The sequence below is a fragment of the Mesorhizobium sp. P2_F8 genome (assembly GCF_056403655.1).
In genome coordinates this window covers 112,599-168,347 of record NZ_JBFUFB010000012.1, presented here as the reverse complement: position 1 = coordinate 168,347, position 55,749 = coordinate 112,599, and the positions used below count along the sequence as shown (strand labels likewise).

General features: G+C 63.7%; 56 protein-coding genes (2 of these 56 running past the window's edge). 38 read left to right on the top strand and 18 right to left on the bottom strand.

Annotated features, from left to right (window positions below):
- The 8 genes from AC1DZP_RS27110 to AC1DZP_RS27075 all read left to right on the top strand — a co-directional run.
- A protein-coding gene (locus AC1DZP_RS27110) for a flagellar hook protein FlgE (RefSeq protein WP_477306635.1) crosses the window boundary here: on the top strand, positions 1-1,128 show its 3' portion. Its footprint begins 129 nt before the window's first position; the window shows 1,128 of its 1,257 coding nt (coding positions 130-1,257); its start codon lies off the left edge, out of view; its stop codon occupies positions 1,126-1,128.
- Positions 1,129-1,155: 27 nt separating this feature from the next.
- The gene (flgK, locus tag AC1DZP_RS27105) at positions 1,156-2,610 is read left to right on the top strand and encodes a flagellar hook-associated protein FlgK (RefSeq protein ID WP_457150813.1); all 1,455 of its coding nucleotides are present in this window, start codon (positions 1,156-1,158) and stop codon (positions 2,608-2,610) included.
- A 3-nt stretch (positions 2,611-2,613) separates the two neighbouring features.
- Complete coding sequence (locus tag AC1DZP_RS27100) at positions 2,614-3,657, top strand: flagellar hook-associated family protein (protein WP_477306633.1); 1,044 nt, start codon at positions 2,614-2,616, stop codon at positions 3,655-3,657.
- Positions 3,658-3,688: 31 nt separating this feature from the next.
- A complete protein-coding gene (gene flaF / locus AC1DZP_RS27095; protein WP_477228045.1) occupies positions 3,689-4,036 on the top strand; it encodes a flagellar biosynthesis regulator FlaF in 348 nt (115 codons plus the stop codon).
- Positions 4,033-4,476 (top strand): flagellar biosynthesis repressor FlbT, encoded by a 444-nt coding sequence (gene flbT, locus AC1DZP_RS27090; RefSeq protein ID WP_457150816.1) that lies wholly within the window; start codon positions 4,033-4,035, stop codon positions 4,474-4,476. Before flaF ends, flbT begins: the two co-directional genes overlap by 4 nt.
- On the top strand, positions 4,476-4,883 hold the full coding sequence (gene flgD / locus AC1DZP_RS27085) for a flagellar hook assembly protein FlgD (RefSeq protein ID WP_095084528.1): 408 nt from the start codon (positions 4,476-4,478) through the stop codon (positions 4,881-4,883). Before flbT ends, flgD begins: the two co-directional genes overlap by 1 nt.
- A 22-nt stretch (positions 4,884-4,905) precedes the next feature.
- Complete coding sequence (fliQ, locus tag AC1DZP_RS27080; protein WP_095084529.1) at positions 4,906-5,172, top strand: flagellar biosynthesis protein FliQ; 267 nt, start codon at positions 4,906-4,908, stop codon at positions 5,170-5,172.
- Between the two features lie 310 nt (positions 5,173-5,482).
- The gene (locus AC1DZP_RS27075; protein ID WP_477306631.1) at positions 5,483-7,126 is read left to right on the top strand and encodes an MFS transporter; all 1,644 of its coding nucleotides are present in this window, start codon (positions 5,483-5,485) and stop codon (positions 7,124-7,126) included.
- A 26-nt stretch (positions 7,127-7,152) separates the two neighbouring features.
- On the opposite strand, the gene AC1DZP_RS27070 is transcribed toward AC1DZP_RS27075, so the two are convergent.
- Together AC1DZP_RS27070 and AC1DZP_RS27065 are read right to left on the bottom strand one after the other, a co-directional pair.
- Entirely contained in the window at positions 7,153-8,934 is a 1,782-nt protein-coding gene (locus tag AC1DZP_RS27070; protein WP_477306629.1) for a chloride channel protein, read from the bottom strand.
- 176 nt (positions 8,935-9,110) lie between these two features.
- A complete protein-coding gene (locus AC1DZP_RS27065; RefSeq protein WP_477306746.1) occupies positions 9,111-9,401 on the bottom strand; it encodes a putative quinol monooxygenase in 291 nt (96 codons plus the stop codon).
- Between the two features lie 117 nt (positions 9,402-9,518).
- On the opposite strand from AC1DZP_RS27065, the gene flhA reads away from it, so the two are divergent.
- From flhA to AC1DZP_RS27050, 3 genes are read left to right on the top strand one after another with little or no spacing between them, the layout of a single operon-like run.
- Positions 9,519-11,606 carry a flagellar biosynthesis protein FlhA gene (flhA, locus tag AC1DZP_RS27060; protein WP_184876557.1) on the top strand — a complete coding sequence of 696 codons (2,088 nt, stop codon included), beginning with the start codon at positions 9,519-9,521 and terminating at the stop codon, positions 11,604-11,606.
- On the top strand, positions 11,603-12,355 hold the full coding sequence (gene fliR, locus AC1DZP_RS27055; RefSeq protein ID WP_477228041.1) for a flagellar biosynthetic protein FliR: 753 nt from the start codon (positions 11,603-11,605) through the stop codon (positions 12,353-12,355). Before flhA ends, fliR begins: the two co-directional genes overlap by 4 nt.
- A gap of 2 nt (positions 12,356-12,357) precedes the next feature.
- Positions 12,358-12,741: a hypothetical protein gene (locus AC1DZP_RS27050; protein ID WP_477306627.1), complete on the top strand. Its 384-nt coding sequence runs from the start codon at positions 12,358-12,360 to the stop codon at positions 12,739-12,741.
- 58 nt (positions 12,742-12,799) lie between these two features.
- Here AC1DZP_RS27050 and AC1DZP_RS27045 read toward each other — a convergent pair whose 3' ends face one another.
- The gene (locus tag AC1DZP_RS27045; protein WP_477306744.1) at positions 12,800-13,579 is read right to left on the bottom strand and encodes a DUF1194 domain-containing protein; all 780 of its coding nucleotides are present in this window, start codon (positions 13,577-13,579) and stop codon (positions 12,800-12,802) included.
- Between the two features lie 136 nt (positions 13,580-13,715).
- Positions 13,716-14,714 carry a DMT family transporter gene (locus tag AC1DZP_RS27040; RefSeq protein ID WP_477306625.1) on the bottom strand — a complete coding sequence of 333 codons (999 nt, stop codon included), beginning with the start codon at positions 14,712-14,714 and terminating at the stop codon, positions 13,716-13,718.
- Between the two features lie 225 nt (positions 14,715-14,939).
- Between AC1DZP_RS27040 and AC1DZP_RS27035 the strand changes: the two genes are divergently transcribed.
- The 6 genes from AC1DZP_RS27035 (at position 14,940) to AC1DZP_RS27010 (ending at position 19,914) form a co-directional block, all read left to right on the top strand.
- Positions 14,940-16,919 (top strand): BTAD domain-containing putative transcriptional regulator, encoded by a 1,980-nt coding sequence (locus tag AC1DZP_RS27035; protein ID WP_477306623.1) that lies wholly within the window; start codon positions 14,940-14,942, stop codon positions 16,917-16,919.
- Between the two features lie 151 nt (positions 16,920-17,070).
- Positions 17,071-17,511 carry a hypothetical protein gene (locus AC1DZP_RS27030; protein WP_477306621.1) on the top strand — a complete coding sequence of 147 codons (441 nt, stop codon included), beginning with the start codon at positions 17,071-17,073 and terminating at the stop codon, positions 17,509-17,511.
- Between the two features lie 218 nt (positions 17,512-17,729).
- Positions 17,730-18,338: a rod-binding protein gene (locus tag AC1DZP_RS27025; RefSeq protein WP_477306619.1), complete on the top strand. Its 609-nt coding sequence runs from the start codon at positions 17,730-17,732 to the stop codon at positions 18,336-18,338.
- Between the two features lie 97 nt (positions 18,339-18,435).
- A complete protein-coding gene (locus AC1DZP_RS27020; RefSeq protein ID WP_095084539.1) occupies positions 18,436-18,861 on the top strand; it encodes a hypothetical protein in 426 nt (141 codons plus the stop codon).
- 67 nt (positions 18,862-18,928) lie between these two features.
- Entirely contained in the window at positions 18,929-19,444 is a 516-nt protein-coding gene (locus tag AC1DZP_RS27015; RefSeq protein WP_477285952.1) for a hypothetical protein, read from the top strand.
- Positions 19,445-19,629: 185 nt separating this feature from the next.
- The gene (locus AC1DZP_RS27010) at positions 19,630-19,914 is read left to right on the top strand and encodes an SCP2 sterol-binding domain-containing protein (RefSeq protein WP_095084978.1); all 285 of its coding nucleotides are present in this window, start codon (positions 19,630-19,632) and stop codon (positions 19,912-19,914) included.
- Between the two features lie 90 nt (positions 19,915-20,004).
- Here AC1DZP_RS27010 and AC1DZP_RS27005 read toward each other — a convergent pair whose 3' ends face one another.
- Together AC1DZP_RS27005 and odc2 are read right to left on the bottom strand one after the other, a co-directional pair.
- Positions 20,005-20,607, bottom strand: coding sequence for a GNAT family N-acetyltransferase (locus tag AC1DZP_RS27005; protein WP_477306616.1), 603 nt, complete (start codon positions 20,605-20,607; stop codon positions 20,005-20,007).
- Positions 20,608-20,704: 97 nt separating this feature from the next.
- Complete coding sequence (gene odc2 / locus AC1DZP_RS27000; protein WP_477306614.1) at positions 20,705-21,838, bottom strand: ornithine/lysine decarboxylase; 1,134 nt, start codon at positions 21,836-21,838, stop codon at positions 20,705-20,707.
- 540 nt (positions 21,839-22,378) lie between these two features.
- On the opposite strand from odc2, the gene AC1DZP_RS26995 reads away from it, so the two are divergent.
- From AC1DZP_RS26995 to AC1DZP_RS26980, 4 genes are all read left to right on the top strand, one after another.
- On the top strand, positions 22,379-23,575 hold the full coding sequence (locus tag AC1DZP_RS26995; RefSeq protein ID WP_477306612.1) for an amidase: 1,197 nt from the start codon (positions 22,379-22,381) through the stop codon (positions 23,573-23,575).
- Positions 23,576-23,577: 2 nt separating this feature from the next.
- On the top strand, positions 23,578-24,477 hold the full coding sequence (locus AC1DZP_RS26990; RefSeq protein ID WP_477306610.1) for a LysR family transcriptional regulator: 900 nt from the start codon (positions 23,578-23,580) through the stop codon (positions 24,475-24,477).
- 112 nt (positions 24,478-24,589) lie between these two features.
- The gene (locus tag AC1DZP_RS26985) at positions 24,590-25,258 is read left to right on the top strand and encodes a DUF1007 family protein (protein WP_477228031.1); all 669 of its coding nucleotides are present in this window, start codon (positions 24,590-24,592) and stop codon (positions 25,256-25,258) included.
- On the top strand, positions 25,255-26,481 hold the full coding sequence (locus AC1DZP_RS26980; RefSeq protein WP_477306608.1) for a nickel/cobalt transporter: 1,227 nt from the start codon (positions 25,255-25,257) through the stop codon (positions 26,479-26,481). Before AC1DZP_RS26985 ends, AC1DZP_RS26980 begins: the two co-directional genes overlap by 4 nt.
- Before the next feature lie 24 nt (positions 26,482-26,505).
- Here the strand turns inward: AC1DZP_RS26980 and denD are convergent, their stop codons facing one another.
- The 4 genes from denD to AC1DZP_RS26960 all read right to left on the bottom strand — a co-directional run bounded on the left by denD (position 26,506) and on the right by AC1DZP_RS26960 (position 29,485).
- Positions 26,506-27,483, bottom strand: a complete 978-nt coding sequence (gene denD / locus AC1DZP_RS26975; protein WP_477306607.1) for a D-erythronate dehydrogenase — start codon at positions 27,481-27,483, stop codon at positions 26,506-26,508.
- An 11-nt stretch (positions 27,484-27,494) separates the two neighbouring features.
- Complete coding sequence (locus AC1DZP_RS26970) at positions 27,495-27,707, bottom strand: hypothetical protein (protein ID WP_457151440.1); 213 nt, start codon at positions 27,705-27,707, stop codon at positions 27,495-27,497.
- 83 nt (positions 27,708-27,790) lie between these two features.
- The gene (locus tag AC1DZP_RS26965) at positions 27,791-28,768 is read right to left on the bottom strand and encodes a cation diffusion facilitator family transporter (protein WP_477306605.1); all 978 of its coding nucleotides are present in this window, start codon (positions 28,766-28,768) and stop codon (positions 27,791-27,793) included.
- A 30-nt stretch (positions 28,769-28,798) separates the two neighbouring features.
- Positions 28,799-29,485: a GNAT family N-acetyltransferase gene (locus tag AC1DZP_RS26960; RefSeq protein WP_095084980.1), complete on the bottom strand. Its 687-nt coding sequence runs from the start codon at positions 29,483-29,485 to the stop codon at positions 28,799-28,801.
- Positions 29,486-29,568: 83 nt separating this feature from the next.
- On the opposite strand from AC1DZP_RS26960, the gene AC1DZP_RS26955 reads away from it, so the two are divergent.
- A complete protein-coding gene (locus tag AC1DZP_RS26955) occupies positions 29,569-30,753 on the top strand; it encodes a pyridoxal phosphate-dependent aminotransferase (protein ID WP_477306602.1) in 1,185 nt (394 codons plus the stop codon).
- A 52-nt stretch (positions 30,754-30,805) separates the two neighbouring features.
- Entirely contained in the window at positions 30,806-31,180 is a 375-nt protein-coding gene (locus tag AC1DZP_RS26950; protein WP_457151430.1) for a YciI family protein, read from the top strand.
- Between the two features lie 33 nt (positions 31,181-31,213).
- Here the strand turns inward: AC1DZP_RS26950 and AC1DZP_RS26945 are convergent, their stop codons facing one another.
- The 3 genes from AC1DZP_RS26945 to trhO all read right to left on the bottom strand — a co-directional run bounded on the left by AC1DZP_RS26945 (position 31,214) and on the right by trhO (position 34,082).
- A complete protein-coding gene (locus AC1DZP_RS26945; protein WP_095084551.1) occupies positions 31,214-31,969 on the bottom strand; it encodes an SDR family oxidoreductase in 756 nt (251 codons plus the stop codon).
- Between the two features lie 315 nt (positions 31,970-32,284).
- Entirely contained in the window at positions 32,285-33,022 is a 738-nt protein-coding gene (locus tag AC1DZP_RS26940) for a tellurite resistance TerB family protein (protein WP_477306600.1), read from the bottom strand.
- Between the two features lie 130 nt (positions 33,023-33,152).
- The gene (trhO, locus tag AC1DZP_RS26935; RefSeq protein WP_477306599.1) at positions 33,153-34,082 is read right to left on the bottom strand and encodes an oxygen-dependent tRNA uridine(34) hydroxylase TrhO; all 930 of its coding nucleotides are present in this window, start codon (positions 34,080-34,082) and stop codon (positions 33,153-33,155) included.
- Between the two features lie 189 nt (positions 34,083-34,271).
- Between trhO and AC1DZP_RS26930 the strand changes: the two genes are divergently transcribed.
- Positions 34,272-34,910, top strand: a complete 639-nt coding sequence (locus AC1DZP_RS26930) for a 2-dehydro-3-deoxy-phosphogluconate aldolase (RefSeq protein ID WP_095084554.1) — start codon at positions 34,272-34,274, stop codon at positions 34,908-34,910.
- A 73-nt stretch (positions 34,911-34,983) separates the two neighbouring features.
- Here the strand turns inward: AC1DZP_RS26930 and AC1DZP_RS26925 are convergent, their stop codons facing one another.
- The 3 genes from AC1DZP_RS26925 to AC1DZP_RS26915 form a co-directional block, all read right to left on the bottom strand.
- Positions 34,984-35,178 carry a hypothetical protein gene (locus AC1DZP_RS26925; protein ID WP_477228022.1) on the bottom strand — a complete coding sequence of 65 codons (195 nt, stop codon included), beginning with the start codon at positions 35,176-35,178 and terminating at the stop codon, positions 34,984-34,986.
- Positions 35,179-35,358: 180 nt separating this feature from the next.
- Entirely contained in the window at positions 35,359-37,218 is a 1,860-nt protein-coding gene (locus AC1DZP_RS26920; protein ID WP_477306596.1) for a peptidoglycan L,D-endopeptidase MepK, read from the bottom strand.
- Positions 37,219-37,711: 493 nt separating this feature from the next.
- The gene (locus AC1DZP_RS26915; protein ID WP_477306595.1) at positions 37,712-39,253 is read right to left on the bottom strand and encodes a sigma-54-dependent transcriptional regulator; all 1,542 of its coding nucleotides are present in this window, start codon (positions 39,251-39,253) and stop codon (positions 37,712-37,714) included.
- A gap of 178 nt (positions 39,254-39,431) precedes the next feature.
- On the opposite strand from AC1DZP_RS26915, the gene AC1DZP_RS26910 reads away from it, so the two are divergent.
- From AC1DZP_RS26910 to AC1DZP_RS26885, 6 genes are all read left to right on the top strand, one after another.
- The gene (locus AC1DZP_RS26910; protein WP_477306593.1) at positions 39,432-41,264 is read left to right on the top strand and encodes a M3 family oligoendopeptidase; all 1,833 of its coding nucleotides are present in this window, start codon (positions 39,432-39,434) and stop codon (positions 41,262-41,264) included.
- A gap of 374 nt (positions 41,265-41,638) precedes the next feature.
- The gene (locus AC1DZP_RS26905) at positions 41,639-42,394 is read left to right on the top strand and encodes a proton-conducting membrane transporter (RefSeq protein WP_457151437.1); all 756 of its coding nucleotides are present in this window, start codon (positions 41,639-41,641) and stop codon (positions 42,392-42,394) included.
- A gap of 203 nt (positions 42,395-42,597) precedes the next feature.
- Positions 42,598-43,743 (top strand): aminodeoxychorismate synthase component I, encoded by a 1,146-nt coding sequence (locus tag AC1DZP_RS26900; protein ID WP_457151438.1) that lies wholly within the window; start codon positions 42,598-42,600, stop codon positions 43,741-43,743.
- Positions 43,692-44,354, top strand: a complete 663-nt coding sequence (locus tag AC1DZP_RS26895; RefSeq protein WP_477306591.1) for an aminotransferase class IV family protein — start codon at positions 43,692-43,694, stop codon at positions 44,352-44,354. The genes AC1DZP_RS26900 and AC1DZP_RS26895 overlap by 52 nt, the downstream gene beginning before the upstream one ends.
- Positions 44,355-44,367: 13 nt before the next feature.
- Positions 44,368-44,655 (top strand): YciI family protein, encoded by a 288-nt coding sequence (locus AC1DZP_RS26890; protein WP_477306589.1) that lies wholly within the window; start codon positions 44,368-44,370, stop codon positions 44,653-44,655.
- Positions 44,652-45,584 carry a heme-dependent oxidative N-demethylase family protein gene (locus tag AC1DZP_RS26885; protein ID WP_477306588.1) on the top strand — a complete coding sequence of 311 codons (933 nt, stop codon included), beginning with the start codon at positions 44,652-44,654 and terminating at the stop codon, positions 45,582-45,584. The genes AC1DZP_RS26890 and AC1DZP_RS26885 overlap by 4 nt, the downstream gene beginning before the upstream one ends.
- A 6-nt stretch (positions 45,585-45,590) precedes the next feature.
- On the opposite strand, the gene AC1DZP_RS26880 is transcribed toward AC1DZP_RS26885, so the two are convergent.
- Positions 45,591-46,469, bottom strand: a complete 879-nt coding sequence (locus AC1DZP_RS26880; RefSeq protein WP_477306586.1) for a LysR family transcriptional regulator — start codon at positions 46,467-46,469, stop codon at positions 45,591-45,593.
- A gap of 108 nt (positions 46,470-46,577) precedes the next feature.
- On the opposite strand from AC1DZP_RS26880, the gene AC1DZP_RS26875 reads away from it, so the two are divergent.
- The 8 genes from AC1DZP_RS26875 (at position 46,578) to AC1DZP_RS26840 (ending at position 55,554) form a co-directional block, all read left to right on the top strand.
- On the top strand, positions 46,578-47,324 hold the full coding sequence (locus AC1DZP_RS26875; protein WP_095084564.1) for an SDR family NAD(P)-dependent oxidoreductase: 747 nt from the start codon (positions 46,578-46,580) through the stop codon (positions 47,322-47,324).
- Between the two features lie 184 nt (positions 47,325-47,508).
- A complete protein-coding gene (locus AC1DZP_RS26870; RefSeq protein ID WP_095084565.1) occupies positions 47,509-48,954 on the top strand; it encodes a homospermidine synthase in 1,446 nt (481 codons plus the stop codon).
- Positions 48,955-49,041: 87 nt separating this feature from the next.
- Positions 49,042-49,419: an outer membrane lipoprotein Omp10 gene (gene omp10 / locus AC1DZP_RS26865; protein WP_095084566.1), complete on the top strand. Its 378-nt coding sequence runs from the start codon at positions 49,042-49,044 to the stop codon at positions 49,417-49,419.
- Positions 49,420-49,611: 192 nt separating this feature from the next.
- Entirely contained in the window at positions 49,612-51,537 is a 1,926-nt protein-coding gene (locus AC1DZP_RS26860) for a 5'-nucleotidase C-terminal domain-containing protein (RefSeq protein WP_477306583.1), read from the top strand.
- 138 nt (positions 51,538-51,675) lie between these two features.
- Positions 51,676-52,740: a ferrochelatase gene (gene hemH, locus AC1DZP_RS26855; protein ID WP_477306582.1), complete on the top strand. Its 1,065-nt coding sequence runs from the start codon at positions 51,676-51,678 to the stop codon at positions 52,738-52,740.
- Between the two features lie 52 nt (positions 52,741-52,792).
- On the top strand, positions 52,793-54,007 hold the full coding sequence (locus AC1DZP_RS26850; protein WP_477306581.1) for an NAD(P)/FAD-dependent oxidoreductase: 1,215 nt from the start codon (positions 52,793-52,795) through the stop codon (positions 54,005-54,007).
- A gap of 118 nt (positions 54,008-54,125) precedes the next feature.
- A complete protein-coding gene (locus AC1DZP_RS26845; protein ID WP_477306579.1) occupies positions 54,126-55,076 on the top strand; it encodes an SPFH domain-containing protein in 951 nt (316 codons plus the stop codon).
- A 13-nt stretch (positions 55,077-55,089) separates the two neighbouring features.
- Positions 55,090-55,554, top strand: coding sequence for an NfeD family protein (locus AC1DZP_RS26840; protein WP_457150797.1), 465 nt, complete (start codon positions 55,090-55,092; stop codon positions 55,552-55,554).
- A 4-nt stretch (positions 55,555-55,558) separates the two neighbouring features.
- On the opposite strand, the gene AC1DZP_RS26835 is transcribed toward AC1DZP_RS26840, so the two are convergent.
- Positions 55,559-55,749, bottom strand: the 3' portion of a protein-coding gene (locus tag AC1DZP_RS26835; RefSeq protein WP_477306577.1) for a KpsF/GutQ family sugar-phosphate isomerase. Its footprint extends 811 nt past the window's final position; 191 of the gene's 1,002 nt are visible here — the last part of the coding sequence; the start codon falls outside the window, past its right edge — the gene reads right to left on this strand; its stop codon occupies positions 55,559-55,561.

Below are 55,749 nucleotides of genomic sequence, written 5' to 3'. Positions count from 1 at the left end.
TCGTCGCTGGTCATGCCGAGCACGGGCGGCGCCTACAATTCCGGCGGCGTCACCACGACGATCCGGCAGGCGGTCAGCGATCCAGGCGTGCTTCAATACACGACCTCGGTCTCCGACCTTGCCGTCAACGGCGACGGTTTCTTCGTCGTTCAAGATCCAAGCGGAACGCCCTTCCTGACCCGAGCCGGCGCCTTCGTTCCTGATGCCGAGGGCAGGCTGGTCAACGCGGCCGGCTTCCAGCTGATGGCCTACAGCTACGCCAACGGCGTGCCGGCGGCGACGGTGAACGGCTTCGAGGGCCTGACCCCGGTGCTCATCTCCGACCAGGGGATGACGGCAACGCCGAGCACCCAGGGTACCTACAGCGGCAACCTGCCGGCAGGCGCGACGCCGGTCGCCGCCGGCAATCTGCCCACCACCAACGCCGCGGGTGCTCAGTACACGTCGAAATCCTCGATGGTCGCCTACGACAATCTCGGCAACAAGAAGCTGCTTGACGTCTATTTCACCAACACTGGCGCCGGCACCTGGCAGGTGGCGGTCTTCGATCAGTCGAAGGCCACCGCCGGAACGTCGTTCCCTTACACCGGCGGCGCATTGGGCTCGGCCAACCTGACCTTCGACACCACCACCGGCAAGCTCACCGGCGCCGTCAACAGCGTCGGCCTGACGGTGCCCGGTGGCTCCGCCTTTTCGCTGGACCTGTCGGCATTGACCCAGCTCGGCGCCGGATTCACCGTTTCCGATGCCCAGGTCAACGGCAACGCACCGAGCACCATCGACAAGATCCAGATCAGCAAGGACGGCACCATCTCGGCGCAGTACAAGGACGGCTCCACCAAGGCGCTCTACAAGATTCCGCTGGCCGACGTGCAGAGCCCGGACCAGCTCAACGCGCTGCCCGGCAACGTCTACGCACAGGGCACCGAATCCGGCGCGGTCCGTATCGGCTTTGCCAATGAGGGCAAGGCCGGCTCCATCATCTCCGGCGCACTCGAGAATTCCAACGTCGATATCGCCGAAGAACTGACCAACATGATCGCGGCACAGCGCAGCTACACCGCCAATTCGAAAGTCTTCCAGACCGGTTCCGATCTGATGGACGTCCTTGTCAACCTGAAGAGATAAAACGGGCACCGCCCGTGAAAGACCCGCATGTCGTTGTCCACAGCACTGAGCATCGCCCAATCGGCGCTTATGAACACCGCGCGGCAGACCAGCGTCGTCTCGCGCAATGTCGCCGACGCCGACAATCCGGACTATTCGCGCCGCCAGGCCGTCGTCACCAGCACGGCGCCGGGCGCGCGTTCGGTTGATATCCGGCGCGCCGCCAACGACCTGCTGTTCCGCCAGAACCTCAGCGCGCTGTCGGCCTGGAGCGGCCAGAACGCGCTCTACAGCGGCATGGATCAGCTGGGCGTATCGGTCAATGGCGTCGACAATGCGTCCTCGCCCTCGACCGCGATCGGCAATCTGCAGCAAGCGCTGCAGCTCTATGCCACCTCGCCGTCCAACCAGAACCTCGGCGCCAGCGTCGTCGACGCAGCCAGGCAGGTCGTGCGATCCCTGAACGAGGGCTCCACGGCGATCCAGGATTTCCGCACCCAGACCGACGGGCAGATCGCCACGGCGGTCGACGACCTCAACTCGCTGCTCAGCCAGTTCCAGGATGCCAACACCGCGGTCATTTCCGGAACCCGTTCCGGCACCGATGTCTCCGACGCGCTCGACCAGCGCGACGCGCTTTTGAAGAAGATCTCGGACTATATCCCGGTCTCGACCTTCACGCGCGGCGACAATGACATGGTCGTCACCACCGGCGACGGCACGACGCTGTTCGAAACCATTCCGCGCACGGTCAGCTTCGCGCCGTCGGCCGGCTACACCGCCGGTGCCGCAGGCAACGCGGTCTATATCGACAATGTGCCGATCTCGGCGGGAGCCGGCGGCAACACCAGCGCCAGCGGCAAGCTCGCCGGCCTGCTGCAATTGCGCGACAGTGTCGCCTCGACCATGCAGAGCCAGCTCGACGAAACCGCGCGCGGCCTGATCACGGCTTTTGCCGAAACCGCGCCTGCGCTGCCCAATGCAGCCGGCCTGTTCACCTGGTCCGGTGCGCCGGCGGTGCCGGCAGCCGGCACGCTGGTCAACGGCCTTGCCGGATCGATCAGCGTCAATGCGGCGATGGACCCAAGCGCCGGCGGCAATCCGACGCTGCTGCGCGATGGCGGTGCCAATGGTGCCGCCTATGTCGCCAACACCGGCGGTGGCGCCTCCTATTCCGACCTTCTGGTCGCCTATGGCGACCGGCTCGACAAGCCGATGGCCTTCGACCCGGCCGCCGGGGTTTCGGCAACGTCGAGCGTTTCCGACTACGCGGCCAACTCGATCGGCTGGTTCGAGGGCGTGCGCCAGCAGGCATCGACCGCCTCCGACGCCAAGGAAGCGCTGGCATCGCGCAGCGCCGAGGCGCTGTCCAACGCGACCGGCGTCAATGTCGACCAGGAAATGTCGCTGCTGCTCGACCTCGAACACACCTATCAGGCATCGGCCCGGATGATGAAAACCGTCGACGACATGATGACGGCCTTGCTCAACGCGGTGGGATAATCCATGACTTCAGTCTCGTCAGCGGCCATATCGAACGCCATGCGCTCCCAGCAGATGCGCATGCAGGCGGAGCTTGTCAAAGCCACCAAAGAGTCCTCGACCGGCAGGGTCGCCGATGTCGGCCTGGCTCTCGGAGCGCGCACCGCGCAGTCCGTCACCTTCTCGCGCGATCTCGACCGCCTCAACGTCATCATCGACTCCAACGGCCTGGTCGGCTCCCGCTTGTCTTCGACGCAGACCTCGCTTAGCCAGCTCTCGACCGCGGCGCAGTCCTTTCTGTCCGCCCTGACCACCGCGTCATCGAGCGATTCTTCCAACAGTCTCACCCAAGCCTCGGGCAAGGCGACCATCCAGCAGTTGACCTCGATCCTCAACACCAGCGTCAACGGCGAGTACCTGTTTGCCGGCACCAACACCGACGTCAAGCCGATCAACGACTTCACCGCCGCCGGCTCGCCAGCCAAGGCGGCCTTCGATGCGGCCTTCGTCGCCAATTTCGGCTTCACCCAGGATGACCCGGCGGCGGCCAACATCACTGCCACCCAGATGGACGACTTCATCACCAACGACGTCGTGCCGCAGTTCATAGGCGCGGGCTGGCAAGGCAACTGGTCGAACGCCACCGACCAGCAGATCGTCAGCCGCATCGCCCTGAACGAAACCACCCCGACTTCGACCAGCGCCAACAGCGACGGCATCCAGAAGCTCGCCATGGCGGCGGCCATGGTCTCCAGCCTGATGTCCAGCAACATCAGCCAGGCCGCGAAGAACAAGGTCGTCAGCCGCTCCACCGCACTGGTCGGCGAAGCGCTGAGCGGTATTGGCCAGATTCAGTCCGAGACCGGCATCGTCCAGAAGCGGGTTTCCGATGCGAACGACCGCATGAAAACGCAGGTCGACCTTTTCGAACGGCACATTCTCGATCTGGAAGGCGTCGATCCGGCCGAGGCCGCGACCCGGGTTGCAGACCTGACACAGCACATCGAAACGTCCTTCGCACTGACCGCGCGCTTGCAGCAGCTCAGCCTGTTGAATTACCTGACCTGACAACGCTTAACGGAACGGTAGAGCCCCACCGATGTACCAATTCTCCTACGCCGATATCCAGAGCACCTCCGTCGCCGACGCCAAGGACCGCGAGCGGGAGCTCCTGACCCGTTCGATCGACATGCTGTCGGCGGCGGCCGCCGCCGGCCTCGGCTCGATGGAAGCGGTCGAGGCGCTGCATTTCACCAACCGCGTCTGGACCGCCTTCGTCGAGGATCTCGGCTCCAGCGACAACGCCCTGCCCAAGGAACTGCGCGCCAACCTCATCTCCATCGGCCTGTGGCTGCTGCGCGAGGCAGAGGACATTCGCCAGGGCCGCACCAACAATTTCGAAGGGCTGATCGAGGTGTCCCAGATCATCAGGGACGGCATTCAATGACCAACACGTTGAAGATATCGCTGAAGCCGAACGAGAAGATCTACATCAACGGCGCCGTTATCCGCGTCGACCGCAAGGTCACCGTCGAATTGATGAACGACGTGCAGTTCCTGCTCGAAAGCCATGTGATCCAGGCCGAAGACGCCTCGACGCCGCTCAAGCAGCTGTATTTCATCCTGCAGGTCATGCTGATGAACCCGGCCGGCGCGGCCGAGGCGCGCGACATGTTCCGGCGTTCGCTGCCGCTGCTGCTGGCAAGCTTCGAGGACGCCCAGATCTGCGCTGGACTGAAACAGATCGACCGCATGGTCGGCGAGGATCATATCTACGAGGCGCTGAAGGCAATCCGCGCGCTCTATCCGCTCGAACGCCGCGCGCTTGGCGACAATGACTATGTTCCGGGTGCCGCGCGCCCGTTGGCTGTGGGAGCACGATACTGATGAACGTGGACATGACGACGACGATACCGACCGGCGCCAACCAGGCCAGCCAGCAGACCTCGAAGACAGCGGTTGACTACCAGTCGTTCCTGAAGCTGCTGATTGCCGAGATGAAGAACCAAGACCCGACCAAGCCGATGGATTCGACTCAGTACGTCGCCCAGCTCGCCACCTTCTCGCAGGTCGAACAATCGGTGCAGACCAACACCAAGCTCGACCAGATCATGTCGTCCTCGGCGCTGTCGCAGGCCGATGCGCTGATCGGGCGCTCGATAACCTCCGCCGACGGCAAGACGACGGGCACGGTGGCGTCTGTGCGCCTCGCCAGCAGCGGCCTCATCGCCGTGCTGCAGAACGGCACCGAGGTCGCGGTCGGCCCGGGCGTCTCGATCAAGGCAGCGAGCTGACGCTTCCGGCAGGGCCAGTCCCATGAATGAGGCCGACGCTCTCGACATCGTCCAGTACGCGGTGTGGACGGTGCTTACCGCGTCTGCCCCGGTGGTGCTGGTCGCCATGGCGGTCGGCATCGGCATCGCCCTCATCCAGGCGCTGACGCAGGTCCAGGAGATCACCTTGACCTTCGTGCCCAAGATCGTCGCCATCATGCTGGTGGTGGCGCTGACCGGCCCCTTCATCGGCAGCCAGATATCGGCCTTCACCAACGTCATCTTCGAGCGCATCCAGAACGGATTCTGAGCAATTCCAGGAAAAGTGTGAAACGGTTTTCCGTCCGGAATTGCGTCAAAACAAGAGATAGAGCGGTTCGGCGTTTCCGTGAAACGATGAACCGCTCTGAGCAAGTCGACGAAAGCCGTGCCGGTCCGTGCCGAACCATCGGGATCCGCGACCGCTGCGGATGGAGACGTGGACCGCCTCTATCCCATTGTTGGACCATGACCTTTTTCGAAAGGTGTTCGCCCTTTCAACCGCCATGCCCTACTTTCGGCAAATGATCTGAGCAAACGGATCGTCTGACGAGCAGGCACGACATGGCAGGGACCCACCGATGATTGAAGAAAAGCCGGAAAGCGAGAGCGTTTCGGCGCTGGCGCCCTTCCGGCACGGCATTTTCCGCGCCGTATGGGCCGCAAGTCTCGTCTCGAATTTCGGTGGCCTGATCCAGGGCGTCGGCGCCGCCTGGATGATGACCACGATCGCCACCTCGTCCTATCAGGTGGCCCTGGTCCAGGCTTCGACCACCTTGCCGATCATGCTGTTTGCGCTCGTCGCCGGCGCCATCGCCGACAGTTTCGACCGGCGCAAGGTGATGCTGGTCGCCCAGACCTTCATGCTGGTCGTCTCCGTGCTTTTGACCCTGTTCACCTATGCCGGCCTGATGACGCCGTGGACACTACTGGCCTTCACCTTCCTGATTGACAGTGGCACGGCACTCAACAGCCCGTCCTGGCAGGCCTCCGTCGGCGATATCGTGCCCCGCAACAAGGTGCCGGCCGCCGTCGCGCTCAACTCGATGGGCTTCAACCTGACCCGCAGCGTCGGCCCGGCGATCGGCGGCATCATCGTCGCCGCTGCGGGTGCGGCGGCGGCCTTTGCGGCCAACGCAGTAAGCTATATCGGCCTGATCGTCGTGCTGGCGCGCTGGAAGCCGGACCTGCCGGTCTCGACCTTGCCGCGCGAATCGCTGGGCGCGGCCATGGGCGCCGGCCTGCGCTACGTCGCCATGTCGCCCAACATCGGCAAGGTGCTGGTCAGGGGCGCGGCTTTCGGCTTCAGCGCCGGCGCGGTGCTGGCGCTCTTGCCGCTGGTGGCGCGCGATGTCGTCAAGGGCGATGCCCTGACCTACGGCATCATGCTCGGCGCTTTCGGCATCGGCGCGGTTGGCGGCGCGCTGATCAGCGTGCGGCTACGGCAGCTGCTGTCCAGCGAGACGATGGTGCGCTCAGCCTTCGCCGGCTTTGCCGCCTGCGCCTTCAATGCCGCCGTCAGCCATCACGCCTGGCAGACGTCGCTCGGCCTGCTTGTCGGCGGTGCCTGCTGGGTGATCGCCCTTTCGCATTTCAACGTCACCGTGCAGATGGCGACACCGCGCTGGGTGGTCGGCCGGGTCCTGTCGGTCTATCAGACCGCGACTTTCGGCGGCATCGCGCTAGGCAGCTGGATCTGGGGCGTCGTCGCCGATGCGCATGGCGCCGAAACCGCGCTGATCGCGGCAAGCATCGCCATGCTGGCCGGCGGCGCCATCGGCTTCCTGCTGCCGCTGCCGCAGCAGCAGGTGCTCAACCTCGATCCGCTCAACCGCTTCAAGGAGCCGCACCTTGCGCTCGACCTGAAGCCGCGCAGYGGCCCCATCGCCATCATGATCGAATACATTATCCGCGACGAGGACGTGCCGGAGTTCCTCGCCACCATGGCTGAACGCGGCCGCATCCGCCGCCGTGACGGCGCCCGCAACTGGACGCTGGCACGCGACCTCGAAAATCCGGCGATCTGGATCGAGCATTATCATACGCCGACCTGGCTCGAATATGTGCGCCACAATGGACGCATCACCCATGCCGACGCCATCATCGGCGACCGCTTGCGGGCGCTGCACAGCGGCGACGAACTGCCCCGCGTGCGCCGCATGATCGAGCGCCCGACGACCGCGGGCACGGCGCTCGTGATGGCCAAGGGACCGATCGAGCACTAACCGGGCCCACCTTTGGGCGACATGCACTACCCTTCGCCCGACAGGTCCCTGCGCGCCTTGTCAAGTTCCTCGGCATAGCGCCGCATCAGATGGCCTTCGGTCAACAGCCCCAGCACGATGCGGTCGCTGAAATCCTCGACCACGGCGAGCTCTTCAGCGCCGGCGCGCTGGAAGGTCTCGGCGGCGGACTGCACGTTCATGCTCGGCACCAGCACCGCGTCCCTGTACTTGGCAAGATCGCGCACAGCCACCTCGCCATCGGAAGGATCGCTGTGCAGCTCGGCCACGATCAGCACGCCGACATAGTGATCGCCCGCGTCGACGGCAATGATGCGCTGGGCCGAACCGAGCGGCACTTGACTGCGGAAGGCCGCCAGCGTCGTCGAGGCATGGATGGTCTTGATGTCCTTCCGCATCATCGAGCCGACGGTGAGGCTGCGCATCCAGCCGACGTCGTGGGCGCTGCGGATGGTCTCGCCGCGCAGATGGAAGCGCCATGTCGAGAAGGAATAGCCGAACGTCTCGCGCACCAGGATCGCCGACATGATCGAAGCCGCCAGCACGACACCGGTCAGCGTCAGGTCGCGGGTCGATTCCAGCGCCAGGAAGGTCATCGTCAGCGGGCCGCCGACGACGCCGACGGCGAGCGACGTCATGCCGACGACGGCGGCAACAGCGGGATCAATGCCGGTGGCCGGCGAGACAAGCGCCATCACACCGGCAAACGCCTTGCCAAGCAGTGCACCGAGGAACAGCGAGGCGAAGAACAGCCCGCCGCGAAAGCCCGAGCCCAACGAGATGGCGGACGCCGCCAGTTTCAACACGAAGACGCTGGCCACCACAGCCAGACCGTAGTTCATCGCGAATTCGCGATGCAGCGCGCCATGGCCGCTGGACAGGACTTGCGGCGTGATTAGCCCAAGCAGCCCGACGATGACACCGCCAATGACGGGGCGCAGCGACGCATCGATCGACAGCCTGGCAAAACCGCGTTCGATGAGCGTCACCAGATGCATGATGGCGATCGAGGCCGCACCGCCGAGCAGGCCTAGCAGCAGGAACGGCACGTACTGGCTGGCGGTCAGCGCCGGCAGGCCCGAAAGCTCGAGCGGAAACGGCACGCCGCCGAACACTTCCGCCGTCAGCGAGGCTGAGATCGCGGCGGTCATGACAGGCGCGACATTAGCGACCGAATAGATGCCGATCACCAGTTCGAAACCATAGAAGGCGCCCGTCAGTGGCGCATCGAAGGCGGCGGCGATGGCGCCGGCGGCGCCACAGCCGACCAGGATGCGGACATCGTTGCGGCGCAGCCGGAAGATGCCTGCCAGCCGCGACGCCAGGCCGGACCCGACCTGCGTGTAGCCGGCTTCCAGCCCGACCGAGGCGCCGAAACCGCTGGAGATCATCGTCTGGCCGGCGATGATGAAGGTGTCGGTGAGCGACATGCGCCCGCCATAGAGCGCGTTGGCTTCGATCGGGTCGATCGGCGTGCGGAATTTGCGCACTCTGAGCCAGATCACCGTCAGCCCAAGCAGGATGCCGCCGATCGCCGGTATCAGCGCCTGCATCGGGTTGGCGAGCGAGAACATGCCGGAAAGCCGGCCACCGGGCTGAACGCCGAACAGCAGCCCGTGCAGGTCCTGCACGATCTGGCTCATCGCCGTGACAAGGATGCCTGCCATCACCCCGACGACACCGGCCAGGATAACCACGGCGATGCCGCGCGCCTCGAGCAGCGGCACCGATCTGATCAGCACCGAGCGCAGCCGGCGGGCGTAGACTTCGCTGTGGTTTCTGGAAAGCACCGGGGCGGCTCGCCGATATCGGAAGAGGCAGTGGAAAGCCCGCCTGATACGCCCGGCGACACGGCAAGGCAACCACATTGGCGACAGACAAGGCGCCATTGTGGCATGGGGCGACTGGTCGCGGCCGTGGCTGGCTCTGTTGGAACGCGAACGGCTGCCGTCCGCTGACAGATCGATCAGGTCGGCTTGGGATCGCCGGCCTCATAGAGCACGAGGTTGCGCTCTCCAATGCCAAGTGCCGGCCAGCTTGCACGCCAGTCTGCAAGGTGCGGCGAGCGGAAATGTGCGTCGAGCACTGCCCTGTCGCTCCAGACCTCCGTGACCCGGATGAGCCCGGCATCGAACACGTCCTGCGCATAGGAATATTCGAGGCAACCGGGCTCGGCGCGGCTGGCTGAGGCCATACGCTCCATCGCGGGCTTCGCCTCCCCGAGCTTTTCCGGCGGCAAGCGGATGGTGCCGATGATTTCCTTTTGGAGGCGGCGGTCGAGAGCCCAGTAGCCAGTCTCCCACCCTCGCGCAAGTTTGGCCGGTTAGGCTCACAAGGCTGCCGCGCTGGCAGGCTTGGCATTTTTGGGGACGACATGGCGATCAGCGAAAGCATCCAGCCTGGCGCAGTGGCCAAGAACGGCCGCGACGTCTTCTTCGCCATCGGCATCGTCATCATCCTGGCCGTGCTGTTCCTGCCGATCCCGGCCTTTCTCATCGACATCGGCCTCGCCTTCTCGATCGCCCTTTCGGTGCTGATCCTGATGGTGGCGCTGTGGATCCAGCGACCGCTCGATTTCTCGTCGTTCCCGACCGTGCTGCTCATCGCAACCATGCTGCGGCTGTCGCTCAACATCGCCACCACACGCATGATCCTGTCGCATGGCAATGAAGGCACGCACGCGGCCGGATATGTCATCGCCGGCTTCTCCAAGCTGGTGATGGCCAGCGACTTCGTCATCGGCCTCATCGTCTTCATGATCCTGATCGTGGTGAACTTCATCGTCATCACCAAGGGCGCCACCCGTATCGCCGAAGTCGGCGCCCGCTTCACCCTCGACGCCATCCCCGGCAAGCAGATGTCGATCGACGCCGACCTCTCCGCCGGCATGATCGACGACAAGACGGCGCAGCTGCGCCGCCGCGAGCTGGAGGAAGAATCCTCCTTCTTCGGCTCGATGGACGGCGCCTCGAAATTCGTCCGCGGTGACGCCATCGCCGGCCTCATCATCACCGCCATCAACATCGTCGGCGGCATCGCCATCGGCTATATCAGGCACGGCATGGGCATGGGCGAAGCCGCCGACGTGTTCATCAAGCTGTCGGTCGGCGACGGCCTCGTCACCCAGATCCCGGCGCTGATCGTCTCCTTGGCCGCCGGCCTGCTGGTGTCCAAGGGCGGCACACGCGGTTCGACCAACCAGGCGGTGTTCGGCCAGCTCGGCGCCCATCCGCGCGCGCTTTACGTGGCGGCATCGCTGCTGGTGTTGCTCGGCCTGATGCCCGGCCTGCCGCTGTTTCCGTTCTTTGCGCTGGCCGCCGGCATGGCCGGCCTCGGCTACATCATCCCGATGCGCCACAACCGCGCCGTCGCCGCCGCCGAAGCGATCAAGGACCAGGAGAAGGCGACCAAGGTCGAAGAGGAAAAGAACTCGGTCAAGGCATCGCTCGCCACCGCCGAGATCGAACTGCTGATCGGCAAGCAGCTGTCGACGCGGCTGCTGGTGTCGCATCAGGAACTGGTTTTCCGCATGTCCAAGATGCGCAAGAAATTCGCCACGCAATACGGCTTCGTCGTGCCGGAAGTGCGGGTTGCCGACGATTTCGCCATCCCGCCGAAGAGCTACCAGATCAAGGTGCACGGCACCGTGGTGGCCGAATACCAGATGCGCGTCGGCGAGATCATGGTGCTGCTCGGCAACCGCGACATTCCCGAAATACCGGGCGAGGAAATCCGCGAGCCGGCCTTCGGCATGCGCGCCTATTCCGTGGTCGAAACCTTCGCCGAAGACCTGAAGCGCGAGAACTACACCTTCGCCGACAACATGTCGGTGCTGCTCACCCATCTTTCCGAGGTCATCCGCAACAACCTGCCGCAGCTTCTGTCCTACAAGGACATGAAGGCGCTGCTCGAGCGGCAGGACCAGGAATACCGCAAGCTCGCCGACGAGATCTGCACGACGCACATCTCCTATCCCGGCTTGCAGGCGGTGCTGAAGCTGCTGCTCGCCGAACGGGTCTCGATCCGCAATCTGCATCTGATCATCGAGGCGATCGCCGAGATCGCGCCGCATGTGCGCCGTACCGAGCAGATCGTCGAGCATGTCCGCATCCGCATGGCGCAGCAGATCTGCGGCGACCTCTCGGAAGGCGGCGTGCTCAAGGTGCTGCGCCTCGGCAATCGCTGGGACCTCGCCTTTCACCAGAGCCTCAAGCGCGACGCCAAGGGCGAGGTGCGCGAGTTCGACATCGATCCGCGCCAGCTGGAAGAGTTCGGCCAGGACGCGACCAAGGCGATCAAGAAACATCTGGAAGCCGGCGAGCGCTTCGTGCTGGTCACCGCGCCCGACGCCCGCCCCTATGTGCGCATGATCATCGAGCGGCTGTTCACCACGCTGCCGGTGCTCAGCCACGTCGAAATCGCCAAGGGTGTCGAGATCAGGGTGCTCGGGACCATATCGTGAGCGTTCTCTCGCAAGGCGTCGTCATCGCGGCGTTCCTCGCCTTCTGCCGCATCGGCGCGTGCTTCATGCTGATGCCCGGCCTGTCCAGCGCCCGCGTCCCGGTCCAGGTCAGGCTGTTCGTGGCGGTCGCTGCCACAGGCGGCCTGCTCGCCTTCCTGTGGGATCGCATCTTTCCCTTCGTCGATCCGCGCCCGCAGATCCTGGTGCCGATGATCATCTCGGAACTACTGGTCGGTGGGCTGATCGGCGCCATGACCAGGCTCTACATGGAAGCCTTGCGCTTCATGGGCTCGGCCATCGCCATGCTGATCGGCTATGGCGGCACCGGCGGGCCGGCGATCGAGGAGCCGGAACCGCAGGCAGCGCTTGCCGCCATCATCTCGTTCTCGGCTCTGTTGATGCTGTTCGTCTTCGATTTCGACCACGAGATCGTACGCGCGCTGGTGACCTCCTACACGGTCGCGCCGGTCAACATCTTCTTCAACCCGCAGGCCGCACTCGTCGACGTCACCGACACGGTATCGGACACGTTCTTCCTGGTCATCCGCCTCGGCAGCCCGTTTGTCGCTTATGCCATTCTCGTCAATCTGACGATCGGCTTCGTCAACAAGCTGACCCCGCAGATCCCGATCTATTTCATCTCGCAGCCCTTCATCATCGCCGGCGGCATGATCATCTTCTACTTTGCCGTCGGCACCATGCTCTCGCTGTTCGTCGCCGGCTTTGTCGACCTGACATTGGCACGATAGCCATGAGCACGCGCAGGGACCGCCTGAAGAAACTGGTCAAGGTGCAGGTGCAGCTGAAGGCGCTGCACGAAACCCGTCACGCCACCTTCCTTGCCGCGGCCGGCGCCGCCGAGACCGAAGCCCGGGATCTGGTCGGGCATTTCGACCGGGCCGATTCCCTCTCCGGCGTGTTTCCCGATCTCTACCATCGCCGCATTGCCAGCGCGGTCGGGCGCCAGGAGGCGAGCCTCGAAGGCGCCAGGCAGGAAGCCAGCCTCATCGCCGCGGCAACCGCCCGCACCAACATGGTCGAACGCGCCTACAAGGACGTGCGCAACCGCGACGAGCGCGAACGCTCCGACCGCGAGCGCCTCGACCTGATCGCGCAGAAGCGGAGCGCAGAGTAGTGCCGGGGTGCTGATAGTTGGCCCAAATCTGCCAGACTAATCCTCTCAATGTCCGGAATTACGGTTGCGAAGAGCGCCCATCCGCCTGCTGCGGGAATTGCCGGTCGTCGTTCATGCTAACTTCAGTGACCAGCTTGCGGCGAAGAGCCATAGTGTAGTCGTTTGGCCCCTTCGGCGTTATGACAAAAGCTTGGGATCCGCCAATGACGAATTTGGCAAAATAGGATGCCAATGGTTGGTCGGGATTCTCATCTTCCGTTGGAATGGCGATCGCGTTGATCGTGTATCCCTTGGCAATGGCGTTCAGCCTGCTCGGCTGAACAGGAAGCCCGTCATTGTTCTCACCATTGGAAGAGATGTCGATCACTTTCTTGGCCGCCTTTCCAGGAAACTGGTCGAGCAGAAGACTTCCGACGTCGATGGCCGAGGAAACGGATGTTCCGCTTCGTCCTCTGCGAATATTGCCGGTATCGCCTCTCTTGTTGATCACCGACGCAGCCGCCTTGGCATCTTCCAGCCCGCAGATGCTTGTCCATGGCAGCACCATGCGTGTGTGCCCGGGACTCGACCATTCAAAGTAGGCCACGCCGATGCACCCAACATAATTTCGGGTGATGGCCGCGATGATCTCGGGCGAAGTGAGCGCTGCGGCATGTCCCTCCCGCTGCAGGTCAGCAATCTCCGGATCAATCGAAGACGAGTAATCGACTGCGAATACGACAGCAACATCAACATTGGCGGCATGTGCCTGCAGCCCCCAAAACACCGAAGCGACAAGCGTTCCCGCCAGTCTCAAATATGAGCTGGCCCGCTTTGCCAGCGCTCTGACCGTCGGCATCAGAATGCCGCTGCGTATCACTCGCGCCAGAAAGCTTGCCAGCGCCACCATTACAGTGCCCTCGCGACAGGTCCGGCCGCCGACCGAGACCATGGGCCCTGTGCTGAGTGGCGGTCCGCTTGGCAACACGTTCGCATCACCGCCTAGGTTCATCACATTCCTCCACTGGATTTGAATTGGCGGCGGGCCGATGGCCCGCCCAGGCCGCAGGCGCCGCGGCAAAGGCAGGGGCCACGTGGAAGGGCGGAATCGGGCCGGCCAGCATCGGCCCGCGCGCCACCGGCGTTCGGTTCGACATTGCGACGGACAGGATCGCACCGAGAATGATCGCGGCACCCAGTGCGCCTGCGGGTGAGTTCCGCTCACCGAGCAAGATCGCCGCGCCAAGAGCCCCGAAGACGCTTTCGGCACTGACGATCACGGCGGCATGGCTAGCGGAGGTAAAGCGCTGTGCGGCAATCTGTATGCCGAAAGCGATCGCGGTGGAGAACACGCCGAGGACCGCCAGTTCCGGGCCGGCTGCAAATGCCGCGGCTAGCGACAGGTTGCCTTGCATTGCCCCGAGCGGCAGGGCGAAGGCGGCGGCGCCGAGGAATTGCGTCGCCGCCGCGGTGAACGGCCGCGCATGGGTCTGCATGTGCCGGCCGAGCTCGACCATCCAGAGCGCATAACAGGCAGCCGACAGGATGGCGGTGAGATCGCCGCTGCTGAGACTGGCGAACCCGCCGGACAAAAGCAGGGCACCGACCATGGTCAGCCCGGCGGCGGCTGCGAGACTCGCTGTCGGACGTTCGCCAATGAGCAGCCAAGCGGCCAGTGGTGTCATCACGGTTGCGGTGCTCACCAGGAAGCTTGCATTTGTGACAGTGGCGCCGAGATAGCAAAGCTGCTGAAGCGTGATGGAGATGGCAAACAGCGCACCCACCCTGGCCAGGCTGGAGAAATGGCCCGGCCCGGCCGGCAGTCGCCTTTCGGTCAAGACAAAGGGCAGCACAAGCAGCCCACCGATGAGGCAGCGCAGGCCGACGGCACTCAGCGCGTCGAGATGAACAAGCACTGTCTTTTGCGCGACATTGCCCAAGCCCCATAGGGCAGCGGCAAGCAGCAGCAGCAAATTGGCCCTAAGCTTGGACATACACCGCATCCCTCGGACTAAAGCCCGTCGCGGGTTTGCGATGGCTCCAACCACTTCAGGGCGCCCGGTTCGGTCCGCCACGACCGACGTTTCGTTCAGCTGCCCCTACTTAAGCGATGCCTTAATTGATCTACCGTCACAGGAGCGCTTGAATGCGTGGTTCTACCGGTTGCGAAGCGTTAGTTTTGAGTTAGGATTTCGTCAGGCTGGGACCCTGTTAAGAAAATGCAAAGTGAGGACAGCGTCGCCGCAAGCAAAATCTCACTCTTCGGCGGGTTCCGGATTGAAAAGGAAACTGTCGGTCCGCTCTGGTTGACCGGGAAGCGGGGTCCCGCGATCATTGCCTATCTGGCCCGCTGCCCGGGCATGGCGGCGACAAGGGAAAGGCTGGCTGATCTGCTATGGGGCGATAGCGACAGCGAACACTCGCGCAACAGCCTGCGGCAAACCCTCAGCGTTCTACGCCGGGATCTATCACGGGCGGGGGTGGATATCGTCCATTCTCGGAGGGAGTTGATCGCCCTCAGGCCGGATGCGGTTCGAGTTGACGTCGACGAGTTTGAATCCGGGCTCTCCGCGCGTTCCGCGCCGGAACTCGAGACGGCTCTGGCGCACTACACCGGACCGTTTCTTGATGGGGTTTATCTGGGAAGCAACGCTTTCGACGACTGGGCGGCGGCTGAACGCGACAGGCTGCTGGGCCGCGCGCTTGAGTCCTTCGAAAAACTCGCCCGCTTCGTGGACACAGAGGCCGGACTCGCCCTGGCGGATCGAGTTCTGGCCATGGAACCGACGCGGGAGGAGTCCTATCGGCTCAAGATGGAATTGCTCGCCGCGTGTGGCCAGCGCGACAGGGCGATAAGGACATATGAGGCTTGCAGGAGCATGGTGAAGAAGGAGTTCGGCGTTGAAACCAACCCTGAGACGCGGGCGCTTTGGCAATCCCTGCTATCTGCCGCCGACACGACGTCAAATCTGCAACCGACAAATGGTGCTCCGGCCGGCCAGCGCCCCGGGCGCCCCTCCATCAGCGTTGCCGACTTCGTCAACCTGACCGGAAAGCGAGGCGACGACTTTTTCGCCAGGGGGCTCGTCCAGGACATAACCACGGCCCTCTCCGAGGTGGCCGACTATGTCGTGCTCTCCGCGCTTCCGTCCAAGGACAAGAGCGGCGATGAATCCCAAACGCCCGGAATGCTCCGGGCGCGATACATGCTCAGCGGCAGCATCCAGCGATCCGGCAACGGGCTGAGGGTGAACGTCCAGCTTGTCGATGCTGGCAGCGGCCATAATGTCTGGGCCCAGAAGTTCGACGGCCACTCGGAGAACGCGCTCGAATTCCAGGACCGGATCGCACAGTCGGTTGTGCTGGCTGTGATCCTCGAACTTCAACTGACCAACTGGAAGGTTCGCGACAAGAGCCCGCCGGGCGCCCCTGAAGTGCGCAGGTTGGTGAACGAAGCTCTCATGAAATATTTTGAGATGACCCGGGACTCACTGTTGGTCGGGATAGAGCTTGCCGAGAAGGCGGTTTCGGTGGGCCCCGACAACGCCCGTGCACAGCGGACGCTTTCGATTGTAATTTCTATGGGCGTGGCGTTTGGCGCGCTGCCTCGCGAGCCAGGGCAGATCGAGCGTGCGGTTGAGCTTGCGGAAGCAGCGGTACGGGCAGTGCCCGACGACGAAATTGCCCGCTGCATCCTGTCATTCGCTCTCGAAAGTTCCGGCCGAATCGACGAGGCGATCGCCGAATGCCAACATGCGATCAGCCTCAACCCAAGCTATCCGAGTGGCCACGGCGATATTTCGATGCTCTTTGCGTTGCGCGGACAGGTAAGTGAAGCAGTGCGTGAGGCCAACGAGGCGATCCGGCTCGGCACGTATGACGTCATCGACTTCTGGCGTCACCATGGCCTGGCTGTGGCACTGTTCGCCGGCGGAGACGACCGGCGGGCGCTCGAAGTCGCTCGCAAAGTGGTCAGGACAAAGCCGGGCTTCGTTCGTGGCGCCCTTTATTGGGCCGCGGCCGCTTCGGCAACCGGAAACAACGAAGAAGCGACACGGGCCATCCATCATTGCCTGTCACAGCTTCCTCATCTCAACCTCGGTAATGTCTGCCCCGGCTTTGTGCCACGCTATGTGAAGGATCATCATCACGCGAGATTCCTTGAAATGCTGTCGAGGGCTGGCCTTCCTGCTTCCTAGTGGAACCTGGCTACGCGACCGGGATCGTGGCGGCCATCTCGCAGCCGGATTCAGTCCGCGTGCTTGGAACAAATGACGGGCCAGACTGTTCACCTCTGATACGACGCTGACGTGCCCGATGGGTAAGCGGCGATCTTAAGGAGTTCTCATCATGAACATGTCGTCCACGTTTCGTTCAGCCGCCTTTGCAGTCATCGCCACTGCGGGCGTAAGCCTTGCCAGCGCCGCGCATGCCGACAGCGGCACGATCCGCTTCTCCGTCTACAAGGCTGCCTTCTTTGTGGGTGGCTCTGGAGGCGAAGGCACGCTGACATTCCATGGCCGCCGCTATCCCGTCTCTGTCGGCGGCATCTCGGGCGGCCTCGCCTTCGGGGTTTCCAAGACCTACTTCCAAGGTACCGTTCGCCACATTCGCCGCGTCCGGGATGTAACGGGGGTCTATGGGGCGGCGGGCGGTGGCGGYGCGCTCGGCAAAGGGGCCCAGGTGATCGTCATGACCAAYGACAAGGGCGCCMMRCTCGAGCTCACCGGCAAGCAGGTAGGCATGCAGGTCAACGCCGACCTAAGCGGTATGGCCATTACGGTGAAGTAGGACGTCGCTCCGTTCGGCGTCCCTGCGGTCGGTCCACTACGCTGCATACAACGGTAGGCCTTCTAGCCATGTCTTAGGAAGCCGACGTTCCGCTTTCGGCCAAAAACGCGACGTCCGAATGGTGGCTTGGCGATGTCCGCAGTTGGCGACGGGACCAAGAAACATGCCTGCGTTCCACCCCCGCCCGCCGCGCAAGCCTGCCACAAGCTTGTTGAGGCATGGTCTGGCTAAGGAAAACCGATAAAAGGCGGACTTTCTTGGCGATTTCTCCACCCAGCGACATCGTTATGGATGTGGCCCGAGCCGTCGACCCGACGGACATCGAGGCCGCCCGTGCCGCGCTGACCAAGCGCGCCGGCGGTGCTGCCGGGACTTTTTCGGTCGACACCGCCGCTTCGGTCGATGCCGGCTCGATCCTGTCGCGGGCCACCGCCGACAAGGCCGCGACGACCGACCCGGCCAAGAAGTTCAAGAAGTTCGAGGCGATGGTGCTGCAGACCTTCATCCAGAACATGCTGCCCAAGGACACCGAAGGCGTCTACGGCAAGGGCCTCGCCGGCGACATGTGGAAATCGCAGCTTGCCGAGCGGGTGGCCGACGTGATGGCCGAACGCGGCGGCATCGGCATCGCCAAGTCGATGCTCGCCGACCACTATCTCGAAGGCAAGCGCGTCGTACCGGTCGGTCCGGTTTCGGGCGGGCCGGAAAAGACCGAGATCGATCAACAGAACAGCCTGTCGACCTCGCTGGTCCACGAATTGCAACGCAAGGCGGCCCGGTCGATCGCCGGTGACGACACCGCCATCAAGACAGACATCAAGATCTAGGAATGCCCCCGAAACCGGCAGCCGGTTTTGGGAAGGATCATGCCAAAACACTGAGACAGTGCGTATCCGAGTTCAATCTAACCAGACCGGGATTCTCATGGCCGACTTTTCGGAATTCACCGCCAACCTGCCAGCACGCACGACCGCGTCGGAAGCGCCGATCCCGTTCGCCCGGCCGGGCAACCTTGCCGCCATCATCGGCCGCATCGAGGAAGTGGTCGAGGAAGAGACGGCCGGCATCCGCAACGCGACCAACTATGATCTCAAGGCGTCGAACGCCCGCAAGAGCCGCTATCTCTACGAACTGACGCGCGCCATGCGGGGCGGCAGCGAAGCCGAATTCCTCGAACAGCACCGCGAGGGCCTGACCCGGCTGCGCCAGAAGCTGGCCAAGAACGAGGCGGCGATCCTGGCTCACCTCAGCGCGGTCAACGAGGTTGCCAGCCTGCTGCGGCACGCCATCCAGCGCGCGGAAACCGACGGCACCTATTCCGCCGGCGAGTTCGGCTGGATGAAGGCATGATGTCGAACACAATGCCGAGGCAAAAAGCTAGTGCGGCGTTCCCATCGCCAGGAAATGACAAGGCCTGATGTTCAAGGTCATCGCCATCGCCGTCTGGATCTGCGCCGCCACGCTCGGCGCCGTGTTCTATTCGTTCCAGGCAGCAGGCGAGCGTGGTGTCGGCGAGACACCGAAGCCGATGTTGGGTGGCCTGGACTACGTCAAGACCGACATCATTTCGGTACCGCTGATCCGCGATTCCCAGATCGGCGGCTATTTCCTGACCAAGCTTGTCTACACGGTCGAGCCCGAGCAGATAAAGAAGCTGTCCATTCCAGCGGAAGCGCTCATCACGGACCAGGTCTATACCTACCTCTATTCCAATCCGCAGATCGACTTCACCAATAAGGCGACGATCGACCTCGATGCCTTCCGCGCCGCGATCCGCGATACCGTCAACACCCGTGTCGGCGCCACTTTGGTGCATGAAGTTCTGATCGATCAGGTCAATTTCCTGAGCAAGGACGAAATCCGCGACAACTGGCTGCGCCGCAAGAAAAGCGAGACAGCGGCGGAAATGACCAAGGCATTCAAGGAACATTGAGCTGCCCGGCTCGCCGTTGCGCCTCTCGCCGAGACGTCATCCGCTGCGGCGATAGGAACCAGCCACCGGAATCCGCGTTGACGTAAACGTCAACCCAAAGCTATATGCGACCGTGATCGCGAAAGCGCGCGGCATGGAGCTTCGAGCGCCGCTGCGCGACAGATGCAACAGACAAGGAGAACAGCGTGAGCGTTCAGGAGATTGCAGAGAAGATCAAGTCGCGCGTGGCGAGCAGCGGATTCGATCGTTCGGTGAAATTCGACACCGGCGCCGATGGCGTCATCGTCATCGATGGCACAACCATTTCAACCACTGACGGACCCGCCGATTGCACCATCAAGCTCTCGCTCGACGATCTGGATTCGCTGATATCGGGCGACCTGAACCCGACCATGGCTTTCATGACCGGCAAGATAAAGGTCGAAGGCGACATGACCGTCGCCATGGCGCTCAGCCAGCTGATCGGCTGACCGCTTGTGAGCCGCACAAAACGCCGCCCGATGGGCGGCGTTTTTGTTTTGAGCCGAAGCCGGGTGGCCGCTTCGGGCAGCCGTTGCAGCTCAGGCCGCCGACGTCAGCTGCTGCGCCTTCAGCTTACGTCCCGCCGCCTTCAGCGTGCCGTGTACGCCGTCAAGCGCGCCGTCGACCAGTTCCAGCGCCAAAAGGCGATGCCGTTCATAAGGGCCGGGCATGGCGAGCGAACCGGTCCTGGCGGCCGAAAACCCGAAGCGTCCGTAATAGGGCGCGTCGCCGACCAGCAGGATCGCCGCATGGCCAAGCCGCGCCGCCTCGGCGATGGCATGACGCATCAGCGCCGAGCCGATGCCGGCACTCTTGAGCGACGGTTCGACGGCGAGCGGACCAAGCAACAGCGCTGCCGGGCCGCCCTCGCCCAGCCTGACATCCCACAGCCGCACGGTGCCGGCGACGGCGCCGGATGCATCACGAGCGACGAAGGCCAGGCCTTCCGAGGGCCGGCGGCCGCGCCGCAGCTTCTCCGAAGACTTCTTCCTGCGCATCGGACCCATGGCGTCGTCGAGCAGCGCTTCGCGGGCCGCAACGTCGGCTGAGGTTTCAGCGACGATGGCAATGGCGCGGGCACTCTCCCCCACAAGGGAGGAGATCGGCCAGACGCCATCATCGATGAAATTTGCAATGTCCATTTCCGCAATCCCTAGCGAGCGGAGATCTGTTCCACAGGCGAGCCCAGGTGGGCGCCAGACGCCCACCTGGGATGATCTGAGCGGCTCTTGCGAACCGTCAGATCACGTAGGATCGGAGAGGCTCGAAGCCGTTGAAGGCGACCGCCGAGTAGGTGGTCGTGTAGGCGCCGGTGCCCTCGATCAGCACCTCGTCGCCGATGGTCAGCGACAAGGGCAGCGGATAAGGCGTCTTCTCATACATCACGTCGGCCGAATCGCAGGTCGGGCCGGCGAGCACGCAAGGCGCGGTCTCCGTGCCGTCGTGCGCGGTGACGATCGGGTAGCGGATCGCCTCGTCCATCGTCTCGGCCAAACCACCGAACTTGCCGATGTCGAGGAACACCCAGCGCACATTGTCGTTGGCGGCCTTTTTCGAGATCAGCACGACTTCCGACTTGATGACGCCGGCATTGCCGACCATGCCGCGGCCCGGCTCGATGATGGTTTCCGGAATGGCATTTCCGAAATGCTTGCGCAGCGCCGAGAAGATCGCCTGGCCATAGGCCTTGGCTGCCGGCACGTCACGCAGGTAGCGCGTCGGGAAGCCGCCGCCCATATTGACCATCTTGAGCACGATGCCTTCCTCGGCCAGCGTCGCGAACACCGTCTTGGCGTCGGCCAGCGCACGATCCCAGGCGGTCAGGTCGGTCTGCTGCGAGCCGACATGGAACGACACGCCATAGGCGTCGAGGCCGAGCCCCTTGGCATGGCGCAGCACGTTGACGGCCATCGCCGGCACGCAGCCGAACTTGCGCGACAGCGGCCACTCGGCGCCCTCGCCATCGGTCAGCACGCGGCAGAACACGCGCGCGCCGGGAGCGACGCGGGCGATCTTGTCGACCTCTTCGACGCAGTCGACCGCGAACAGGCGGATGCCGAGCTGGTAGGCGCGTGCGATGTCGCGCTCCTTCTTGATGGTGTTGCCGAAGGAGATGCGGTCCGCCGGCGCACCGGCGTCCATCGCCATCTCGACTTCGGCAACGGAAGCGGTGTCGAAGGACGAGCCCATCGCAGCAAGGAGGCGCAGGATTTCCGGCGCCGGATTTGCTTTCACCGCATAGTAGATCTTGGAATCGGGCAGCGCCTTCTCGAAGGCGCGGAAATTGTCGCGCACGACATCGAGGTCGACGACGAGGCAGGGGCCGGTCGGACGTCGGGTGGCGAGGAAGTCAAGGATACGCTGGGTAGCCATCGGGGTCTCTCCATCAGCGCCTTTCGGCGCGCAATAAGGCTGCGGGACGCGGGCTGTCGGCCTCGCGAACACGCGGTGGACAAAGGCGGGACGGAAATCCATGGAACCAGCCGGTGGAGACCCCGGAACCATGAAACGCCGTCTCGCGGCGGTGAACCTTGGCCTTGCCCGGCCTCGGTTCGCTTTGTCTGCCTTGGCTTGGATGGGAGACCCGTCCGCACTGCCGGCAATGAAGGTGTGCCTCTTCAGTAACCCCGGTCTTTGGACAACCGGCAGAACACCAGAAAGGCCCGCACCGTCGTTGCTTCAAGGTGTCCTCGGTCTGGCGGTTGGCCGCTAAACCGACTGGAGGGGTTGGCTCCAGTTACCTTACCGATTTCCCTCACCATTCGAGGATCGGCGGACACCCACAGGCACGTGCGACTTTGGGCAAGCGCGATATAAGAGCGTCGGCTTTCACAATCAATAAAAATCGCATCCAAGGTTGTAAAATTTCTGGCATCGAACAATGTTGGTGCAATCGTATCCGGATATCGAACGATGCCAGGCACGCACGGCCCCCTCAACGCCTTTCTCGACGTTCGCCAGATGCCGGTGGCACATGCGGAACTCGGACCGCTGGCCGGCTTGCGGCTAGCCGTCAAGGACATCTACGACGTCGCCGGCTACCGCACCGGTTGCGGCAATTTGCAGAAATTCGCCGAAAGCGACGCCGCCTCGCGCACCGCGCCGGCCGTGCAGATGATTCTCGATGCCGGCGCGCGCTTCGTCGGCAAGACCCAGACCGACGAACTTGCCTTCGCGCTGTTCGGTCAGAATGCGCATTTTCCGTTTCCGGTGAACCCGGCAGCGCCCGACCGTGTCACCGGCGGCTCGTCGTCGGGGTCGGCTGCGGCTGTAGCAGGCAGGCTGGCCGATATCGCCACCGGCTCCGACACCGGCGGCTCGATCCGCGCACCGGCGAGCTTTTGCGGGTTGATTGGGCTGCGCACCACGCATGGCCGCATTTCGCTCGACGGCGCGATGAAGCTGGCGCCGAGCTTCGACACGTTCGGCTGGTTCGCCGACGATATCGAGACCTACGAGACAGTGGGCAAGCTGCTGCTTGGCCGCGACCCGCACCAGCAAGCGTTGGAGCGCCCGCTGGCGCTGGACTGGCTGGATGGACTGGTCGCCCGCCCAGCACTTGCCGAATATGCTGGGATGAAGGCGCTGGCGAGCAAGGTTTTCGGCACGCCTGCGACCCCGGCGGCGCCCTTCGCTTCGTCTCCGGATGAACTCTACTGGTGCTTTCGCCGGCTCCAGGCCAAGGAAGCCTGGGCGGTGCATGGCGCGTGGATCACCAGTGGCGAGCGCGACCTCGGCCCCGGCGTCGATGAACGTTTCGGCTTTGGCCGCGCCGTCGACGACCGAACGGCACAGGCCGAGACGGTGCGCCGGCTGACCTTCAGCGCCGAACTGAGCGCCCTGCTCGGCAAGGACGGCTTCCTTGTCCTGCCGACGGTGCCTGGCCCGGCGCCCTACGTGGACAGCACGCCGGAGCAGTTCCAGGCCTATCGCGAGCAGGCGCTGCGGCTTCTGTGCCTGGCCGGCCTATCGGGTTTTCCGCAAATCACCTTGCCCATCGGCTCGGTCGCCGGCGCGCCGTTCGGCCTGTCGCTGCTTGGCCCTTCCGGCAGCGACATTGCCCTGATACGGCTCGGCCGGAAACTTCTCGACGCCGCACGAAAGGCCTGACCATGGACACACTGACCCGCATGCGTGCCTTCATCGATGTGGTCGAGGCCGAGGGCTTTTCGGCGGCGGCGCGCAAGATCGGCCGTTCCAAGGCATTGCTGTCGAAATATGTGCGCGAGCTGGAGGACGAGCTCGGTGCGCTGCTGCTCAACCGCACCACAAGGCAGTTCTCGATGACCGAGGCCGGCCACACCTATTACCGGCGCGCCTCCGAGATCGTGCGCGAGGTCGACAGCCTGGCCGATGCAGTGCGCGAATCCTCCGGCGACGTGCGTGGCCGGATCAAGCTGTCAGCGCCGCGCACCTTCGCCGATGCGCCGATCGGCCAGTCGCTGATCGACTTCGCCAAGCAATATCCCGACATCGTGCTCGACATCCAGCTCGACGACCGTTTCGTCGACCTTGTCGAGGAAGGCTTCGATCTCGCGGTGCGCATCTCACGGCTGGAGAACTCGTCGCTGATCGCCAGGCGGCTGGCGCCGTTTTCGATAAGGCTGTGCGCCTCTCCCGAACTGATCGCCAAGCACGGCATTCCGACCCGGCCGCAGGATCTCGGCCGCATGCCCTGCATCGTCGACACCAATGGCCGTGGACTGAACAACTGGCCGTTCAAGGGCGAGAATGGCGATCCGGTGAGCGTCGCGGTGTCGGGTCCGATCGAGGTCAACAGCCCGATGACGGCGCGGGCGGCGGCCCTGGCGGGGCTCGGATTTTCCGTCCTGCCGGATTTCATCGCCGCGCCCGATCTCGAAAGCGGGCGGCTGGTGACGGTGCTCGATGACCGCATCCTGTCGGGCGGCGGCATTTTTGCCGTCTACCCGCACCGCCGCTACCTGCCGGCCAAGGTCCGCGTTTTCGTCGACTTTTTGGTGCAGTGGTTCAGGACGCGTGAGGCTGCCTGACCGTTCCAAGCCGCTGCCCGCTTTTGGGCGACACCCACCAGCGGTCCCAATTTCGCCCCCTTTCTGGTAACTCCTCGACATCTCTCCGAGGCCGATGGAATCGCGACCGAGTATGCACCTGAAACGGCACGCAATCATGCTGGCTTCGGCCTTGGCGGCGATCTTTGCCGCCACCGGACCGGCTTATGTGCATCCCCATGTCTTCGCCGAGGCTCGCCTTGACGTGATCCTCTCGCCGGATCACCAAAGTGTGAAAGCGCTGCGACATCTCTGGCGCTTCGACGATCTGTTTTCCTCGACGGTGATGATGGAGTTCGACAAGAACTCCGACCTGAAGCTCGACGACAAGGAGCTGAAGGAGGTTGCCGACACCGTCCACGCCTCGCTTGCGGAGTTCAACTACTTCCAGCTCGTCACTGTCGACGGCAAGGACGTGGCGATGACGCCGCCGCCGCATCTGATGGCCAATTTCGACAATGACCAGCTGATCATCCTGTTCGAGTCCGAGCCGAAGGAGCCGATCAAGCTCAACGGCAAGATCGACATCGGCGTCTACGATCCGACCTTCTACACGGCGATCGATTTCACCGAGGACCGAAACATCACGGTTGAAGGCCTGCCGTCGAATTGCACCAGCAAGGTTATCCGTCCCGATCCGGACGAGGCGATCGCCGAAAACCAGAAGACCCTAACCGATGCCTTCTTCAACGATCCGACAGGCACCGACATGAGCAAGATCTTCGCCACCAAGCTCGAACTGAACTGTCAGCCAGAAGGATGAAGCCGGTGACGAAACCGTCCCTGCGTTTGGCATTCGGCCTGTTGGCCATCACCTTTGTCATGATGCATTTCGCCAGTTCCGCCCATGCCCAGAGTTCGCTCGGCATCGGCGTCAATGACGGCATGGCGCCCACCACCGGCCCATTCGCCCACATCCTGATGTGGATCAATCTGAGGCAGCAGGAATTTTACCGCGCACTGGCGACGGCGATGAAGGCGATGCGCCAGGACGGCAGCAAGCTGTGGGTGCTTATCGGCCTGTCCTTCGCCTACGGCATTTTCCACGCCGCCGGCCCCGGTCACGGCAAGGCGGTGATCTCGTCCTACATGGTGGCCAATGAAGTGGCGCTGCGGCGCGGCATCCTGTTGTCCTTCGTCTCGGCACTGCTGCAGGGCCTGACCGCGGTCGCAGTGATGGCGATCGCCTATTTCGTCCTGCGCGGCACCGCCGTCTCGATGACCGATGCGGCCTGGTTCATGGAAATCATGAGCTTTGTTTTCGTCACCCTGTTCGGTGCGTGGCTGCTGTGGCGCAAGCTCGGCCCCTCCGTCCTGCGCCTGTTTGGAAGAGGCCCCGCCTATAGCCTGTCGGCGGCTCACGCCGGTCATTCCCATGCGGGTCATTCGCACGCCGGCCACTCGCATGCCGGCCACTCGCATGGTCGTCATTCGCATGCAGGGCATTCGCATGCTGACCATGACCATTCGGCGCATGCCCATTCGCACGCGCTGCACGTGCATGACGATCACGACCATGCGCATTCGCACGACCATCACGAGCACGGTGCGCATGATCATGGCGCACACGACCATGCTCATCATGATCATGCGGCCGGCGAGGTCTGCGACACCTGCGGCCATTCGCATGCGCCCGATCCGGCGCTGCTGTCGGGCGACCGCTTCGACTGGCGCACGGCCTGGTCGGCGGTAGCGGCTGTCGGCATCCGCCCCTGCTCAGGCGCGCTGATCGTTCTGAGCTTTGCACTGCTCAACGGGCTCTGGCTCGGCGGCCTGCTGTCGGTGCTGGCCATGTCGCTGGGAACCGCCATCACCGTCTCGGCGCTGGCGACGCTGGCAGTGACCGCCAAGAACTGGGCGGTGTATTTCGCCGGCGACGGCCGCATGGGCAACCGCATCCACTCGATCGTCGAGATCGGTGGCGCGGCGTTCGTCTTCCTGTTTGGGCTGCTGCTGCTGTCGGCGAGCCTGGCGACGGGCGGATGATGTTGCGGTTGGCGAGGATCGGGTTTAACCCGCGATCTTGCCGCCGAGCTCATCCTCGATATGCGCGCGGATGATCTCGTCAAAGCTCTTCTCGGCGCTGAAGCCGAGCTCCCTTGACCGCCGCGCCTCGAACCGCGTCGGCCAGCCCTTGACGATCGCCCAGATCGTCTCGTCCGGCTCCTCGCGGATCAGCTTCACCGCCTTCGATCCGGCGATGCGGTCCAGTGCCTCGATCTGCTCGCCGACTGTGACCGCGACGCCGGGCATCGTCAAATTGCGGCGCGGCCCGACAGCGTTGCCGTCGATCTCCGCCGCATGGATCAGGAAATTGACCGCCGAGCGCGGGCTGGCATGGGTGTGCATGACCGAGCGCGGCACCGGCAGGATCGCCTCATGGCCGCTCAACGGTTCGCGGATGATGCCGGAGAAGAAGCTGGAGGCTGCCTTGTTCGGCTTGCCTGGCCGCACGCAGATGGTTGGCAGCCGGATGCCGATGCCGTCGAAGAAGCCACGCCTGGAATAATCGGCGAGCAGCGCTTCGCTCATCTGCTTCTGGGTCCCGTAGGAGGTCAGCGGCGTCGGATGGAATTCATCCGGGATGACATCCGGAAATGGCGCGCCGAACACCGCGATCGACGAGGTGAAGACGACGCGCGGTGCAAAGCCCGCCAGGCGGATGGCATCGAACAGCGCTCGCGTGCCATCGAGATTGACGCGGTAGCCGAGATCGAAATTCGCCTCCGCCTCGCCCGACACGATACCGGCGAGATGGAAGACGACATCGGGGCGCGACGCGACCAGGCGCTCAGTGGCGCCCGTCTCGGCGAGATCGCCGGTGTGGGTGGTGACGCTGACGCCGTCCATGCTAGGTGCCTGCGGCGGCACGATGTCGTGCAGGTCGAGTGCCGCGATCTTGCGGCCGCGCAGTGTGCCGTCCTTGGCCAGCCGGGCAATGAGCTTGCGGCCGACCATGCCCGCGGCGCCAGTGATCAGAATACGCATGTCGAAATCCCTTATTTGCCCTGGTTTTTGCGCTGGTTGCGGGCCCGCAGCCAGAACACCGAGAAAAATGCCAGCACGAAGATGATGCCAAAGGCACCGGCCAGCACGGTCGAGAAACTGCCAAGCGCCAGCATCACCGTCGGCAGATAGAAGGCGGCGATACCGAACAGAAGCATGATCCACGCTGCCGCGATGGCCGCATTCCTGGTGTCGCGGTCCATTATGCTGCACCCGTGCAGCGGGTCTTCATCAGACTGGTTTTCAAGGCTTTGGGACTCCTGGGGCAGGACCAATCGATATCAATCGATCAGGCCTGGTGATGATGGTGATGCGCGGCCGCATCATGCTCGTGATCATGATCATGGTCGTCACCATCGTCGGCGCACTGTCCGAATTCCGGTTCCACGGTGGCATGGCTGATGCCGTGCTTGCTGGCAAGCCGCTTCTTGATGGTGCTCACCGCCTGATAGGCATCGACGCCTTCCGTAAGGCAGGCATGCAGCGTCGCCATGTTGCTCGTTCCGTCGAGCGACCAGACGTGCATGTGGTGCACTTCACGCACTCCATTGACCGTCGCCTCGATATCCCTGGCGATCAGATCGCGGTCGAGGCTCGGCGGCACGCCCTCGAGCAGGACATGGGCGGCGGCGCGCATCAGCGACCATGCCGTTGACAGGATCAGAAGCGAGACCAGGACCGACAGGATCGGATCGATCGGTGTCCAGCCGGTCGCCAGGATCACCAGCGCGGCAACGATCGCCGCTGCCGAGCCGAGCAGGTCGCCAAGCACATGCAGGATGGCGCCCCGCATGTTCAGGCTTTCGCGGTCGCCGCCATGCAGCACGAGGAAGGAACCGATATTGACCAGCAGGCCGAGGACCGCCACCACCAGCATCGGTCCGCCGAGCACCGGTGTCGGTGCCAGCAGGCGCCCCCACGCCTCGTAGACGATCCACAGCGCAATGACGAAGATGGCGATGCCGTTGGTGTAGGCGACCAGAGTCTTGACCCGGCCGAAGCCATAGGTGAGACGGCCGGTCGCCGGCCGGCCGGCAAGATGAAATGCATACCAGGCAAGGCCGAGCGCGATCGCATCGGCGAGCATGTGGCCGGCGTCCGCCAGCAGTGCCAGCGACCCGGTAAGAAGGCCGCCGAGCGCCTCGGCGACCATGAAGCCGCCGGTCAGGCAGGCGGCGATCAGGACCCGTTTCTTGTCGGTCGAGCCATGCACGTGGCCGGCGCCGTGATCGTGCCCGCTGTGATCGTCGGAATGGGTATGTGCCAATGGCAACTCCCGTTGCGCGCCGAATTCAGTTCACGCGCCAAATTCGGCGCGAAAATCCTCAAGCCGTCGCTTCTGCTGGCCGTCGCCATCGAAATTGGCCGGGTCGAGCCATGCTTCATAGGCTTGACGCAGGGCCGGCCACTCCTTGTCGATGATCGAATACCATGCCGTATCGCGGTTTTCACCCTTGACGATGAGATGCTGGCGGAAAATGCCCTCGAACTTGAAGCCGAACCGTTCGGCCGCCCGCTTCGATGGCTCGTTGCGGTTGTTGCACTTCCACTCGTAACGACGATAGCCGAGTTCGTCGAAGATGTATTTCATGAACAGGAACTGCGCTTCGGTCGCCCCGGGTTTGCGCGAGATGAGCGGTCCCCAATAGATGTTGCCGATCTCGATGACGCCATAGGCAGGATCGATGCGCATCAGCGTCTGGCGTCCGGCGACCTTGCCGCTGGCCTTGTCGATGACGGTGAAGAACAGCGGATCTTCGCTTGCCTCGACCTTGTCCAGCCATGGCTGGAAGGCGGCACGTGTCTCCGGCGGATAATCGGGCAGCCAGGCGAAGCGGCCATCGACGTCGGACACGGAAGACGCTTCATACAGACCGTCGCCATGTTTTGCGGCGCTCAGCGGTTCGAGCCGGACGGTGCGGCCGTCGATGGCCTTGCGCTCGGGCCGCGGACGCGGTTGCCAATCTTTGAGATTTTCCGACACCGAATGCTCCAATCCGTTTGACTTTTGCCGGCCAAGGCTCACAAAAACGCACGCCAACAGTAAGAACCACACGGACGGGAAAAATGCTCCACACGATTTCGGCCTTCGACCGTCTGGGCGAGGAAAACGCCTTCGCCGTGCTCGCGCGGGCGACAGCACTTGCGAGCCAAGGCCGCGACATCGTCAACCTCGGCATCGGCCAGCCCGACTTCAAGACGCCGCAGCACATCGTCGAGGCGGCGATCAAGGCGCTGCGTGACGGCCACCACGGCTACACGCCGGCCAATGGCCTGCTGGCGACGCGCGAAGCGGTGGTGCGGCGCACGCTGACCACCACCGGCGTCGAGATATCGCCTGAAACGGTGATGATCCTGCCCGGCGGCAAGCCGACCATGTTCGCCGCGATCCTGATGTTCGGCGAGCCCGGCGCCGAGATCCTCTATCCCGATCCCGGTTTTCCCATCTACCGCTCGATGATCGAATTCACCGGCGCGGCACCGATCCCGGTGCCGATGCGCGAGGAGAACGGCTTTGCCTTCTCCGCCGACGAGACGCTGGCGCTGATCACCTCGAAGACCAGGCTCTTGATCCTCAATTCGCCAGCCAATCCGACCGGCGGTGTCACGCCGCGCGTCGAGATCGAGAAACTGGTTAAGGGGCTGGAGAAGCACCCCGACGTCGCAATCCTCTCCGACGAGATCTACGACGTCATGACCTATGACGGCGAGACGCATTGCTCGCTGCTCGGCTTTCCCGAGATCCGCGACCGGCTGATCGTCCTCAACGGCTGGTCAAAGACCTGGGCGATGACCGGCTGGCGCATGGGCTGGTCGATCTGGCCGAATGGCGACAAAGGCGCCCATCTCTACGACAAGGTGCGCAAGCTGGCGGTCAATTGCTGGTCCTGCGTCAACGCGCCGAGCCAGTTTGCCGGCATTGCCGCCATCGACGGCCCGCAGGACGATGTCGACAAGATGATGCGCGCCTTCGACCGTCGCCGCAAGATCGTGGTCGAGGGGCTGAATGGCTTGCCCAACATCTCCTGCATCACGCCCAAGGGTGCCTTCTATGCCTTCCCCAACGTGTCGAAGACTGGCTGGAAGGCAAAAAAGCTCGCCTCGGCGCTGCTCGACGAGGCCGGCGTGGCGCTGATCGGCGGTCCCGATTTCGGCATTCTCGGCGAGGGCTACATCAGGCTCTCCTACGCCAACTCCGAGGAGAACATCTTGCGGGCGCTGGAGCGGATCGGAACGTTCCTGGCGAAGTGAGGTTCAGCCCGCGCTGTCCATCGATATCCCCGACCGGAGAAAGTGACATCGGATGTTCTACGCAATCCTCGCCTATCACGTGGAAGATGCGATCAAGGCGTTGACGCCGCGGGAAGATGCGGCGCTGATGGCCGACCTGCTGAAGATCAACACCCGGCTTCATGAGGAAGGCACGCTAGGACCGTCCGCGCGTCTGGGAGCGACGCAGGATGCCTTCACCCTGCGCGGCCCGGGTGACGGCGTGGTCATCGACGGCCCTTTCGCCGAGACCAAGGAACAATTGCTCGGCCTGTATGTCGTCGACTGCGCCACGCGGGACGAGGCCATCGCGATCGCCCGCGACCTTCGCCGTGTCAATCCGACCGCCGTCTACGAGATCAGGCCCATTCTGCTTTTCAAGCCCGGCGCGCCGCTGGCGGGCAAATGAGCCAGCGGCGGAGGCCCTGCCAGCGTCCGCTGCTCACCCACGCCCCACAAACGGCATCTTGGTGGCCATCACCGTCATGAACAGCACATTGGCGTCGAGCGGCAGGCTGGCCATGTGGACGACGGCGTCGGCGACGCGCTGGACGTCCATCACCGCTTCGGCGGCGATCGAGCCATTGGCCTGCGGCACGCCGACGGTCATCGGCTGCGCCATGTCGGTCAGCGCGTTGCCGATGTCGATCTGGCCGCAGGCGATGTCATAGGGCCGGCCGTCTAGCGCCAGCGTCTTGGTCAGGCCGGTGATGGCATGTTTGGTCGCTGTGTAGGGCACCGAGCCCGGGCGCGGCGCGTAGGCCGACACCGAGCCGTTGTTGATGATGCGGCCACCCATCGGCCGTTGCTTGCGCATGGCGCCGAAGGCGGCGCGGGCGCACAGGAACGAACCGGTGAGATTGACGCCGACGATGTCATTCCACACCTCGACCGGGATCTCGTCGATCGGCGTCGATTTGTAGCCCATACCGGCATTGTTGAAGAGCAGGTCGACGCGGCCGAAGGCCTCCGCCACCGTCTCGAACAGATCATCGACCTCGCCGGCCTTGCTGATGTCGCAGGCAACCGCCAATGCCTTGGCCTCGGTCGGCCCGGCCTCGGCGACGGCGGCATCCAGCACGGATTTGCGGCGTCCGCAGAACACCGTGTTCCAGCCGGCCTTGAGCAGCGCCGTGGCGACGCTCTTGCCGATGCCCGTGCCGGCACCGGTGACGATGGCGGTTCTTTGCTCGGTCATGGCTGTTGTCCTCAAGCGGCGCTGCGTGTGCACGACTGATTTTCGGGGTTTGTCCTCAGGAGAGAAGGCATCGCAAATGACGGCAGCGATGGCAAGCCGAACCACCAGGGCCGGTCTCGAAAAATGGAATCCGGTTTTCGGAGAAAATCTGCTCAAACGAACGGACAGGGCCCGACAAAAAGGGCGGTCATTGGCGACCGCCCTGATCTGAACCGGGCTTGGGAGGAGGAAAAAACCGGTCCGACTGTGTAGAATCATGCGCTTCCTGAGTTAATGGAGGGTTAACTCCGGAAAGGCGATCTGTGCCGATTTGGGCTACCAGCGCGGATTGGGCGAAGTCCCTGCCTTGGCCGGCACCTTGGCTGCCGAAACCGTCGCCTCGACGTGATCGACCAGCGCATCCGGCAGACCAAGCCGGCCGGCAAGCAGATCGAGATAACCGCGCTCGGCGCGGGTGTCGGGATCGATGGTAAGGCGCGACGCGGTGTAGAGTTCGAGCTTCTGCGCATCGGTCTTGGCGCCGGCTACAAGCATGTCGAGGTCAAGCGGGCTCTCCAGCTCCTTCATCAGGAATTTCTCGGCATCGGAGTCTAAGCCGGCAAGGCTGAGCTTTCCGGCGATCTTCTGGCGTTCGTCGTCGTCGATATGACCGTCGGCCTTGGCGGCCGAGATCATCGCCCGAATCAGGGTCAGCGTGAATTCGTCCTCGCCTTGCGGCGCCTGTGACGGGTGGAAGGCGGTGTCCTTGGGCGGCGGCAGCAATTCCGGTTCGCCGGTCGCGGGGCCTTCCGCCGGCGCGTTGCCGGCCTTGTAGTTCTGGTAGGCCTTGTAGGCGAGGCCGCCGATCGCGGCCAGTCCGCCAAGCTTCACGGCGGCGCCTGTCACCTCGCGGCCAGCACCAGTCCCGAGCAGCACGGCGGCGAGCGCACCAGCGGCCAGCGGGTTGTCCTTGGCCATCTGCACGGCCTGGCCCGCCTTGTCACGGACGGTGCCGCTGGTGCCGGGAATTTGCGAGCCGAGCAGATCGTCGAGAAGCTTCTTGGGATCGAACATTCAATGCCTCCAGGATTTGCCCGGCCGAACGGGCAGGTTTCGAACGCCGAAGAGGTAGGCCCCGCACTTTGACATTACAATGACGGATCCTTCGGGACAGATCCCTCGCGGCGAGTGGCCGAAGCCCGCATCAGGATCCGATATGCCGGCCCCTGCCCCGCACTTGCGCAAGTTCGACCTGGCGCTGACGCTCGGCGTAGCGCTGGCGGTCCTCGTCGGAACGCGCTTCGAAACAATGCGGACATGATACGCCGGTGGCGAACTTCGGTGACGTCAGGTCGCCCGGCGTCAGCGGATGGCGGCAGGCGCGGCAGAGTTCGGCGTCGCCCTCGGCAAGGCCGTGCGACACCGAAACGCGTTCGTCGAACACGAAGCACTCGCCTTGCCACAGGCTCTGTTCGGCCGGAACCTCCTCCAGGTATTTGAGGATGCCCCCCTTGAGGTGGAAGACATCCTCGAAACCGAGCGACTTGACGTAGGCCGTCGCCTTTTCGCAGCGTATGCCGCCGGTGCAGAACATCGCCACCTTGCGGCCCTCGAGTTCCGCCCTGCGTGCTTCCACCCAGGCCGGGAACTCGCGAAAGCTTGCCGTTGCCGGATCGACCGCGCCCTTGAACGTGCCGATCGACACCTCATAGGCGTTGCGCGTGTCGATGACGATTGTATCGGGCTCGGATATCAGCGCATTCCAGTCGGCCGGCGCGACATAGGTGCCGGCGCTCGTCGCCGGGTCGATGTCGCCGACCCCCATGGTGACGATCTCGCGCTTCAACCGCACCTTCATGCGGTGGAACGGTGTTTCTGCTGCGCTGCTGTATTTGACCTCGAGGCCGGCGAGCCCTTCGATGGCTTCGAGATAATCGATCAGTTCGGCGATCGCCGCCTCGCTGCCGGCGACGGTGCCGTTGATGCCCTCATGCGCTAGAAGCAAGGTACCCTTGATGCCGCGCCCGCAACAGAAAGCGGCGAGCGGCGCGCGCAATTCGTCGAAGGCGTCGAGCCGGGCAAACCGGTAGAGCGCGGCGACACGGATGGGGCCAGTCGGCGTGGACAATGTCATTGTCAAGCCAACTAGACGCTCATGGCAGCCGATTCAAGGCGCACCAGCTTCACCAGCCCGTCATCGTTTTGATGGCAATGGCCGGTATCATCGCCCCACGGCGCGTGACATCGCGACACGCTTCGTTTCATGGACAGAAAAACACCCGTCTGCTAATCGGTTGAATTGTTCCACGATATGGAGAGACAGATGCCCAGCAAGACCGAAAAACTCCTGTCGCTCCTCAACGGCCAGCCGGTCATCCCGGTGCTGAAGATCGCCAATGTCGATGATGCCGTGCCGCTGGCCCGCGCTCTGGCGCGTGGCGGCCTGCCGGCGATCGAGATCACGCTCAGGACCGCCGATGCACTGGAAGCGATCCGGCGGGTCGCGGCTGAGGTCGAGGACGCCATCGTCGGCGCCGGCACCATTCTCGATGCGCGACAATTCGAAGAGGCGGCGGCAGCGGGCTCGCGCTTCATCGTCAGCCCCGGCATCACCCGCGAGCTTCTGGCGGCAGCGGCCGACAGCGACGTTCCGCTGCTGCCCGGCGCAATCACGCCTGGCGAGATCATGGCCGCTCGGGAAGCCGGCCTGCGTTTCCTCAAATTCTTCCCGGCCGAGCAGTCGGGCGGCATCGCATCGCTGAAGGCCTTCGCCTCGCCGCTCGCCGATGTGAAATTCTGTCCGACCGGCGGCATCACCGGCAAGAACGCGGCCGAGTATCTCAGCCTGCCCAACGTCGTCTGCGTCGGCGGCTCCTGGGTGGCGCCTGACGACATGGTCAAGGCCGGTAAGTGGGACGAGATCGAGGCTCTCGCACGCGCGGCGAGCAAGCTGGCAAAATAGGGCTTTTTGTCTCGGCATGAAAAACCCGGCCGACTTGCGTCGACCGGGTTCTGCCGATTGAGTTTCGAACCGATCAGTTGCAGACCCTGATCTTTTCCACGACCTTGCGGTGGTGAGCCCAATGCGTGACCACCTTGGTCCGGCAGTGCTTCCTCATCATGTGCATATGGTCGTGGGTCTTGACGACAACGGTCTCTGCCTGCGTGGGAGCGATGGCCGCTGAAGCAGTTGCCAAAGCAATGACCGATGCCAGTAGAATGTTCTTCATGGATATCCCCGGGTTTGAACGAACAGGGGAGAAACCCTTGAAGGACTGAGCAAGTTCCAAGCTCACGGCAATGTCAGACCGGCGTGATCGCGGCCAATGGCGGCGGCGCCATTGGCCCCGCCCGCGCAACAAAAAAGCCGCGCGGGTTGCCCGACGCGGCTTTGTCGATCGACTGGTCGCTTACTTGGTCTGGAAGCGGGCGACCGACAGGAACCTGACTGCGTTGCCGGTGAAGCGGTTGGCATCGGCCATCTGGTCGCCCGACTGGAAGCCAGCCGTGTAGACCTCGCTCGGCGGCGTATGCACGATGCTGTAGGCGTAGCCCGGTGCTGTCGTGGCGCTTGAAACGGTGGCGACATGTTCGCCGCTGGTCAGCGCCCAGCGGGCGGCCTGCGGCGCGGCGGCAACCACCATGGCCTTGGGACCAGGCTTCAAGTCGCGGGCGGTGGCTCTCGATTCCTTGCGGGTCGTCTTCACGCCAGCGCCGATCGCGGCGGCCGGATCGGTACCGGCCGGGCGGGCAACGACAGCCTCACGCGGCGATGCGGCATCGGCGCCCGACGGATCGTTGAAGGCCGAACGCGCCTCGGACAAGGACAAGGAAGCGACCTGGTACGCGTCGGCCGCAGCACCGGCCCGGGTATTGGCCTCGTCGAGCACGGCCTTCACCTCGTCCGGTCTGGCTATGTCGGGCCGCGCGCTGGGCAGCGCCGAGAGGGCGTCGGTCGCGGCGCTGCCGCGCTCAGCCGTATCCGCCAGCGCCATCAGCACGTCCTTGCTGGGCGGCGGCGCCAGAGCGGCCGGCAGCGAATCGTCGGGGCGCCATGTCGGCAACGGTACGTTGTTGACGGCGACCTGTGCGGGGGCCGGGGCCGGAGCGGCCGACGGATCGGCCATGCCGAAAGGCACGTTCGCCGGCGCATGTGCTGTCGCCACGGCCTGCTCGGTGGTGGTTGCCGCATCCGCGGTCGCTGTCGCATCCGCCATGGCGAAAGGAACGTTCTCAGGCGACTGGGCACCGACATCGGCCTTCGGCCGCGGTGCAAAATCAGGCAGCGGAATGCTGCGGGCAGGCAGCGCCGCGATGATCGTCTCCGGCGTATCCTTTTCCGGCTCCGGAGCCTGCTCCTCGGCCACCTGCGGAATCTCCGCGCGCTTGGCATTCTCCGGCGCCACGATGGCGATGCCCGGGAGGTTGCTGGTCTTGGCTGTCGCGGCCGGCTGCAGGTTTCTAGCCTTGGGCGGAGGTGCCGCCGAAGCGGTCTCGACATCGGCGCTGTCGTCGGCCTCGTCGTCGCCGCCGCCGCCAAAGAAAGCCGACAGGAACCCACCTGATTTCTTGCTGCTGCCGCCGGCGCTGGCCAGTTCGATGGCCGGCGCGCCCGCACCCTTGCGCGCCTTGTAGGAGGCGAGCGCCTGCTCAAAGCCGGGCAGCGGCCTGCCGTCGCTCGGCACATGCAGCGTCTTGCCATTGGGGAACAGGCTGACCAGTTCCTGGCGGCTGATGCCGGGCCAGTGGCGCACATTGCCGACATCCATATGGACGAACGGCGAACCGGATGTCGGATAGTAGCCAACGCCGCCACCCTGCATCTTGAGGCCGATGTTGCGCAGTTTCTTCAGCGGCACGCCGGGAATGTAGAAATCCATCGCCTTGCCGAGCATGTGCTGGCTTTTCTCTGCGACGCCCCTGCTGCGGCTGCGCAGCATCGAGTTCGTCGACGGCGAGCGATAGCCGCAGACGACCTGGATGTAGTCCGTGGCACCGCTTTCCCGATAGGCTTCCCAGACCAGATCCAGCAGGCGCGGATCCATCTTGGTCGGCTCGTTGCGGCGCCAGTCGCGCAGGATGATGTTGATCTTCCTCAGACCCTCCGGAACGTAGCGGCCATTGCGCTTGTAGACGATCTCGGCCTTCTCGTGCGTATGGAGGTGATAGAGCTTCAGCGAACGTGTTTCGGCGCTGGCGCCAGTTGCAGCCGCGGCAACAAAACCAAATGCGACAATCAACGCCGCCAGCCATTTCGGCCAGACGCTCACGTGATGGTGCCGCCCGTTTGTGTGTCGTTCGATTCTGTTCAAATCAAAAGGCCCTGCAGGCTGCCGTTTGTCCCCGGATTTGTCCAAACGGATGTGTCGTTATCACATCCGAATATCGATCCTAATGGTTAATCATCGCTTATTGAAGCCAAAATGCGGTAACACCGTGGCGATATCCCGTCAAAAATTGTTCACCGATTTTCTTGGTAAACCGCTGGTTTAGATCATGTTTCCGCCTTTGCCCGAAACACGATCTGTTACCGTCAGCCTTAATGCGTGAACAGGTCTGTCCATAGGCCCGCCACATTCCCGCCGAAACCCGATATAGGGCGGATTCTGGCATTGCAAGCTGGCTCCGGCCTTGCGTCCGAAGCATGAATCCCGAACCGAAGCTCGGCAAAGCGATGGTGGAAACTGGTTTTCGGGAGAGATTATGCGCTCCAGGGTGTGTCGAGATTGAGGTCAGGCTGGCATCACCTGATTCTCAACACACCTAGGAAGCGAGCCGGTCGACGCGGCCGGTTTCCGGGTCGATACCGTATTCCTTGAGCTTCCGGTAAAGCGTCGAGCGGCCGATGCCGAGGCGGCGGGCGACTTCGCTCATCTGGCCGTTATAGTGGTCGATGGCGAGCTTGATCATCTCGAGTTCGACATCGGCCAGAGCGCGCACATTGCCGCGTTCGTCGAGCGCCCGCAACGTGCCGAAGCGAGGCTGCAGCCTGGCCAGCGGATCGGGCTCAATCGCCAGGACAGCCTCGCCTGACGAGACTTCCTCCTCGCCCGGCTCCGTGTCCAGCGGCAAGGACGCAAACGGCGAAACGCCGTCGGCGTCGAGATTGACCGTGCCTTCCACCTGCGCCCGGATCTGCGGGAAGTCCTCGGTGGTCAGCACATCGCCTTCACAAAGCACCGAGGCCCGGAAGACGGCATTTTCGAGCTGCCGGATGTTTCCCGGCCAGTCATAGGCCTGCAGCACGGCAAGGGCCGCGGCAGAAATCCCTTGCAGGCGATGACGCGGGTCGGCTGGCGCCACCTTCTCCATGAAATGCTTGACCAGATAAGGGATGTCGTCGCGGCGGTCGCGCAGCGGCGGCACGAAGATCGGGTAGACGTTCAGCCGATAGAACAGATCCTCGCGAAATTTGCCGTCCTTGACCTGCTGCAGGAGGTTGCGGTGCGTCGCCGAAATCAGCCTGATGTCGACCCTGACGGTCGAGCGTCCGCCGACCGGGTCGACCTCGCCGTCCTGCACGGCGCGCAGCAGCTTGACCTGCACGTCGAGCGGCAGGTCGCCGATCTCGTCGAGAAACAGCGTTCCCGAATGCGCCTCGACGAACTTGCCGGTGTGCTTCTCGGTGGCGCCGGTGAAAGAGCCCTTCTCATGGCCGAACAGGATCGATTCGACAAGATTGTCGGGAATGGCGCCGCAATTGACGGTGACGAAGGGCTTCGAGCGGCGGTCGCCGCTGCCCTGGATGGCGCGCGCCACCAGTTCCTTGCCGACGCCGGACTCGCCCTCGATCAGGATCGGGATGTTGGATGCCGCCGCCTTCTGGCCGAGGCGGATCACCCTGTCCATGGCCGGGCTGTGCGTGACCATGTCTTTGAAGGTTAAAAGCCCGCCACGCCGGCGCGACGTACGCTTGACCTCGCCCTCGACCGCCTCGACCTTGAGCGCATTGGCGATCGACGCCTGCAGCCTGTCGGGAGAGGCCGGCTTGACGACGAAATCGAAGGCGCCGTGACGCATTGCCGAAACCACGGTCTCGATGCCGCCCTGGGCGGTCTGCACGATCGTCGGGACATTTATGTCGCGCTCGCGCATTGCCTTAAGCACGCCGATGCCGTCGAGACCGGGCATGACCAGATCGAGGATAACCACCGAAACTTCGCGGGCGCCGGGCCCGTCGAGGACATCGAGTGCGGCCGCGCCGCCGTCGACGACGGTTGCCGCATGGCCGAACCGCGTCACGGCTGCTTCGAGCAGCCGGCGCTGCACGGGATCGTCATCGACTATGAGTATGGAACCTGTCATGACTGGTACGACTATGCCCGCCCGAGGAATTCTGCCCTGTGGACCATCTTGGCACAGGGTTCTAAATAAGGTTTCAAAAAACCCGGTGAATGAATTCCTTAGGATTTGACCGGCTTCTCGTTTCCCCTTTGAACCTCGGCCACGGAAGGTATCGGCGATGCACATGGTTTCTGGGCACATGGATTCTGCTCGGCGGCTAACGGCGCCGGCCTCCGGTCAGGGCGCGGCTGAGCTTGGCGACCTGCCGGAATGGAACCTTGCCGATCTCTATGCCGGCATGGAGGCCCCGGAACTGAAGCGCGACATCGCCAAGGCCGCAGCCGACGCGATCAGCTTCGAGACCCGCTGGAAGGGTACGCTGGCCGCCGAGGCCGAGCGTGGCAGCGGCGGCAGGCTAGGCGAGGCGCTTGTCGCCTACGAGGCCCTGGAGGAACTGATTGGCCGCATCGTCTCCTATGCCGGGCTGGTCTATGCCGGAAACACCGCCGACCCGCAGCGCGCCAAGCTCTATGGCGACATCCAGGAGAAGATGACCGACGCCAGCGCGCACCTTCTGTTCTTCGCGCTCGAACTCAACCTGATCGATGACCGCGCGATCGAAGGCGCGCTTGCCGGCGATCCCGCGTTCGGCCACTACCGGCCCTGGGTTCTCGATCTGCGCAAGGACAAGCCCTACCAGCTCGAAGACCGCGTCGAGCAGCTTTTCCATGAGAAATCGATCACCGGACGCGGTGCCTGGAACCGGTTGTTCGACGAGACGATGACCGACCTTCGCTTCGATATAGACGGCGAGGAATTGACGCTCGAGCCGGCGCTGAACCGCTTGCAGGATGCCGACGGCGACGTGCGCCGGCAGGCGTCCGAGGCGCTAGCAGCGACCTTCCGCAAGAATTTGCGCACCTTCACGCTGATCACCAACACGCTGACCAAGGACAAGGAGATTTCCGACCGCTGGCGCGGCTTCGAGGACATCGCCGATTCACGCCACCTCGCCAACCGCGTCGAGCGCGGTGTGGTCGACGCCCTGGCATCCGCCGTTCGCGACGCCTATCCGCGCCTGTCGCACCGCTATTACCAGATGAAGGCGCGCTGGCTGGGCATGGAGGTGATGAATCACTGGGACCGCAATGCACCGTTGCCGGATACGCCGCAGGCGATCATCGGCTGGGACGAGGCCAGGAACACCGTGCTCTCCGCCTATCAGCGCTTTTCGCCCGACATGGCGGAAATCGCGCGAACCTTCTTCGACCGCAACTGGATCGACGCGCCGGTGCGTCCGGGCAAGTCGCCCGGCGCCTTCGCGCACCCGACCGTGCCGTCGGCGCATCCCTATGTCCTGCTCAACTACATGGGCAAGCCGCGCGATGTGATGACGCTGGCGCATGAGCTTGGCCACGGCGTACATCAGGTGCTGGCCAGCGGCCAGGGCGCGCTGATGGCCTCGACGCCGTTGACGCTGGCCGAGACGGCATCCGTCTTCGGCGAGATGCTGACCTTCCGCTCGCTGCTCGACCAGACCACCGACAGGCGCGAGCGCAAGGCCATGCTCGCCCAGAAGGTCGAGGACATGATCAACACGGTCGTGCGCCAGATCGCCTTCTACGAATTCGAGCGCAAAGTGCATGCCGAGCGCAGGAATGGCGAACTGACCTCCGACAGGCTCGGGCAGTTCTGGCTGGAAGTGCAGGCCGAAAGCCTCGGGCCGGCGATCAAGTTGCGCGAAGGCTACGAGGTTTTCTGGACCTACATCCCGCACTTCATCCATTCGCCCTTCTACGTCTATGCCTATGCTTTCGGCGACTGCCTGGTGAATTCGCTTTACGCGGTTTACCAAAATGCCGAGCGCGGCTTCCAGGACAAGTATTTCGAAATGCTGCGCGCCGGCGGCACCAAGCATCATTCCGAGCTCCTGGCGCCCTTCGGCCTTGATGCCACCGATCCCGCCTTCTGGCAGATCGGGCTTGGCGTCATCAGCGGCCTGATCGACGAGCTGGAAACACTCGACGCTTGAACGCGCCCGTAGGTCTCATCTGCTCGCAAAACAGTCTAGCCGGGACGCATACTGGGACGGCCTATTCTTGGCCCAAATATCCGTTCTTGAAGTACTCTCCATGGAAGTTTTCCGATAGCTTTCCACAAGCCCTATGATAGCCTTCCTTCCAAGCTCAGCCGGAGCGCATGCCGATCGGCGAGGGAAGTCTCAGCCGGCCGCGGCGCCTTGGCGAACGCGACAACGGCCGTTGGCCATGGCAGGCAAAGCCGATCGCCGACAGCTCCAACCGAAGCCGGCTGTTCTGCGAACCGCGGAACCACCATCGACTAGTCCTTTCGCCGAAGGTCATGAACCCATGCCACGGCAGACGGATCTGATTGGAGAGAGAGACAATGGGCACTTTTTTCTACATGCTCCTGGCGTTCCTGGTAGGCGTGTTGGTGGGCTGGTTCCTCTGGGGACGCCTGCGCGGTGAACTCGACAGCTTGCGCGGCGACCTCGACCGCACGCGCAGCGAGCGCGACAGGCTGCGCGCCGACAACGACCGCTTGACCGGTGAGCTCGATGCATGCGGCAAGACCCGCACCGACCTTGAGCGCCGGCTGCGCGAAGCGCCGGCGACGCCAGCCGCAGGAACCGGCGCGGCAAAGGCCGCGAGCCCGGCGCCGGCTGCCCTGATGTCGACGCCAGCCGCGGCCAAATCGGCGCCGGCGGCGGCCAAAGCGGCGCCAAAGAAGCCCGCGGCGGCCAAGGCAGCACCCGGCGCCGCCAAGTCCAGCGCACCGAAGTCCAGCGCCCCCAAGGCCAGCGCTTCAAAGGCGAGCGCCGCGCCAAAAGCGGCAGCACCGGCGAAAGCCACGGCGGCCCAGCCAGCAGCCAAGCCAGCAGCGGGCAAGCCCGACAATCTGCGCCGGCTGATCGGCATCGGCCCGGTCAACGAGAAGCTACTCAAGGCACAAGGTGTCACCAGCTTCGCCCAGATCGCCGCCTGGACAGCCGCCGATATCAAGCGGATCGAGGATGTCATGAACTTCGACGGCCGCATCGCGCGCGAACGCTGGATCGAACAGGCCAAGCTGCTTGCCGCCGGCGACGAGACGGAATTCGCCAAGCAGTTTCCAACAGCGGGAACCGCAAGCAACACCTGATCGGCGAGAGCAGGATCGTTACAAACGGCGGTGCCCGAGGCGCCGCCGTTTGCTTTTGGCCGCAATATCGACCCAGAGGTTGACCCCGGAGGTCGGCCCAGAAGGTCGGCTTTGAGGGGCAGCGTGCCGTTCCCTCGATTGCGCGCGAGCGGCCCCCCATATAGAGCGGTCGACGGCTTCATTGAGCGCAGCATCCGAGTCCCATGTCCCTGCCCGCCGCAATTTTCCGCAATGACGAAAGCGCGCGCGAGCTCGTCTTCGACCGGCCGGCCGACATTATCGTGGCGCATGAGGCAAAGGACTTCCTCCCGGCGCTGGCGGCGGCGCAGGCGGCGCACGACGCCGGCAAATGGTTGGCCGGCTATTTTTCCTATGAAGCGGGTTATCTGCTCGAACCGAAGCTGGTTCCCTTGCTGCCGAAAGGGCGCCGCACACCACTCGTTTGCCTTGGGGTTTTCGATGCGCCGGTCGAAGAGGCGGTGCCGCCCCGCAACGCAGCGGCGACCAATGGCCCGATCTTCGACGCGCGGGCGACATGGTCGCTCGATGATTACGAGAAGCGGTTCTCGCGGCTGCACCAGCACATCAGGCAAGGCGACTGCTACCAGGGCAACCTGACCTTTCCCATTCATGCCCAATGGTCGGGCGACCCGCTCGCCGCCTTCGATGCGCTGACCGAACGCCAGCCGGTGAAATATGGCGCGCTGGTCTCGCTCGGTGATCCCATCGTGCTGTCGCGTTCGCCCGAACTGTTCTTCGAGATCGACGCCGCAGGCATGATCGAGACGCATCCGATGAAGGGCACCGCACCGCGCGGCGCCACCAAGGCTGAGGACGAGCGGCAGAAGATTTTCCTGCGCAACGATGAGAAGAACCAGGCCGAAAACCGGATGATCGTCGATCTCCTGCGCAACGATATCTCGCTGATCAGCGAGGTCGGCACGCTGGACGTGCCGGCATTGTTCCGCATCGAGACCTATCCGACAGTCCACCAGATGGTGAGCGACGTCAGGGCAAAACTGCTGCCGGGTCTCAGCATCCGCCAGGTGTTCGCGGCGCTGTTTCCGTGCGGCTCGATCACCGGCGCGCCAAAAATCCGTGCCATGGAAATCCTGCACGATCTGGAAGGCACGCCGCGCGACGCCTATTGCGGCGCCATCGGCTGGATCGCACCCGGCGGCACGATGCGCTTTTCCGTGGCGATCCGCACCATCTCGCTCTTTTCCGGCGGCGAGGCCGTCTACAATGTCGGCGGCGGCGTCGTCTTCGATTCGACGGCTGAGGAGGAGTATCAGGAGTGTCTGCTGAAAGCGCGCTTCGCGACGGGAACACCGCCGACTTCCAGCTGATCGAGACCATGCGCTGGCAACCCGGCTCGGGCTTCCTGCGCTTCGATCGCCACCTTGCTCGCCTCTATGGCTCGGCAGCTGAACTCGGCTTCGTCTGCGACCCGCAAAGGATCGGCGACGTGCTGGGCAATGCGGTCAGCGGATCCGGCATAGCGTTGCGCACCCGCCTGGCTTTGTCGCGCGACGGCGAAGCGACCGCCTCGGCACAGCCCTATGAACCGCTCGCCGCCGACAAGGTCTGGACGCTGCGGCTGGCGCGCACAAGGCTCGATTCGCACGACACGCTGCTGCGCCACAAGACCAGCCGGCGGCAGCTCTACACGCATGCCCGCTCGGAATATCTCATTACCCAGGCCGACGAGGTGCTGCTGGCCAATGAGCGCAGCGAGATCTGCGAAGGCACCATCACCAACGTCTTTGCCGATCTTGGCGATGGCATGCTGGCGACGCCACGGCTCGACTGCGGATTGCTGCCTGGCGTACTGCGCGCCGAGCTTCTGGATGAAGGCCGCGCCCGCGAAGCGATCTACAGCTACGGCGATCTGCAGTCGGCCAAGGCGATCTTTGTCGGCAACTCGCTGCGCGGCCTGATTCCCGCAAAGCTCGCATGACCAGGAGAATGCTATGTTCGTCGTTTCGCTGAACTACAAGGTGCCGCTGACCGAGATCGACCGCTTGCAGGCGGCCCATATCGAATGGCTGAAGGCCTGCTATGCGGACGGCATCTTCGTCGCCTCCGGCCCGAAGAAACCGAGAACCGGCGGCATCATCATCGCGCAATGTCCGCGCGAAGTGCTCGACGCCAGGCTGGCAGCGGATCCCTTCGCCATGGCCAACGCAGCCGACTATGATGTCACCGAATTCCTGGCGAGGCTGACCACCGCCGTCCTGGACAGTTTCAGGGAAGCATGAGCTTGGCCGGGGCGCTGCCCACCCATACGCCCTATGACGGCTCGTCGAAACTCTTCAGCATCGGCCTGAAGCCGCTCGATCCGGCAGACTGGATCGAGGTCGACGACCTTCTGCTGCCGTATCTCGCCGAGAAGCGCCGACTCTATGCCGAGATCCCCGAGCGGGTTTTCGTCGAGGAGGACGGCACGCGGGACGCCCAGCAGGAAGTGCTCGAATTGCTCGGCACGCATCTGCCGGAGAGATTTCCCGACACCTATCGGCGCACCGACGCAGGTATCGAAATCGTGGGCACGGAGAGCCATTTCGCCATCCCCTCCGGTCTCGACGGCGCACCGCTCGTCGCCGCCTCGCTGTTGGTCCAGGAAGACCTGATCCTGATGCGCCGTAGCGACAACGGCTGGCGGCTCGTTGCCGGTTCGTTGTGCTTTCCCTCATCCTGGCTGCTGGTCGAGAAGTTCGGCCGGCCGCTGCAGGATATCCACGCGCCGGTGCCGGGCTTCGGTCCGGGTACCCGCCCAGCCGAGCTGATCAACCGCATGTTCGACGGCCTCCAGGGCCAGGCGGTCGAGCGCTTCAATTGGTCGATCCAGGCCGACAATGCGCTCTATCATCCGCTGTCCAATGTCGAGCGCATCGACCGCGCCACCAACCGGCCGACACGCTTCCCGGATGGTGACGTCAGGGCGCACGCCTTCATCCGCGTGGAGCGTCAGACGTTGCGCAAGCTGCCGTCCTCGCGCGACATCCTGTTCACCATCCGCATCCACCTCGACCCGCTCGCCGTGCTGGATCGGCACCCGGACCGGGCGACGCTCGCACTATCCTTTGCCGCGCAGCTCGAAGCGCTCGATCTCGACCAGCTCGACTACAAGGGGCTGACATCGGACCGCCACCGGCTGATCGAACGATTGAAGACAATGGCCGGCTGAAGCCGGCTACAGGCTGCCCGCCAGAAAATCAACGAACGTCCTTGCCCTGACGCTGGCCTTGCGTCCGGCCGGAAACAGCGCCCACAATTCAACGGGCGGCAGCGCCCAGTCGACCAGAATCGGCCGAACCGCACCGCTGCGCAGTTCCGCGTCGAACATCCATTCGGAGCCAACCGTGAAGCCGATGCCGGCAAGTACTGCCTCACGTATCCCTTCGGCGGAAGTCACGCGCAGCCGACCTTGGCCGGCAAGCGAAACCTCTTCGGCGCCTCGCCTGAATGTCCAGCGATTGGAAGTGCCTGCTCGGACGAAAAGGATCGCCTCGTGCCGCGACAGCTCATCGGGCGCGATGGGTTCGCCCTCGCGTGCCAGGTAGGAGGGTGCCGCCACCACGAGACGACGACAGGTGGCGATCTTGCGCCCGATATGAGCGGGGGCGAAGCTTTCACCCAGACGCAGCATGACATCCACCCCTTCCTCGACGAGGTCGACGTTCCTGTCGTCCATCGCCACCTCGACGTCGAGCCTCGGGTGAGCGTCCAGGAAGGCTTTCAGCCTCGGAACGACATGCAGGCGGCCGAAGGTTACCGACGTACCGATGCGCAGCAACCCGGTAAGCGCCGCCGCAGTGCCACGCGCCGCGTTCTCTGCTTCGTCGGCCTCGTCGACCGCGCGCTTGGCGCCTTCATAGAAGCTGAGGCCCGCATCGGTCGGCGAGAGACCTCGGGTGGTGCGCGACAGCAGGCGAACGCCGAGCCGTTCCTCGAGCTGCGCGATGGCCTTCGAGACGGCAGGCTGCCCGACGCGCAAATGCCGCGCGGCCGCCGAGAACGAGCCGGTTTCGATGACCCTTATGAAGGTGTTCATCACCATGAGCCTGTCCATCTATTCCACCTTGGAATTAGTTATATGGTATTACTCACTCTACCTGACCCATCCAGGAATGGCCAATTGGTCGATTGTCAAATCCATCCATCCATTCGGAGAACCAAAATGGGCAAGCTCAACAACAAGGTCGCCATCGTCACCGGCGCCGCGCGAGGCATCGGTGCGGGCATCGCCAAACGGCTGGCGGCGGAAGGCGCCGCCGTCGTGGTTAACTACGCCTCCAGCCGTGAGGCTGCAGAACGCACGGTCAAGGAGATCGTCGCTGCCGGTGGCAAGGCGACTGCGGTTCGGGGTGACGTGGCCGAGGCCGCCGAAGTCGAGAAGATGTTCGAGGCCGCCGAGATCGCATTCGGCAAGCCAAGCATTCTGATCAACAACGCCGCGACCGCCAGCTTTGGCACTTTCGAGGAAGCCAGCGAGGCGGATTATCGGCGGCTCTTCGACACCAACGTACTGGGCACGATCCTGACCACAAAGGCTGCCATGCGCCACTTCCCCGAGACCGGCGGCAGCATCGTCAACATCGGCACGATCTCGAGCTGGAACCCGGTGCCAAACACCAGCCTGTATTCGGCCAGCAAAGCGGCGATCGATACGCTGACGCTTAGCCTGTCGAGAGAACTCGGAGCCCGCAACATCCGTGTCAACATCGTGGCGCCTGGCTATACCCATACCGAAATGACCGAAGGTATGGTTGGCACCGATTTCGGCAATATGCTGATCGCTGGCGTCCCCCTTGGCCAGCGCTTCGGCAAGCCGGACGACATCGCCCCGACGGTGGCCTTCCTCGCCTCGGACGAGGCGGCGTGGCTGACCGGCGAACGCATCAACGCGTCCGGCGGCGCTCGCTGATACGACGCCGGCTCAACATCCGCCATCGGGCGGCCATGGTCTCCCGGTGGCATCGCCGAGCACTTCCACAGCGGCGTTCCCAGGCGTTTCGCTGCTTTTCCCTTTATTGTGACAATGATCTATGGTTTGTCGCGCCGCGGCCAAGCGGCTGTTCCGGAGTGTTTTTTGAGGAGTGCTCGATAAAATGGCGAATGAAAACTGGCCCGTTTATGGTGAGATCACCGGCCCTGTGGTGATGATCGGCTTCGGCTCGATCGGACGGGGGACGCTGCCGCTCATCGAACGCCATTTCACGTTCGACAAGTCGCGCATGACGGTCCTCGACCCACGCGACACCGACCGCAAGCTGCTCGACGAGCGCGGCATCGCCTTCGTCCAGGACGCAGTGACCGAGAAGAACTACAAGAAGCTTTTGACGCCGCTCCTGACCAATGGCGGCGGCCAGGGCTTTTGCATCAACCTATCGGTCGATACCGGCTCGGTGGACCTGATGCGGCTCTGCCGCAAGCTCGGCGTGCTCTACATCGACACCGTCGTCGAGCCATGGCTCGGTTTCTATTTCGATGCCCAGGCCGACAATGCCAGCCGCACCAACTACGCGCTGCGCGAAGCGATGATCAAGGAAAAGCACGACAAGCCCGGCGGCGCGACGGCGGTCTCCACCTGCGGCGCCAATCCCGGCATGGTCTCGTGGTTCGTCAAGCAGGCGCTGGTCAACCTCGCCACCGATCTTGGCCTGGAGTTTTCAGAGCCCACGCAGGATGACCGCGAGGGCTGGGCCAAGCTGATGAAGAAGGCCGGCGTCAAGGGCATCCACATCGCCGAGCGCGACACCCAGCGCGCCAAGAAGCCGAAGCCGATGGCTGTGTTCTGGAACACATGGTCGGTCGAGGGCTTCATTTCCGAGGGCCTGCAGCCTGCCGAGCTCGGCTGGGGCACGCATGAGACGTGGATGCCGAAGAACGCCAAGAAGCACAAGCACGGTTCGAAGGCTGCCATCTACCTGGAGCAGCCCGGCGCCAACACGCGCGTGCGTTCATGGTGCCCGACACCAGGGCCGCAATACGGCCTCCTTGTCACGCACAACGAGGCGATCTCGATCGCCGATTTCTTCACTGTGCGCTCCAGGAAGGGCAAGGTTCAATACCGCCCGACCTGCCACTATGCCTATCATCCCTGCAATGACGCGATGCTGTCACTGGACGAGATGTTCGGCGCCGCCGGCAAGCCTCAGCCGGTGCACCACGTGCTCGACGAGAACGAATTGGTCGATGGTGTCGACGAACTCGGCGTGCTGCTCTACGGCCACGACAAGAATGCCTACTGGTACGGCTCACATCTTTCGCTGGCCGACGCGCGCAAGCTGGCGCCCTATCAGAACGCCACCGGTATGCAGGTCACCTCGGCGGTTCTCGCCGGCATGGTCTGGGCACTGGAAAACCCTGAAGCCGGCATCGTCGAGGCCGACGAGATGGACTACAAGCGCTGCCTGGAAGTGCAGTCGCAATATCTGGGACCGGTCGAAGGCCACTACACCGACTGGACGCCGCTCGATAACCGACCCGGCCTGTTCCCAGAAGACCTCGACCGCAGCGACCCGTGGCAATTCCGCAACATCCTCGTCCGATAGCAGCCCCGTCAGCATGCCTCGTCGCCTTGCAATCGCCCGGAAATCAGGCGATTGAAGGGATGCGGACTGAGGAGAGGATTTTTTAAAATGAACATTGCGCGCAAGATTGTTTGGATGAGCGTTGCGGCAGCCACTGTAGTGGGGCTTGCTGGCTGTGCGACCAGCGGCCCGGATGGACCGCCGATGGCGGCTTCGCCGAAAGGCGTCGAAGGCTCCTGGATCGACGCCAAGGGTACCGGCCTTTCGACCTTCGCCAGCGGCACCTTCACGACCGTCGCCACCGACACCGGCCAGAAGCTTGCCGATGGCAGCTACACCATGACCGGCGCCACGTCGGTGCAGATCAATGGCACGTCGCTGATCCGCCAGACCGCGGTCAGCTTCAACTGCCTGATGGTGTCGACAAGCCAGCTCAACTGCACCAGCTCCAGCGGCCAGAACTTCGTGCTGACACGGCGCACCTGAGCCAGCGAGTATTCGCTTCCCCAAGGGGACGGCGGCCATCGGCCGCCGTCCCTTTTTTATGCCGGCAAAAGTCCCCGGATTTCCGCTTGCGTCATCTGGAACGCGATGGGAACATGGTTCCAAACGCCGACTGTTATGTTCCAGTCAAGCAAGAGCGTTAAACGCCTCTGATCAGCCTTCCTGGAGACGAAGATGAAGAAATTTGCTGCCATTGCCGCCCTGTCCGCCTCGACGCTCGCCCTGTCGTCCGGCGCATCCTTTGCCGACTACACGTTGAACATCCTGCACATCAACGACTGGCACAGCCGCATCGAAGGCAACAACAAATATGAATCGACCTGCTCGGCCGATGAGGAGACCAAGGGCGAGTGCATTGGCGGCGCGGGCCGGCTGGTCACCGCGATCGCCCAGGAGCGCAAGAAGCTGGAAGGCCAGAACGTGCTGCTGCTCAGCGCCGGCGACAATTTCCAGGGATCGCTGTTCTACACGACCTACAAAGGCAAGGTCGAAGGCGAGTTCCTCAACGAGATGAAGTTCGACGCGATGGCGCTCGGCAACCATGAATTCGACGATGGCGAGACGGCGTTGGCGCCGTTCCTCGACATGATCAAGTTCCCGGTGCTCGGCGCCAATGTGAAGGCCAACGCGCAATCCAAGCTCGGCGACCGCGTCAAGCCGTCGATTGTCGTCGAGGTCGGTGGCCAGAAGATCGGCATCATCGGCGCGGTGACCAATGACACCCCGGAACTCGCTTCCCCCGGCCCCAACATCACCATCGAGGACGACGTCAAGTCGATCACCGCCGAGGTCGAGAAGCTGAAGGGCGAAGGCGTCAACAAGATCATCGCCGTGACCCATATCGGCTACAAGCGCGAGCGCGACGTGATAGCCAAGATCCCGGGCATCGATGTGGTCGTCGGCGGCCACAGCCACTCGCTGCTGTCGAACACCGACCCGAAGGCGGAAGGCCCCTATCCGACGATGGTCGACAATCCCGACGGCTACAAGGTGCCGGTCGTGCAGGCGGCGTCCTATTCCAAATATCTCGGCGAGTTCAAGGTGGTGTTCGACGACAACGGCGTCGTCAAATCGGCCAGCGGCGACCCGATCTTTCTCGACAAGTCGATCACTCCCGACCCGGCTGTGCTCGCCCGCATCAAGGAGCTTGGCGCGCCGATCGAGGCGTTGAAGAACAAGGAAGTGGCCGAGACCACCGACGTCATCGACGGCAGCCGCGAGAACTGCCGCACCCGTGAGTGCGCGATGGGCAACCTCGTCTCCGACGCCATCCTCGACCGCGTCAAGGGACAGGGCGTCGAGATCGTCATCTCCAATGGCGGCGGCCTGCGTGCCTCGATCGACAAAGGCACCGTCACCATGGGCGAGGTGCTGACCGTGCTGCCGTTCCAGAACACGCTGGCAACCTTCCAGATTTCCGGCAAGGACCTGGTGGCTGGCCTCGAGAACGGCCTCAGCCAGATCGAGGACGGCGCCGGCCGCTTTCCGCAGGTCGCCGGCCTGAAATATTCCTTCGACAAGTCGGTTGCGCCCAATGCCGGTCGCGTCAAATCGGTGGAAGTCATGGAAGGCGGCGCCTGGACGCCGATCAATCCGGACAAGGACTACCTCGTCGCCACCAACAACTATGTCCGCCAGGGCGGCGACGGCTACAAGATCTTCGCCGACAAGGCCAAGAACGCCTATGACTACGGTCCGGGCCTCGAACAGGTGGTTGCCGACTATCTCGGCGCGCACCGGCCCTACACGCCAAAGCTCGATGGCCGCATCACGGAGATCGCCGCGACCGTCGCGGCGGCGCCGGCGGCCGAGCCGGCCAAGCCTGCCGAAGCAGCAAAGCCCGCTGAGGCCGCACCGGCCGCGGAACCGGCCAAGCCTGCCGAAGCGGCACCGGCGCCCGCCCCCGCCGAACCGGCAAAGCCGGCAGAGGCCGCGCCGGCCGAAAGCAGCCATGTCATCGTTGCCGGCGACACCTATTGGGATCTGGCAAAGAAGGCCTATGGCGACGCGACCAAATGGAAGCTGATCTATGAGGCCAACAAGGGCCAAAGGCCCCATCGGCTTGCGCTTGGCGCAACCCTGTCCATCCCGCCAAAGTAACGTCGCTGCGCCTCTTTCAACGACGCGCCCGCCCGGGAAGCCGGGCGGGTTTTTTCGTTGCCTGCTAAGGTGCGGCCAGACGCTGCATTGAAAACTGGCGTGGCATCGCTAGTTTCGCGCCGTATCCGGAGACCATGTATGACCCTTTCCACCCCTGCCGATTCCAAAGCCGCGAAGGCCGGCGGCCCGTTGCCCGCCGGGCATCCGACGGTCAAGGCTGGCAAGGTCGGGGTCATGCTGGTCAATCTCGGCACGCCGGACGGCACCGATTTCAAGCCGATGTGGCGCTATCTCCGTGAATTCCTGTCCGATCCACGCGTCATCGAACTCAACAAGGCGATCTGGTACCCGATCCTCTACGGGCTGGTGCTCACCAGGCGGCCGAAGGCGTCGGGCGCCAACTACGCCCGGATCTGGAACCGGGAGAGGAACGAATCGCCCTTGCGCACCTACACCCGCGCCCAGGGCGAGAAGCTGGCCGAGGCGTTGCGCGACCTGCCCGAGGTCGTCGTCGACTGGGCGATGCGCTACGGCAATCCTTCGACCGCGAGCATCGCCCAGGGGCTGGTCGAAAAGGGCTGCGACCGCATTCTTTCATTCCCGCTCTATCCGCAGTACTCCGCGACCACCACCGCCACCGCCAACGACCAGCTGTTTCGTGCCCTGATGAAGATGCGCCGCGCACCGGCCATCCGCAGCGTGCCGCCTTACTACGATGAACCGGTCTATATCGAAGCGCTGGCGCGTTCGATCGAGCGGCATCTGGCCACGCTGGATTTCGAACCAGAGGTTGTCATTGCCTCCTTTCACGGCATCCCGAAACCCTATTTCGAGAAGGGCGACCCTTATCATTGCCACTGCCAGAAGACGACGCGGCTGTTGCGCGAACGGCTTGGCTGGGATGACAACAAACTGATCATCACCTTCCAGTCGCGCTTCGGCGCGCAGGAATGGCTGCAGCCCTATACCGACAAGACCGTGGAGAAACTGGCCAGGGACGGGGTGAAGTCGATCGCCATCGTCAATCCCGGCTTTTCGGTCGACTGCATCGAGACGCTGGACGAGATCGGCCGCGAGGCGGCCGAGACCTTCCATCACGCCGGCGGCAAGAACTTCGCCCACATTCCTTGCCTCAACGACAGCGCCGAGGGGATGGCGGTGATCGAGGCGATGGTGCGGCGCGAACTGTCCGGCTGGGTCTGACACCGGAACAACACAAGCTCCGGGGCGTTGTGCAGCACCTCCGGAGACTTTGATGCCTCGCAAACTTGACCTCAGAAGCGGCCGGCCCGTCTGGTCCGCCTACCGGGCGCCTGCTGTCCCGACGGCCGCGCTGACCCGTGACGCCAAGGCTGACGTGCTGATCGTCGGCATGGGCATCAGCGGCGCCATGACGGCCGAGATGCTGACGGCGCACGGTCATGCGGTGATCTGCATCGACCGGCGCGGCCCGCTGAAAGGCTCGACGTCCGCGACCACGGCTCTCGTGCAGTTCGAAATCGACCAGCCACTTTCGACACTCTCGAAGATGATCGGCAAGACCTCGGCGGAGCAGGCCTGGCGGCGCTCGCGGCTCGCCGTTTCCAACCTCGCTGCCCGCATTGCCGAACTCGACATCAACTGCAGCCCGAGCCGCAACCCGTCGCTCTATCTGGCGGGCACTCTGCTCGGCCCGTCGGAACTCCGGGACGAGGCCGAGGCACGAAGACAGGCAGGCATCGCCGCGACTTATCTCACGGCAGCGCCGCTGGCGGAGAAATTCGGCATCGACCGCGAAGCCGCCATCCTCAGCCACGGCAACATCGCCCTCGATCCGCGCAAGCTGACGGCCGGGCTGCTGCTGAAGGCCTCGCAGCGCAAGGCACGCTTCTATGCTCCCGTCGAAGCGACGGCGATCGAGGACAGTGCCGACGAGGTGGTCGTGGCAACCAGGGATGGCCCCACCATCACGGCACGGCATGTTGTTCTGGCCACCGGCTACGAACTCGTCGACATCGTGCCGGCGGCGGCCCACCGGATCATCTCGACATGGGCGATCGCGACACGCCCGCAACCGCGAAAGATCTGGCCGCGCGCAGCGTTCATCTGGGAGGCGTCGGACCCGTACCTTTACATGCGCGCGACATCAGATGGCAGGGTCGTCTGTGGTGGCGAGGACGAGGATTTCGTCGACACGGCGCGACGCGACGAGTTGATCGCCGACAAGACTGCACGCATCGCCGAAAAACTTGGGCGGCTGTTCCCGCATCTCGACGTCAGGCCGGAATTCGCCTGGACCGGTTCGTTCGGCACCACGACCACCGGCCTGCCCTATATCGGCGCCATTCCCAGGCACCCGCGCATCCATGCCGTGATGGGTTACGGCGGCAACGGCATCACCTTCTCGCAGATCGCTTCCGAGATTGTCTCGGCCTCGATCAACGGGCAGAGCGACACGGATGCAGAGTTGTTTGCCTTCAACCGTCGATAGCAGACCCACAAACAATCCATCATCACCTGATTGTAACGTTCCTGAAACACACTTAAGTCTTTGGTGAAGCCGGCAGCGCGAGAATGGCTTTCGCGGCCTGCCTCTGAGGGAGAGCCAAATGGATTTCAGTGGTTTCGATATTGCGGTCATTGTTCTGGTCGCGCTTGTCGTGCTGGTGCTGTTCAAAGGCATCAAGACAATTCCGCAAGGCTATAACTATACGGTCGAACGTTTTGGCCGTTACACCAAGACACTGAGTCCAGGCCTCAATCTCATCACGCCTTTCGTCGACCGCATCGGCGCCAAGATGAACATGATGGAGCAGGTGCTCGACGTTCCGAGCCAGGAAATTATCACCCGCGACAACGCCATCGTCGGGGTCGACGGCATCGCCTTCTACCAAATCCTCAATGCGGCGCAGGCCGCCTACCAGGTTGCCGGACTGCAGAACGCCATCCTCAACTTGACGATGACCAACATCCGTACCGTCATGGGCTCGATGGACCTCGACGAGCTGCTGTCGAACCGCGACGCCATCAAYGAGCGCTTGCTGCGCGTCGTCGACGAAGCCGCGCATCCGTGGGGCATCAAGATCACCCGCGTCGAGATCAAGGACATCAACCCGCCGGCCAATCTTATCGAATCGATGGGCCGCCAGATGACGGCCGAGCGCAACAAGCGCGCGCAGATCCTCGCCGCCGAAGGCCTCAAGCAGTCGCAGATACTCGAGGCCGAGGGCCGCAAGGAAGCCGCCTTCCGCGACGCCGAGGCGCGCGAGCGCTCGGCCGAAGCCGAAGCGCGCGCCACGCAGGTGGTGTCGGAAGCAATCTCGAAGGGCGACGTGCAGGCGCTGAACTACTTCGTGGCGCTGAAATACACCGAAGCGCTTGGCAAGATCGGCACGGCCACCAACAGCAAGATCGTGCTGATGCCGATGGAAGCCTCGTCGCTGATCGGCACGCTTGGCGGTATCGGCGAGATCGCCAAGGAGGTCTTCCGCAGCGATGGCACGGCCGGCGCGCAAAGGCAGGCCGCACGCCCGCCGGTGGTTCGCCCAAGCGAGAACTGAGGGGCATACTCCCATGTTGGACCGCATCATTTCCGAACTCGGCCCGTGGAACTGGATGGTTCTGGGCTTCGTCCTGCTGGTGATGGAAATCATCGCGCCAGGCATCTTCATGCTGTGGATCGGCATCGCCGCCCTGATCATCGGCGCGGTGTCGCTGTTGATCTGGGATGCCGGTTTCTGGACCTGGCAAGTCCAGGTCCTCGCCTTCCTGGCGCTGTCGCTGGTCTCGGCCTATGTCGGCAAGAAGCTGGTCGGTGGTCACGATGATCCGACCGACCAGCCGCTGCTCAACCGGCGCGGCGCGCAGATGGTCGGCAAGATGGCAACGCTAGCCGAACCGATCCGGGACGGGCGTGGCCGCATCAAGCTGGGCGATACGCTGTGGCGTGTCTCCGGCCCGGACCTGCCCGCCGGCACGCAGGTGCGCGTGACGGCTGCGGCCGACACGGATCTGGAACTGACCGTCGAGCGGGTCTGAACGCTTAGGCTGCGCCGATGCGCAGGAGATCGTGCAGGTGGATGAGGCCCACCGGCCGTCTGCCTTCCACCACCATCAGACTGGTGATGGCTGAACTGTTGATCGTCTGCAGCGCCGTTGCCACGAGCGTATCCGGCGACGCCGTTTTCGGTCCTTTTGTCATCACCTCATCCACCGTCATCGCCAGCAGATTGC

What these genes read in the sequence shown, in the direction of transcription:
- AC1DZP_RS27050 (WP_477306627.1), top strand. Translation starts at nt 12,358, where the DNA reads ATGAGCACGCGCAGGGACCGCCTGAAGAAACTGGTCAAGGTGCAGGTG.
- AC1DZP_RS27100 (WP_477306633.1), top strand. Translation starts at nt 2,614, where the DNA reads ATGACTTCAGTCTCGTCAGCGGCCATATCGAACGCCATGCGCTCCCAG.
- AC1DZP_RS27045 (WP_477306744.1), bottom strand. Translation starts at nt 13,579, where the DNA reads ATGCCGACGGTCAGAGCGCTGGCAAAGCGGGCCAGCTCATATTTGAGA.
- flaF (WP_477228045.1), top strand. Translation starts at nt 3,689, where the DNA reads ATGTACCAATTCTCCTACGCCGATATCCAGAGCACCTCCGTCGCCGAC.
- flhA (WP_184876557.1), top strand. Translation starts at nt 9,519, where the DNA reads ATGGCGATCAGCGAAAGCATCCAGCCTGGCGCAGTGGCCAAGAACGGC.
- flbT (WP_457150816.1), top strand. Translation starts at nt 4,033, where the DNA reads ATGACCAACACGTTGAAGATATCGCTGAAGCCGAACGAGAAGATCTAC.
- denD (WP_477306607.1), bottom strand. Translation starts at nt 27,483, where the DNA reads ATGCGTATTCTGATCACTGGCGCCGCGGGCATGGTCGGCCGCAAGCTC.
- AC1DZP_RS26985 (WP_477228031.1), top strand. Translation starts at nt 24,590, where the DNA reads ATGCACCTGAAACGGCACGCAATCATGCTGGCTTCGGCCTTGGCGGCG.
- AC1DZP_RS26870 (WP_095084565.1), top strand. Translation starts at nt 47,509, where the DNA reads ATGGCGAATGAAAACTGGCCCGTTTATGGTGAGATCACCGGCCCTGTG.
- AC1DZP_RS26955 (WP_477306602.1), top strand. Translation starts at nt 29,569, where the DNA reads ATGCTCCACACGATTTCGGCCTTCGACCGTCTGGGCGAGGAAAACGCC.
- AC1DZP_RS27025 (WP_477306619.1), top strand. Translation starts at nt 17,730, where the DNA reads ATGGTCTGGCTAAGGAAAACCGATAAAAGGCGGACTTTCTTGGCGATT.
- AC1DZP_RS27040 (WP_477306625.1), bottom strand. Translation starts at nt 14,714, where the DNA reads ATGTCCAAGCTTAGGGCCAATTTGCTGCTGCTGCTTGCCGCTGCCCTA.
- AC1DZP_RS26915 (WP_477306595.1), bottom strand. Translation starts at nt 39,253, where the DNA reads ATGACAGGTTCCATACTCATAGTCGATGACGATCCCGTGCAGCGCCGG.
- AC1DZP_RS26925 (WP_477228022.1), bottom strand. Translation starts at nt 35,178, where the DNA reads ATGAAGAACATTCTACTGGCATCGGTCATTGCTTTGGCAACTGCTTCA.
- AC1DZP_RS26890 (WP_477306589.1), top strand. Translation starts at nt 44,368, where the DNA reads ATGTTCGTCGTTTCGCTGAACTACAAGGTGCCGCTGACCGAGATCGAC.
- AC1DZP_RS26840 (WP_457150797.1), top strand. Translation starts at nt 55,090, where the DNA reads ATGTTGGACCGCATCATTTCCGAACTCGGCCCGTGGAACTGGATGGTT.
- AC1DZP_RS26875 (WP_095084564.1), top strand. Translation starts at nt 46,578, where the DNA reads ATGGGCAAGCTCAACAACAAGGTCGCCATCGTCACCGGCGCCGCGCGA.
- AC1DZP_RS27005 (WP_477306616.1), bottom strand. Translation starts at nt 20,607, where the DNA reads ATGGACATTGCAAATTTCATCGATGATGGCGTCTGGCCGATCTCCTCC.
- AC1DZP_RS27020 (WP_095084539.1), top strand. Translation starts at nt 18,436, where the DNA reads ATGGCCGACTTTTCGGAATTCACCGCCAACCTGCCAGCACGCACGACC.
- AC1DZP_RS27035 (WP_477306623.1), top strand. Translation starts at nt 14,940, where the DNA reads ATGCAAAGTGAGGACAGCGTCGCCGCAAGCAAAATCTCACTCTTCGGC.
- AC1DZP_RS26940 (WP_477306600.1), bottom strand. Translation starts at nt 33,022, where the DNA reads ATGTTCGATCCCAAGAAGCTTCTCGACGATCTGCTCGGCTCGCAAATT.
- omp10 (WP_095084566.1), top strand. Translation starts at nt 49,042, where the DNA reads ATGAACATTGCGCGCAAGATTGTTTGGATGAGCGTTGCGGCAGCCACT.
- AC1DZP_RS26930 (WP_095084554.1), top strand. Translation starts at nt 34,272, where the DNA reads ATGCCCAGCAAGACCGAAAAACTCCTGTCGCTCCTCAACGGCCAGCCG.
- AC1DZP_RS26880 (WP_477306586.1), bottom strand. Translation starts at nt 46,469, where the DNA reads ATGGACAGGCTCATGGTGATGAACACCTTCATAAGGGTCATCGAAACC.
- AC1DZP_RS26945 (WP_095084551.1), bottom strand. Translation starts at nt 31,969, where the DNA reads ATGACCGAGCAAAGAACCGCCATCGTCACCGGTGCCGGCACGGGCATC.
- flgD (WP_095084528.1), top strand. Translation starts at nt 4,476, where the DNA reads ATGAACGTGGACATGACGACGACGATACCGACCGGCGCCAACCAGGCC.
- fliQ (WP_095084529.1), top strand. Translation starts at nt 4,906, where the DNA reads ATGAATGAGGCCGACGCTCTCGACATCGTCCAGTACGCGGTGTGGACG.
- AC1DZP_RS26980 (WP_477306608.1), top strand. Translation starts at nt 25,255, where the DNA reads ATGAAGCCGGTGACGAAACCGTCCCTGCGTTTGGCATTCGGCCTGTTG.
- AC1DZP_RS26850 (WP_477306581.1), top strand. Translation starts at nt 52,793, where the DNA reads ATGCCTCGCAAACTTGACCTCAGAAGCGGCCGGCCCGTCTGGTCCGCC.
- AC1DZP_RS26900 (WP_457151438.1), top strand. Translation starts at nt 42,598, where the DNA reads ATGTCCCTGCCCGCCGCAATTTTCCGCAATGACGAAAGCGCGCGCGAG.
- flgK (WP_457150813.1), top strand. Translation starts at nt 1,156, where the DNA reads ATGTCGTTGTCCACAGCACTGAGCATCGCCCAATCGGCGCTTATGAAC.
- AC1DZP_RS26910 (WP_477306593.1), top strand. Translation starts at nt 39,432, where the DNA reads ATGGATTCTGCTCGGCGGCTAACGGCGCCGGCCTCCGGTCAGGGCGCG.
- AC1DZP_RS26990 (WP_477306610.1), top strand. Translation starts at nt 23,578, where the DNA reads ATGGACACACTGACCCGCATGCGTGCCTTCATCGATGTGGTCGAGGCC.
- AC1DZP_RS26885 (WP_477306588.1), top strand. Translation starts at nt 44,652, where the DNA reads ATGAGCTTGGCCGGGGCGCTGCCCACCCATACGCCCTATGACGGCTCG.
- AC1DZP_RS26950 (WP_457151430.1), top strand. Translation starts at nt 30,806, where the DNA reads ATGTTCTACGCAATCCTCGCCTATCACGTGGAAGATGCGATCAAGGCG.
- hemH (WP_477306582.1), top strand. Translation starts at nt 51,676, where the DNA reads ATGACCCTTTCCACCCCTGCCGATTCCAAAGCCGCGAAGGCCGGCGGC.
- odc2 (WP_477306614.1), bottom strand. Translation starts at nt 21,838, where the DNA reads ATGGCTACCCAGCGTATCCTTGACTTCCTCGCCACCCGACGTCCGACC.
- AC1DZP_RS26860 (WP_477306583.1), top strand. Translation starts at nt 49,612, where the DNA reads ATGAAGAAATTTGCTGCCATTGCCGCCCTGTCCGCCTCGACGCTCGCC.
- AC1DZP_RS26995 (WP_477306612.1), top strand. Translation starts at nt 22,379, where the DNA reads ATGCCAGGCACGCACGGCCCCCTCAACGCCTTTCTCGACGTTCGCCAG.
- trhO (WP_477306599.1), bottom strand. Translation starts at nt 34,082, where the DNA reads ATGACATTGTCCACGCCGACTGGCCCCATCCGTGTCGCCGCGCTCTAC.
- AC1DZP_RS26905 (WP_457151437.1), top strand. Translation starts at nt 41,639, where the DNA reads ATGGGCACTTTTTTCTACATGCTCCTGGCGTTCCTGGTAGGCGTGTTG.
- AC1DZP_RS27015 (WP_477285952.1), top strand. Translation starts at nt 18,929, where the DNA reads ATGTTCAAGGTCATCGCCATCGCCGTCTGGATCTGCGCCGCCACGCTC.